Below are 57,671 nucleotides of genomic sequence, written 5' to 3'. Positions count from 1 at the left end.
CCGGCCAGGGGCAGGGCGTATTCGCACACCAGGTCATGTACATCCGGAGTCAGCTGGTCGCGGGAGTCGAGCAGAACCGCGTCGGCGACCACCGAGTCCTCCGTCTCGCCCAATTCTGCGAATGCCAGCAGCTCACCGAGAGGGGCACGGAGACGGTCGACGAGGGCACTCGGCGACGCCGGGCCGCGACAAGGCCCGTGCGCCTCCATGACGACACCGGTCATCATGGCGACCTCACGCAGGGCCGTGGGATACCGCCGCCGTACCGACCAGGCGTAGGCAGCCCGCAACGCCGCGGCGACCACACGACGCCATCGCTCGCCCGCGTCATCCCGCGGCTTCGTGATCCATTCGTTCACGCGGCGCTCCCCTGTGCCCGGTCCGGGCACCACCGGATGACGGGGCAGGTTCCACAGTGCTTGCCCGGGTTGGCCGGGTACTCCTCATCAACGTGCCACGGGCTGGCGTGGTCGGTAACGATCTGGCGTGCCTGCGCCAGCAGCTCATCGTCGTCGCTGTCAATACCGGTCAGCACTGGCCCACTGCCGGTCAAACGCTCCAATTCCACACGGCACCGGGAGCTCCCGTCCTCCGTCGTGCCAGGCACCGCGCCCGCATGGGCAAGCAACAGCGCGAGAGCGAGCTGAGGGTAGGTGACGAGCGGGTCGCTCTCGTCCAGGGAACGCGTGGTCTTGGTCTCCCGGAGGAACCATGTGTCCATCCGCCGATAGAGGAGATCGGTCTTGGCGACGACGACCACGTCGGCCTCCGGGTCATGGACGACGAGCGATCGTTCCGGGTACACCTGCGCGTCGTCGGGCAGCCCGTGCAGCGGACAGACGAGGGAGTGGTCGCCGATCATCTGTGTCCCGAGCCTCGCCTGGAAACCGCTCACTTCCCAGCCGCCGGCCCTCCAGCGCTCCGGTGTGGCCGGCGCGTCGCTCGCTGTGCAGCTTCGGACCGGTTCCCGGCTGTGCAGTTCCTCGATCGCCGTGTGTACTGCCTGACCTCGTACCGTCGCCGGTGTGTTCTCGGCCGCATCGGCTCTGGGCAGAAACAGATCCAGAAGGTACGCGCGCGCCGGGCAGGTCCGATAAACCCGCGCCGTTGTCATGGACCAGGAACGGCGCTGTTTGGGCGTGGAGTCGACGCCCAGGAAGCCGGGGCGGGACGGGACCGCAGGACAGACGTCGACGAGTTGACAGGTGCCGCACTCCGTTCCCGGGAGGTAACCACCGCCCGCCTTCACCGCCCGCACACGTTCGTCTGCTGTGTGGGCATAGTGCTGGTGCGCCTCCTCCGGGGTGCCTTCGAACAGGACGTTACGGGAGGCGTCGACACAGCCGATCTCAACGATCCGGACGTGGACCGCGGGGGTGAACCGCCCCAGCGTGAGCTGCTGCTGAGGTTTCCACGGAGAGCTGAGAACCGGTCTGGCGCCCGCCAGGACCGCAGCAGCGAGCGCGGTCTCCGCCCGTTCACCGTCCGTGGGGTCCCCTGTGCCCTTGTCGACGGACTTGAGCCGTGGAATGCGCAGTTCGCGTACTCCATCGCCCTCATAGCGCCGACCGCTCACTGTCTCTTCGTATACAACGGCGATGCCGTCCTCCACGTCGGTACGCTGCCTGGCCCACCGGCGCGATACCGGCGCCAGCGGCACGCACTCCGCCACGGCCGCCAGATAACCGCGCACGGCGTGCTCCGTCCACTGGACCAGGCCGGGGTGCGGCGGTCGGCGGTGGGGACCATGCAGCCACTTCGCCAGGGCCTCTTCCAGCGAGAGCTGATCGAACTCGATCAGGTCGAGAACCTTGTGCAAGGGGCCCAGGGCCGAGGTCTTGGCAGGGCGCCGGGATACCGGCCCATCGACCGTCCGGGAGACTCCTGGACGGACTTTCATCGCAAGACGCTGAGCGCACTTGCCGCTTTTTGCCCCGATATCAGACGGTCGAATCCGGACCAGATTCCCATCGCCCCTGACACCGCTCGGGATCCCCCAAACAGTCATTCCCTCGCCTTTCTCTGTACGCAGAACGACACCGAAGCGCCTCAATTCCCCCGGAGTGCGCAGTCAGATCGGCCGGCCGTGCCATACTCTTCTTCCCTCTACGACAGGACTTCTGGGGATCGGATGACATTCCGCGGCTTGTTCATTGGAGTAGACAACTACCAGAATCCCGGTTTCCGGGCACTGGGTTTTGCCAAACGGGACGCCATCGCACTGCACGCCCTGCTCTCGGACAACTACCCGGGGCCGACCAGCCTAGTTCTGGACAGCGACGCCACCAAGGACAGATTGCTGACAGAAATGCGACAACTCGGGCGCGACAGCGAACCGGACGACTTCGTCATGATCACTTTCTCCGGTCACGGCACGCGTACCGCCGAGCTGGCCACCCATGACGCTGACCCGGCAAGACTGGCTGACACGGCGGTGCGTCTTGATGAGTTCACGGAGCTGATCGACGCGATCCCGTCGAAGAGGCTACTGGTGGCACTGGACTGCTGCTTCTCAGGTTCGGCACTGGCCAAGGTGCTGCCGGAACCGCAGGGCGGCTGCATGAGCCGCTCTTCAGAGCCCTCACCCCAGGACGTCCTGAGCAGAATCACCGGAAGCGGCCGACTCATCTTCACTGCAACCGGAAAGGACCAAGAGGCACAGGAGAGCCGGACGTTGCGCCACGGCCTCCTGAGCTACTACCTCATTCGCGCTCTCCTGGGGGACAAAAACCTGCCCAGTGATGGGAAGATCCGCCTGGGCAAGCTGACCGATTACCTATTCACGAAAATCAGTTCCCATAGACTTGAGCTGAAGAATGAATTCCAAGAACCGCGCTTCGGCGGTTGGGCCGGAGACCTGAGCTTCCCTGTCCTTAGGGCGGGTCCGCGCTACCACGCAACCGGCGACTCATGGAAACCCCCACGCATCACTCACGCCTTTTCAAGTCTTGGCACATACGGAATCCACGAGGACATCATCGCCGCCTGGCGCCAGAAGTTCGGTAAGCTCAATGACTTGCAGGTCCGTGCCGTCAATGAGGCAGTTCTGCTGGACGGAAACAGCGCTCTGGTGAGTGCGCCCACGTCAGCGGGGAAGACGATGATCGGCGAGATTGCCTCCCTGCGTGCCGTTGCCCAAGGCAGGAAGGCCGTCTTTCTACTGCCCACCCGTGCCCTTGTCAACGACCAGTACGACCGGTTCGTCGACCTGTACAGCGCCGCGGGAGTCAGAACGATCCGCGTCACGGGCGAGTTGCGGGACGACATCTCCAGACTCTTCAAGGGCTCCTACGAGCTGGCGATCCTCACCTACGAGAAGTACATCGGCCTCCTCTCCGGACATCCCGAACTCCTGGACCATGTCGGGGTCCTGGTGGTGGATGAGATCCACGCGCTGGCGCTGCCTGAGCGCGGACCGCTATTGGAGATGCTGTTCACTTGGATCAAGATGCGCAAGCGCCGCGGGCATGCCCTCCAGATCGTCGGTCTGTCCGCCGTGCTCGACGATGCCGACGGACTCGCGGATTGGCTCGACGCCACGCCCGTCCGGCATGAGAAACGAGAGACGGTCCTCAGGGAAGGCGTCATCGGAATGGACGGACGACTCGTCTCCCGGGCGGGTCCCGGAGGCGACCGGCCAGAAGACGGGGAAGAACGGGTCGAACAGTTCCTGCCGCACGCTGTCTCCTCCTTCGACCAGTTGCCAGTAGAACTCACGGCGCGACTGGTCGAGGAGGGAGACCAGGTCATCGTCTTCCGGGCCACTCGGCACGACGTCCGGACCACCGCACGAAGCCTCGCCCGACGCCTTGGCCTCCCGTCGGCCAAAACCGTGATCAGCGAACTACCCCAGGGGGACGACGGTCAGGTCAATGACCTGTTGCGCGAATGCCTGGCCAGAGGCGTCGCCTTCCATGTGTCCGACCTCAGCGACGAGGAGCGACGCCTGCTGGAGCAGTCGTTCAAGCAGCCTGAAAGCGGGCTGCGGGTACTCGTCTCGACGACGACGCTCGCCCAGGGAGTTAACCTGCCGGCGGACTCCGTCGTGATCTGTGAACTTGAGCACCCTGGCACGGGCGAACGCAAATACTCTGTACCCGAGTACAAGAACATGGCGGGTCGCGCCGGCCGCAAGGGACTCACCGAGCGAGGTCGCTCCTTCGTCCTGGCCGAGAGCCCACTGGAGGTCCAGAGGATCCGACAGGAGTACGTTCTCGCCGCGCCCGGCCCCATCCGGTCCGCTCTGCGCCACACGGCGACGGATCTACGATCGTCTGTGCTGTCCGCCTTCACCGGACCTGTCGCGCACCTGGGACGGTTGACCGACGAAGGCATCGAGGAGTTCTTCACCTGGACCTTCGCGGCGTACCAGCATCGCTGTGCGCCCTCGACGGCGCCTTTTCCAGGCCCGAGCCTGAGCACTGCCGTAGCGCAGCTGATCGAGAGCGGATTCCTGGAGAAGTCGGACTCCGGGCTCGCCCTGACCCGGCTGGGAGAGATCAGCATCCGGAGCGGCCTGAGTGTCGACTCGATCGATGCCGTTGTCCAGGCATTGAAGGCAGTACCCGACAATGGGATCAATCGGATGACTCTCATCTGCGCTGCGCATCTCACCGCGGAACTGCATGACGTCCGCTTCGAACAGCGCAGCCCCAGGCCGGACGCCGAGCGCAAGTCCTTCGAATCCGAGCTCAAGCGGCAGGGCGTTCCTGAGGCGCTGGTCGCCCGAGTACTCGGCACCCGGCAGCGGAACGGCTCTGGGCACGGTTGCGCCCGCAGTGCCCTCGCCTGTCTGATGTGGACGCGAGGCATGGCTCTGTCGCAGATCGAGAGGGCGATCACTTTGATGCTGCCCCCCACTGCAAGGAGCACCGGCCCAGTCCGCCAGGCAGCCCGCCGGGCAGCGGACGTCATGGGAGCGGTCCTGGACATCGCGGCGCATGTTTGCCCGTCCGCAGATCTCGGTGACCTGCCGGATCTCCTGCCGGTCCAGCTCGAGCTGGGCATCCCCAAGGAGTTCGTGCCGCTCGCCCGGCACACGGAACGAAGGATCCCCCGCCCGGTGTATCTGAGCCTTCTCCGTGAAGGGTTCGAGACCATCGATGCGATCGTCGCCGGTCATCAGCCCCTGCTGCTGGACGTGGCCGGCGGCGACAACCTCTTGTTGCGTAACTTGCTGGACGCGGCCACCGCTGCCCGGGCTGAGGCCGACCGGCCTGATCTCAGTGACCTGCTTCCGCTGCCAGTGGACTGATCACTGAACGACTCGCTCCCGTCCTTCCAGGCACGAGGACCGGCTCAATTCAAAAAGGTGTCAACGTCCAGCCGAGCCCGTACGAGCGGTTCGGTTCCAGATCGGTAAATGCAGCACTGGCCTCTCCCGCCGCGTCGACTTCCACCCCACCACGGCAGAGCGAGGTATCTCCCGCCTCCAGCGGGAGTTCGTCGTCGAGACGCCATACCCGATGCGGCGGACATCCGCCGAACCGGACTGTGAGATCGAACCGCTCACACGGGAACCTGGGGGTGCACACGTAGTACGGTGCGAGTGCCTCCCCCTCAGGCACCAAAGTGCGGAACGTCAATACATGGCTGTGCCCTGCATTGAGTGGACGAGGGAGTTGCACCCGAAGTCCCAGCCTGGTGGCTGACAGCCACGCGGATCCGGACGACGTACCACCCTGGAGCAGAATGATGTCGAAGCCCCCGGAGTCGACCGCGTGCCTCTCCCCGCCCATTGTCGCAAAAGTGGATGAGTGGAAAATGTCCGTCAAGCCATCGCGATGACTCACGATGCGTCGTTCTTCGATGACCTCGGTCCCCTGGGAACCGAGAAGAACAAGTGTCTTCAAGCTTCTGAGATGCCACGGGGTGCCAGGATGTCGGAGTCGTGGAGGAACCACGGCGGCCAGCGCCTCCTCGGCGAGGCGCTTGAACGCCTCATCGACCCGTCGGCGCGCCGTGCGTGTGTCACGGTCAAGTTCCATCGCGATCCTGCGCAGCCTGTGCTCGAACCGCTCGGTGCATGAGCCATCGAGCGCGAGGGCGACCCTGCTGTAGGAGGACAGATCGAGGGGGAGGGCGCAGGTCCGCTCCAGCAGGCAGGATTTAATCCTCTCGCGTTGTCTGGCCGGATCGTCCTCCGCGGCCACGCCCGCGATGTATCGCAGTGCGCTACCGACTCGCGAAAGCGCCTGAGGGTCTTCCATGCCGAATCCCTTACGCAGGTTCTTAAGCTCTGAAAGAACCTCCGACGCACTGAATTCCATATTGATCCCTTGTCTCTTTTCCCCACCAGGTGCCTAGCCCTACGTGGAAGCGGTGGTCCACTCCAGACGTAGCCGCGCTTCCCCTACCATGACAGGTGACAGCGGGGAAAGGATTTTATCGGCACGCGCCCATTGCTCGGCGGCTTCGGAATGCCGACCCGATGCGGCATACACATTACCCAGACCGACCAGCGCCCGAGCCCTCTCATAACTGCTCCCGAACCGTTCGGCCTGGACGGCGCCCAAGTCGTAGTAGAAGGCAGCGGCCTCGTGGTTGCCGGCTCTGAAGTAAGCCCAGGCAATGCAATTGGTCGACATCACTACATCCAGGCAGAGATCCAGGGTACGAAACACTTCACGGGCCTGCTTCGCATGGTGGACCGCATCCACGTACAGATCGAGCTCTGACTCCGTCAGCGCGATACCACGGAGCGTGATGGCCACGTTTCTGGCGTTCCCCAGGCGTCGGTAGTGGCTCAGCGCCACATGTAAGCCGCGCAGCGCTTCCTCGGGACTTCCCCGGTAGAGTTCCACCCACGCAAGGTTGCACAGAGTATCGATGATGCCACGCTCATCGTTCAGTTCTCGGAAAATCTGCATCGCCTCTTGATACCGCTCGACGGCAGCAGTCAGATTCCCTCGGTCCACGTATCCGATGCCCAGGTTGTTTAGCGATATCGCCAACCCTTGCCGATGTTTCGAAACCCGGGCCGCGTCAACCGCGACCAGATGGGTCTCGATCCAGGGATCCCACAATTTGTTGAGAAAGAAGTACTCACGCAGTGCAAACGCCAACTGCCAACACCGACTGTGCAACCCGCGCACAGCCGCCAGATGGCACATCCTCACCAGTCCGGTCCACTCCACGGCGATCCAGTCGAGCGCGAACTGACGGCCAGCGAACTTCTGATGGGCCAGAGGTTCCGCCGCCGAGTGCGGCAGCCGGTAGCGCTGCGGGGTGAGAAGCGCGTTGCTTTCCCCGATCCACAGCAACGCGTGATCGAGCAGCCGTTGGACGGAGGCGTCCTGGGCGGGCTGCGACACCCCGGGAAGAACCCTGCTACGGGCGAACTCACGGACGAGATCATGGAGGCTGATCCGATCAGCCGTGACATACGTCACCAGATGAGCGTCACTCAAGCGGTCGATCAGACTCCGCGCCGACAGCGGATCGACACCCGCCAGAGCGGTTACACTGCCGACCGACATCTCCAGCCCTGGATACAGGGTCAACAGGGCGAAGAGACGCCGTTGCTCACCGGTAAGCGCACGGCAGGAAACCGTCAGGGCCGCCGCGACACTGCGCTCGCCGTCGTCGAGCACCCCGAGCCGGGTCCTCTCATCGGCGAGCAGGCCCTCAAGCTCCCTGGGCGTCCAGGCCAAGTTGCCCCGGAACCTGGCCGCCGCGATGCGGATCGCCAGCGGCAGCCCACCACAATGCGCCACGATACGGGTGGCTGTGTCACGGTCAGCACAGTCGGCACGGTGGCCGCCGACAGAACGGAAGAGCGTGATCGCCTCTTCCTCTGCAAGCACATCCATCGGCAGATGCATCGCGTCGTCGAGGGCATGAAGTCGATTTCGACTGGTGACAATCACCCTGCACTTCTGTTCCGCTGGAAGCAACGGAATTACCTGCGCAGCATTGTAAGCATTGTCGAGAAATATCATTATTTTCTTTCCCTGCACAACACTCCGATACAGGTTTGCCCGAGCGTCGAAACCTGGAGGAATGCACTCGCCCGCAACTCCGAGCAGCCGGAGCAGCGCATCGAGCGCTGCATGGGGTGTGACACCCCTGCCGTCACGGGCGTCCCCACCGAGGTTGAGAAACAGGCAGCCGTCGGGGAACGACTCCGCCGCGTTCCAGATTCCACGCAACGCCAGGGCAGTCTTACCGACTCCAGCCATACCGTTGATCAGGCAAACATTTCCGCCTACATACTCATTGACGAATGCAGCTATATAATTCAGCTCCTTCGACCGCCCGATGAAGTGGCCTGTCACCGGCGGCAGCCCATTGAGTGCATCAGGAGCCAGCAAGGCAGACGTCTCATCCTGCTCTCCAGGTACCAACTCGGCCAACTCTCCGTCAGCGCACAACTCCCTGTCACACGCTTGAGCAAGAGCAGGACTTCCAGATGCCTTGCCGGTCTCCACTCTGCTCAGGTACCCCTTGCTGTAGTGGACACGCCGAGCCATTTCAGAGATTGACATCTGAGCCTCTTTGCGCCTACGCCGGAGCTCACTGCCAAAATTTATCGGATCGTCCATCGCGAACAATTCAACCTTTCTCTTCAGATTGAAAGACATATGCATTTCTATTTCAAATTACGAAACGACTGCCGCGACGATGGGTGTGCATGGAACCCTCCCTTCACTCCCGCCAGATCGAACAGATATGCGAGTAAGTGCATCGCGCACTCGCCGGCACGGAAGTAGCATCCCCGCATTCGACCGCCGATGGAATGGGTTTCCTGTTTCCAGAGGCAAAAGGAAACAGCAGAAAATGCGCGAGTTGCACTTTTTATGTAAAAAGTGCAAAGTGCCCTAATTTGCATGTTGGTCGGGACGGCGCGACAGTCCCTCACCCGGACGCGAAGAAGTCGAGTTCGTGCCGCCAGTCGACACGGTCGGCACAGTCGAGGGCGGGCGGTGGCAGCGGACGAAGAGCTGTTCGCTGGGGCGGTGGTCGCTGCAGTCCAGCGACTGGTCGGGGGTGCTCGTGTAGGGGGCCAGGGCCTCGGGTCACCCTCCGGCACGTCGTGCCACCGCTGTAAAGGACGATGTGGTGTGGCCGATCGGCATACGCAGCAGTGTGTTTTTGTTTGCGCCCTGCTCGATGAAGGCAGTGCGGGTGCTGGCCCAGTGGGTCGCCAGGCGGCTGAACGTGGGCAGTACGTGAAGGGCGAACAGGGGCTCGCCGGGCTGGGTAACGACACGGAAGTCCAGTTTATGCACGGCGTATCCGGTGCACTTGGGCTTCAGGGTCGTCCTCTTCGTGAGGTCGTCCCAACTGATGAGACTGCCCTGGGTGTCCATGCGCCAACGGATTCGGCGTATCCGGGGGCCGTCGGGGACTGGCAGGAATCTGTGGGCCAGGCGCTGCGTGAAGTTCCAGGCCGCGATACGGTCGAACCAGCCCGGGGCGTGCGGGGTGCCGTCCTCGGCGCCGCGGATGTAAGAGGCTAGATTGGGGTGTTCGACTTCGGCGGCAGCCAGCAGGGAGCAAGCGTGTTGGTGCCCTCGCCCTTGCCACTCTCTGACCGCAGTGGACAAGACCCAGGGGTCGAAGGGCGGTGTCCCAGTCGACGTCGGAGATGTAGTTGTTCGCGGCGACGGTAGGGTACCGGTCGCGCTGCCCTCCACGTCAGCCCCGTACGCAACAACGCGAACTGCAGGAACCCATTCCAGGCCAGGAAATTGGGCCCCATCAGCGGGCGCTGCCGCGCCAGCAGGGTGGCTGCCCAGGGATGCCACAGCATCGCCTGGCGCCACGTGTTAGCCAGGGCCACGATGTCGTCCCGCGGGTTCTCGGCCCGCTGATCCGGCAGCGAGGTCTCGCGGAAGATCGCGTCAACCGCCAGATCGATGACGTCGGCCTTGGTCGCCATATGCCAGTACAGGGTAGTGGCATATGGCTGAAGCCGCTCGGCCAGGTGGCGCATCGTCCGGGCCCCATCCCCTGCTCGTCGAGCAGGGGATGGGGCCCGGACGATGCGCTCCCGCGTCAGTGGCGGCTCTTCCTTCCAAGAAGCACTGGTGGACCCTGCCGTCGTGAGCCTTGCCCAGTTACTGACCTTGTGGGCGTGGTGTCGTCTGGGTAGTCCGGTTCCGGTGAGGCATCCGTTGATGAGTTCGGGCCGGTACTGGATCTGGCGCAGTCCTCGCCGGAGGGTGCTCATCAGGTGGGCTGGGTCCGTGAAGGCGGTGCTGGCCTGGCAGCGTCTGCGGAGTACGGACCAGATGCCTTCGACCGGGTTGAGCTGGGGCGCGTACGGTGGCAGGTAGTGAGCTCTGAGCCATTTTTGGCTGTTGATGAACGCGTGCAGTCGGCGGTCGCGGTGGACGGTGAAGTCGATCCAGGGCGCGGTTCCGGTCTTGTCGACCGGTCCGTTTCCCCGGGCCGCTTCCCGCGCCCGGCGTGCCCGTTTCCGAGCACCGGGCGCTCCACAAGTCCTGTTCAGAACACGTGTGCTGTCCTCATTCCAGGCCGGGCCATGGAGTCGGGATGACTGTTCCCCGGTAGCGGTAACGCGTGGTGGTTACCTTCGCGGGGTTGAACAGTGGCCTTTCCTCTGAGGCCGGCCACCATCCGACGTCGCAGTAGCGGCGGCGGAGGTCCTTCCATGTGGACCGGCGGTGTTTGCGGCGCAACCAGCTCCCGACCTGATGCCACGTGTAGTAGCTCAGGTAGGAGAAGGTCGCGCTGGACACGCCGGGCCGGAAGTAGACGCACCAACCCTTGAGCGCCGGGTTGAGCTGACGCAACAGGGCATCGAGCGGCTGGCTCGTGTCCGTTGTCCGGCACATCGTCCTGACCTTGCCCGTCATGGCCTTGACAGCCTTGCCGGACGGATAGGTGTAGATGTAGTGCCGGGTGCTGCCTCGTTTTCGGTGGCGTTGGATGCGCCAGCCGAGAAAGTCGAGGCCCTTGTCGATGTGGGTGATCAGAGTCTTCTCCGGTGACAGGCGCAGCCCCATACCGGACAGGACTTCTGCGATCTCTTCCCGGAGGGCTTCGGCATCGTCGTTCGTGCCCGACACCATCAAGCACCAGTCGTCCGCGTAGCGGACGAGCCGGTAGTTGGGCAGGCGGTGACAACGGCGCTTGGCTCTCTCCGTCTGGCTTGAGGCGGGTCCGCCAGGGCCTTGGGCAATGTGCTCGTCCAGGACCGTCAGGGCCACGTTGCTCAGCAGCGGTGGAAGGATCGAACCCTGCGGGGTTCCGGCGCTGCTGTCTCGCAGCATGCGGTCCTCGCCGAGGATGCCTGCTTTGAGGAACGCCTTCACCAGTGCCAGGACGCGCTTGTCTCCGATTCGTTCCCGCATCCGGTCCATCAGGGTCGGATGGGAGATCTCGTCGAAGCATGCCGTGATGTCGCCCTCGACGACCCACTCGTAGGAGCGGGACGCGAAGTAGCGCACCTCAGCCACGGCGTCGTGAGCACGACGATTCGGGCGAAACCCGTAGGAGCACGGGTAGAAATCCGCTTCGAAGATCGGCTCCAGCACCAGCTTCAAGGAAGCCTGCACAACCCGGTCGGCAATGGTGGCGATCCCCAGGCGGCGCAATTTACCGCCCGACTTCGGGATCATCCGTTCCCGCACCGGCAGCGGGCAGAAACTGCGGTCCTTCACCTGCGATCGCAGCCCGTCGAGGAAGTCCACGACGCCCTGCCCGGCCTCGATGGAACGGGCCGTGCGCCCATCCACTCCGGCTGTGCGCGCTCCCTTGTTTGCCCGCACCCGGTCCCACGCGACCAGAAGGAACGCGGGATCGGCAACGAGGTTGAACAGATCATTGAACCTGCGATGAGGGTCATCACGGGCCCAACAGTGCAGCTTGGTCTGGATTTTCAGTACCCTGCGCTCCGCTCCGAACAGAACGGAGTCAAGTTCGTCGGTATTCACCGGCGACAGCCTCCTGACTTTCCAGTACGTCCACTGCTGACTTGCTGGTCTCCTTCGCCATGTACGCGCCTCTCGCGCGCTCGGACTACTACGAGACCTCCGCCCCGCCCAACGGCCCTCAGTTGGCAACGGACCTGCCCGCCTCCGAACTGGCTGTCCGGCGGGAAGGGCGACCGCAGGCGGTTCCCACGTTCACTACAGAATCGATCAAGGAGGGAGGTGCCCGCCTCTACCCCGACAGCCTCGCCATGCCTACGCCGCAGACTTTCGGCATGGCCTCCCCACCGGGCCTCAAAACCGGCTTCGGAGTTGAACTTCACCCAGAAGAATGACAGTTCACGCGCTGCAACCCGGCCCGTATCCGTCAGGTTTGAGCCGAGCGGGACACTTACGGGGCGTCAGACGGCGGTTCCTCTCGTACACCTTCTCCTCGCTGCTTGCCGGACCCGGACCGTCTGACAGTGCCGACCCGTCCCGTCGTTGTCGGGGCTGCTTCCCGCCGCCACCTGCGTTCCCACGTGGCGACTGCCCCCAGCTTCACCGAGCGGCTGCGACCGCCCGGCGGTGGAGTCCTTTCACCCCCACTCGATTCCGTAGCGCCTCGTGGCGCACTTGAGGTGGTCCCAGACGAGCACGATCGGGCCGCCGGGCTGTCGGTGTGCCGCGATGAGGAGGTCGCGGTAGCCGGTCCACGCGAAGCTGCGGCGTCCGGCGGCTTCATGGTTCGGGTGGAGCATGGGCCGGTAGATGAGCCGTGAACGCTCGCCGGCTTTGCAGCAGGCCAGGGCCGCGATCGAGATCCGGCGCCGGGAGCGGCCTCTCACGGTGATGACCGGGGTGGTCCCGCGGCGGGACCAGGTGCGTGTGGTGGGCGGCGTTATCGGGAACCCGGCTTCGTCCTCGAAGACGAGGCAGGCGTCGAGCGCCGCCGCGGTGGTTCCACTCGGGGCCACATGTCCTTCACCCAGCCGGCCACCGCCGCCTCGTTCCGCTCGACCGCACGGCGGGCGGGGACCTGGTGGCTCCAGCCGTGCCGCCGCAGCATCTGGGAGATACCCGACAGCGTCATGGTCTTGTGGAAGCGTCTGCCGATCAGTGTTCTGATCCGGGCCAGGGTCCAGGTCTGGTCCGGCCAGCCGTGCGCGGCCGGACCCCTGGCGAGCTCTTCCTCCAGGGCGGCAAGCAGGTGCTCGTCCAGCTTCGGCCGGGACACCGGCCCACGGGACCGCAGCCCGGTGTCTCCCCGCTCCGTCCATGACCGCCGCCAGCGCTGGACCGACCGGACACCGACCCGTAACTCACGGGCGACCGAGGCGTTGTCCCGCCCCGCCGCGAACATCCCGGCCGCCTCCAGCAGGATGTACTCACGAAACACCTGCCGCTCAGGCGACAGACCCCCACCCTGCGGACACCTCATACACCCGGCCCACCGCAACGATCACAACCTGTCACCCCCGAACGACACCACACCTACAAGGTCAGTAATGGTTGTGCTGGACGTGACCATCGTGAACATCGCCCTGCCCTCGGCCCAGGCCAGCCTGGGCATGACGGACACCGACCACCACTGGGTGATCACGGCCTACGCCCTCGCGTTCGGCGGCCTCCTGCTCGTGGGCAGGCGGATCCGCGGTCCGATCGGCCACCGAAGGTCCTTCGTCATCGGCCTCGTCGGCTTCGCGCTGGCCCCCGCGCCCGGCGGTGCGGCGGGCAGCACGGGCACGCTCTTCGCCGCACGTGCCGGACAGGGCGTCTTCGCCCCACTCCTGGCCCCGGCAGCCCTGTCCCTCCTGCTCCTGACTTTCACCGACGGGCGTGAGCGCGGGACAGTCTTCGGCGTCTTCGCCGGCGGCGGTGCGGGCGGAGCAGCACTCGGCGTCGTGGTGGGGGCTGCTCACCGAGTACGCCGACCGACGCTGGTGCCCCTACATCAGCATCCCCATGACCGTAATCACCCTGATCGGCGTCCCGCTCCTTCTGCGTGACCGCCCCAGCGGCGATCTGCGCGGCCTGGACCTTCCCGGTGCGCGGCTCAGTACAGCGCGCCTCGTCGCACTCGTCTACGGCTTCGTCCAAGCGGAACCGCACGGCTGGGGCGACCCGGTGGTGCTCGCCCTGCTGGTCGTCGGAGTGCTTCTGTTGGGTCTGTTCGTCCTGGTCGAGGCCGGATCACAGCGCCCTCTGCTGCCCTTGCGCATCCTGGTCCACCAGGCCCGCGGCACCACGTTCGTCTCCGTGTGGCCGATGTTCGGCTTCTACCTCTTCGTGAGTTACTGCGCGCAGATGGTCCTCGGCTACTCGTCAGCCAAGGCGGGAATGACGCTGCTGGTGAACGCCGTGAGCACCACTGTCGGCGCGGTGCTCATCGCCGGAAGACCACGCCGTCGGGTCGCCCCGAACGTCCTGATCACGGGGAGCCTGCTGTCGTCCGCCGTCGGCATGCTGATCCTCACACGGCTGGAAGTGGACAGCTCCCACATGTTCCCGCTGGCGACGGCGACGAACAGGGCGGCAGTCGAGCTCGACCCGGCCGATGCGGGTGGCGCGGCGGCGGCCTACACCACGGTCCAGCAGGTGGGTACCGTGTTCGGCACCGCGCTGCTCAACCCCATCGCCACCAGCGTCACCGTGTCGTATCTGAACGATCACGGAACCGCCCGGAAGCCGTCGACACCGCCACGGTCCACGGCTGCACCGTGGCGCTCCGGGCGGCCTTCGGCATCCTCGTGTGCGGCGCGCTGATCGTCGCCCTGCTGTCCCCGGGCACCCACCGGACCCACGTCTGGAAGGGGCAGTCGGAGCGTCCGGCTGAAACCGTGCGGCCACTGAAGGGGGAGGAAAGAGGTTAAGGGACCAGTCCTGCACGGGTGACCGGACGGCCTCCGCTGTCGCCGATGGTTCCGTGTCTGTCATCGACCTGCCGTCGAGGGGTACCGCGCAGAGTCGCGCGGAGGTCGCCCACAACATCGACCAGGCGTGCACAGGCTCCGGGTTCTTCGTCAAAGACTCGGCGACGAGTGGGCGACACGGACCCTGGCCAACATCTGGCCGGAGAACCATCCGGAGTCCAGGCGGGCCTGGCAGGAGTACGTGTCCGCCGTGGGAGGCCGCCGCCCGGCTCCCCATGGGGTTCGCTCACGCCGTGCCGCGCCCGCCTGGCTCCGGTTCCCCGCCCAGTGCCGGGTAGTCGGTATAGCCATCCGCTCCGCCGCCGTAGAACCCGGTCGGACGGGGTTCGTTGAGCGAGGCGCCGATCCGGCAGCGGTGGACGAGGTCGGGGTTGGCGAGGTAGTCGCGGCCGAAGGAGACCAGGTCGGCGCCGCGGGCGAGGGCTCCGGCGGCGGCGTCCTCCTTGCCCGTTCCGGCGGGCGGCGGTGTGACGACCAGGGCGGTCGGCCAGGACGCGCGTATCACCGCGTCGAGTTCGGTGCCGGTCTCGCTGTGGTGGAGGTAGGCGAGGCCGAGCGGGGCCAGGTCGCGGACGAGGGTGGTGTAGGTGGTGCAGGGGTCGGCTTCGGTCAGGTCTCCATAGGGGTTCGAGGGCGAGATGCGCAGGCCGGTGCGGTGGGGGCCGATGGTGGCGGCGACGGCGCGGGTGATCTCGGTGGTGAGGCGGATACGGCCGTGGGCGTCGCCGCCCCAGCGGTCGGTGCGGGTGTTGGCGTCGTCGGCGAGGAACTGGTGGAGGAGGTAGCCGTTGGCGGCGTGGATCTCCACGCCGTCGAGCCCGGCGGCGACGGCCCGGCAGGCGGCGTTCACGAAGTCGGCGACCAGACCGGTGATCTCCGCTTCGGCGAGGGCACGGGGGACCACCGCCGGGGCCCGGCCCGAGGGGGTGAAGATCTCGGTACGGGCCGCCACGGCGGAAGGGGCGACGGGCCGGGCGCCGTCGGGGAGGAAGTCCGGGTGGGCGAGGCGTCCGGCGTGCATGAGCTGGAGGAAGACACGTCCGCCCGCCGCGTGGACCGCGTCGGCGACCGCCGCCCAGCCGTCCTGGTGGGCGTCGGTGAACAGGCCCGGCGCATGGGGGCCGATCGCGCCGAGGGCGGCGGGGTGGGTTCCCTCGGCGACGATCAGACCGGCCGTGGCGCGCTGGCCGTAGTACTCGGCCATGAGCGCGCTCGGCGTGCCGTCCTCGTGGGCCCGGGCCCGGGTCATGGGGGCCATGACCATGCGGTTGGCGAGGGTGAGGGCGCCGAGGCGGACGGGCTGGAAGAGGGCGGCGGGGGCGGACATGGCGAAGTGCCTTTCTCGGTGGGGGCGGAGTGCCTTCTCGGCGGGGACGGTCAGAGGTTCCAGGTCCTGGCGAGGAGTTCGTAGGACCTCAGCCGGGTGGCGAAGTCCCACGCCTCAGAGACGATCATGAGTTCGTCGGCCCCGGTGCGCTCGGCGAGGTCTTCCAGCCCCGCGCGGACGGTGTCGGGGGTGCCGACGAAGGACTCGCGGAGCATGGCGTTCACCATCTGTGCCTCCTGCGGTGCCCAGACACGGTCGATGTCGTCGACCGGGGGCAGTATCCGCATCTCTCCCCGGAAGTGGGTGAGGAACTTCTGCCGCAGGGTGGAGAACGTACGGACGGCCTCCTTCTCGGTGTCGGCGACGACGGCGTTGGCCGCGACGATCGCGTACGGCTCCGGGTGCGCGGCCGAAGGCCGGTACTCGGCGCGGTACCGCTCCAGGGCCTCGTCGAGCCGGTCGGGCGAGAAGTGCGACGCGTGGACGAAGGGCAGGCCCTCGCGGGCGGCGAGTGCCGCGCCGAAGGTACTGGACCCGAGGATGTACACGGGGACGTCGGAGCCCTCGCCGGGGATGGCGCGGACCTTGCCCTTCCCGTCTCCGGGCGCGAGGTAGCCGCGGAGTTCGGCGACCTGCTCCGGGAAGTCGAGACCGCCCTTGTGGTCGCGGCGCAGGGCCCGGGTGGTCCAGGGGTCGGTGCCGGGGGCACGGCCGAGGCCGAGGTCGATCCGGCCGGGGTGGTAGGCCGCGAGGGTGCCGAACTGTTCGGCCACGACATACGGGGCGTGGTTGGGCAGCATGACGCCGCCCGCGCCGACCCGTATCCGCTCGGTGGCGGCGGCGACCCGGCCGATCATGATGGAGGTCGCGGAGCTGGCCATGGCGGTGGTGTTGTGGTGCTCGGAGATCCAGAAACGGTGGTAGCCGTACGCCTCAATGGCGCGGGCCAGTTCGACGGTGTTGGCGAGGGCTTCGGCCGGGCCGTGGCCGTGGCGGATCGGGGAGAGGTCGAGAACGGACAGCGGGATGTTCGTGGTGCGGGTGCGCATCGGGGATTCTTTCGGGAGCGGCGGGCCGGGCGGCCCGCCGGGGTCGGCTTCAGGAGAGGGTGAGGACGGCCTTGCCGGGGAGCCGGCTGCCGGCCACAGCGGCGATGGTGTCGACGGTGTCAGTGGCGGCCCAGTCGCCGCGCCGGGCGATGTGCGGGCGCAGCCGTCCGGCGGCGGTCTCGGCGGCGAGCCAGGTCAGGTCCTGGTCGATACCGCCCTCCGCCATCAGGAAGAAGGTGTGGACGGCGCGGTGGTGGCGGGCCGGGTCCGCGAGCAGCGTTCCCGGTCCGAAGACCGTGTCCTGGCCGGAGGCGGCTCCGGCCAGGACGAGCACTCCGCCCTCGCCGAGGGCCTGGTAGGCGGCGGGGAGGACGGACCCGCCGACGGTGTCGAGGACACCGTGCACGGGTGCGGTGACGGCGGCGGGGCCGGCGACGACCTCGTGCGCGCCGAGCGCGAGCAGTTCCTCCGTGCGGGAGGTGTCGCGGGAGACGGCCGTGACATGGGCCCCGGCGCGTACGGCGAGCTGGATCGCGAAGCGTCCCACCGCGCCCGTCGCGCCGGTGATCATCACCCGGCGGCCCAGGACCGGACCGAGGCGGCGCAGCCCGCGCAGCGCGGTTCCGGCGGCGACGGGCAGGGTGCTCATCACCGCCGGGTCGGCGCCGTCGGGGACGGTACCGATCAGCGCGGTGTCCACGGCCTGGAGCTCCGCCCACGCGCCGGAGAGGCCGAGGGTGATCACCGGGGTGCCCGCGGCCGGCCCGGAGCCGTCGGCCGCCGCGCGTTCCACGACCCCGGCGGCGTCCCAGCCGATCACCGCCCCGTCGGGCGCCTGCGGCAGGACATACCGGAACTCGGCCGGATTGAGCGAGACCGCCCGTACCCGCACCAGTGCCTGATGGGCGGCGGGTACCGGGTCGGTCGTCCCGGCGAGCCGGAGCCCGCCCGGGGCGGAACGGTCGACGATCAGGGCACGCACAGGGTTCTCCTCACGATCACGGTTCAATATGCCACTCAGTGGCACTTGCCTACAGATGCCAAACAGCAGAGGGAGGCTTCTGTATTCCGGGAGCGTTTTCCCTAGACTCGAAGACATGACCACGACAGCCGAGGACCGACGCACCGCCGGGGATTCCCGCACCGCCGAGGAGCACCGGCTCCGGGAGCTGCCGCTGCGGGAACGCAAGCGGCTCCGCACCCGCCGGGCGCTGATCGAGACCGCCCTCGCCCGTTACACCCGCGACGGCTTCGAGCACACCACCCTGGACGACCTCACCGACGCCGTGGAGGTCTCCAAGCGGACCTTCTTCCGCTACTTCTCCTCGAAGGAAGACGTCGCGCTCGCGCCGGAGAAGGAGTTCTGGGCCGCCTGCCTGGACGTCCTGGGCGACTGCGATCTGTCCGGGCCCGTCCTGGACGTCTTCCGCCGCGCGCTGATCACCACTCTGGAGCGGATGGACGAGACGTGGGAGCACCAGTTCGCGCGGAGTCGGCACCTCGTGGAGACCACCCCCGCGCTGACCGCCGCGAGCCTTCAGTACTGCGCCGAGACCTCCACCGCCATCCTCGGCCTCCTCGCCCGCAGGCTGCCCCCCGGCGACGCGGATGACGTACGGCTGCGCATCGCCCTGGAGATCACCGTCGCGGCCTGGCGGTGCGCGCTGCACGACTGGGCCGCCCCCGCCGCGACCGCCGACCGCGCGCACCTGATCGCGCTCACCGACCGGGCCTTCGCCGCCGTGCCCGAGGCCGTCGGCCACACCGCGGCGGGCCACGGCGCCTCCCCCGGCCCCCGCCACGCCTGACCGGATCTCCGGCGTACGGGTTCATCACCCCGGGGCGTGCACGTCGACTCCGGAATGCCACCGGACCTCAGCCGATGGCCGCCTGCGGGGCGCCGGCCGGGCGTGCCCCCGCGGGCTCCGGTTCCGCGCCCCCGGTCGGGGCGCCGGTGAACTGGGGCAGGGTCGGGGCGCCGACGGGCAGGGCGCGGGCGGCGGCGGGGCGGAGTCCGTCGAGGATCACGCCGAGGTAGCGGTCCCACAGCTCGGGCGAGCCGTCGGCGATGCTGAGGACGGCCTGGGAGGCGGCGGTCTGGAGCAGCACGATGTCGACGCCGGTGACGTCGTCGCGGACGGTGCCGGTGCGCTGGGCGCGGGTGACGAGGATGTCGGCGACCTCGGCGAGGCGTTCGCGGGAGGCGCGGACGCTGGCCTCGCTCGGTGAGAGCGCGGTGGCGGCCTGGCAGAACGAGCGGTCGCGGGCCTGGAGCTCCACCCCGGCGCGCATGAACGCGGCCAGCGCCGCCTCGGGGTCGGCGGAGAGGGAGAGTCGCAGGCCGGTCATCACCAGCTCCTCCAGCCGGTCACTGAAGATCTCGGCGAGGAGCTGTTCCTTGGTGTCGAAGTGGCGGAAGACCGTGCCCTTGCCGATCCCGGCGCGCTGGGCGATCCGGGTGATGGACACATCCATGCCGTGCTCGGCGAACTCGGCGGCGGCGGCGTCGATCAGCAGGCTCCTGTTGCGCACGGCGTCGGCTCTCTTCATGCCCTCATCATACCTAACCGGACCATGCGGTCACATTTCTTCCACGAAGCGGACCGTACGGTCACTTTCTCTGGTACGGTTCACAACGTGACCGGGTGGTCCGGTTACCGGAGTGGTGCTCCGCGCCCCTCCCACCCCCGTGCTGTACGCAGGAAAGGGACAACCGTCATGACCGACGTCCGCGGCTACGCGACCGGCCCGATCAAGGCCGAAGCCGCCTTCACCTCCGACTTCCCCCTGGACGACCGCTACTCCACCCAGGACATCGCCGACATGCTGGAGCGCGAGCGCCCCAACATGGACATCCGCCCCGGCATGCGCCACAAGTACACGCCGCTCCGCTTCGACCCGGCCACCGGCGTGAAGTACATCGGCGGGCGCTACCTCTTCGACACCTGGGAGAACGTCCTCGACTACAACCACTTCACCAACGAGGAGCTGTACCCCGAGCCGGGCGTCAAGTTCTGGTCCCGCTTCCCGGGCGTGGACAAGCACTACTGGCGGGTCACCGGCGCCCACGACTTCAAGCCGATGGCCACCGCCCACCACGTCAACCGCTTCGAGCGCTACTCCTACACCAACGAGAACGTGGCCGAACTGCTGGAGTCGGTGTGGGAGACCATGCGCGACGACGCCGAGGCCCGCGGCCTGTCCAGCATCTGGCTGATGTTCCAGCCGGAGGAGAAGCAGATCGGCATCCTGACCGTCGCCGAGAAGTCCGGCGACACCGACCCGGCGGTCGCCGTCTCCCAGGGCCTGGAGTACCTGGAGCGGCTCAACGCCTTCGGCCGCTTCCTCCCCAAGGAGCTGGACACCACCGCGCTGATGGACCGCACCAGCCTCATCATCTCCTCCTGGCTCCCCGAGTCCCGGGCCCTGGGCGGCGCCCACTCGTCCTTCGACGTCTCCCCGCCCCACCCGTCCCCGCAGATCTGACCCCGGCAACGGAACAGACGGCACAGACGGCACAACCGAACAGCGACACGGCCGGTACCCGGCCCGGAACCACCGTGTTCCGGGCCGGGTACCGGCCGTTCAGGGGAGCCGTGGCCGCGATGCAGGTCAGCCGAGGAAGCTCAGCCGTACCTGCCGCTCGGCATTGTCGACGTTGGTGTCCGCCAACCTCCGTTAAGGCAACCACAAGGGTAGCTGCCGCCCTTGACCTAACCTGTCACCCGAACCTGCGCCAGACCCCCGTCGGCCGCGAGCGTTCGCCCAAACATGTCACCTCCGCTGAGCAGGCGCCGCAGGATTGGGTACGCGCCGGTTAAAGACCCATACGCCCTGTGAGTGAGTCGCTCCCATGACCCTCCCCGCGCCCCGCAGCCACGGATTCGCCCGTTGGAACGGTGCGAAGTTGTCGTTGGAGACAATGAGCCCGCCGACCTCGTGAGCGATGCTGATCACCAGCGCGTCGCCGCGGCCCTCGGTTCCGGCCGGGGGCTGCACCACACTGCCGTCGGCGATGGCCGCCTCCACGAGAGGCCGTTCCTCGGTCGACACGTCGTGACGGAGGGTGGCGTCGACCACGACGTGGATGTCGCTGTCGGGGTGCTTGAAGCGCAGCGACCGCACGGCGGCTTGCAGTGCCGCGAAACTCGGCTTGCCGCCCATCGTGCGCGGAGGCCGCCCGTTCCACGCGAGGTTGGATCCGTCGATGACGAGCGGCGGCGCGACAGCCGGCGCTGCGGCCGTCGGGGCTGCGGAACGAGGCGGGGCGGGCTTGGCCACACCGTTGCTCCGGCCGTCGGCGCCCGCCCTCTGGGGGTGAGTCGGCGTGGTCACGGCTCGGGCGGCCGGGGCAAGGGCGAGCAACCGGTCGAGTTCCTTCCTCACCTCCGGCAGCACGTTCCCGTCCCCGAACACCTTCACCTCGCCGTCGAGGACCACCTCACCGGTCTTCTGCAGAGTCGCCCGGACCGTCAGCAGCCCTTCCTTGCTGTAGGCGTACTCCAAGTCGAAGACACCGTCCTCGGCTCTGCACTGCCGGGGATAGGTCAGGATCAGGTCGGTCAGTTTGACATTGTCCGGGTGGTCGACCTCGCGGTCCGGGTCTCCTTCCCACACCTCCACGGTCAACCTCTTGAGGTTGTCCTTCGTCGGCTCGTACGACTTCACACGCTGCTGCGGCAGGCGCTGGTTTCGGCCGATGAGTGCGCTGAACTTCCGTCTGCCCTCACGGTCCTTGGTGATGGTGCCCAGGGCATGTGTGTTCACCACACGGATGGTGCTCTTCAGCTCCTCGTCCATGGCTGCGGCGCAGATGGCCGCTCCCTCGGCCACCGCAGTCATCGGGTCGCACATGATTGTGTCCACGAGCTCGCAGTCGAGCGCCTCCGAGACTGCGGCGCGCACCGCCGGGATCTGGCTGCTGCCGCCGATCATCAGTACCGCGGTGAGGCCCCGCGGGTCGATCCGGGCCTGCTCCAGGCATTCCTCCACCGGGTCCAAGGCCCGGTCAATGAGGTCCTGGATCGCCTCGGAGAACTCGTCCTGCCCGATCTCGACGGTGATGTCGTCGGGCGTCAGGACGCGGACCGACTCCTGATGGGAGAGGAGGATCTTGGCCCGCTCGATCTCCAAGGCGAACATCCGATTCTGGGAATCGCTCCAACGCCCCCGCACCGGCGCCCGGTCCAGGACCATGCGGCGGAGCCGAGCGTCGATCTCCAGGCCGCCTAGGCGGTTGACTCCCCTGCTCGCCTTCTCGTCGAAGAACCCGTCGTCGTGCAGGAGGAGGGTGGAGTCCATCGTGCCGCCACCCCAGTCGAAGACCAGGAACTCGCCGTCGACCTCCATCTCGTGGGCATACGTGATCGCCGCCGCCGTCGGCTCGTTCAACAGCATGCGGACCGTGAGCCCCGCGGCACGCGCGGCTTCGCGGGTCCGGTAACGGGCCGCACCGGTCGCGTTGGCGGGCACGGTGATGACGGCGTCGTGGATCTCGGTGGCGGCCTCTTCCTGTGCCGCGCCCGCGATGGCGTGGAAGACGCCGGCCGCCGCAGTGGTCGCGGCGAACCGCTCACCGCCCAGCTGGACGAAGGGCTCCTCTCGCAGCATCCGCTTGCACGCCTCGACTGCCTGCTCGGAGCGGAGTTTCGCCTCCCAGCCGAACAGGGTGCCCGGCCGTAGGGAACTTGTACCGACGACCGACGGGTAGAGCAGCTCGAACCCCTCGCGCCTCCAGTTCGCGTCCAGACCCTGCCCGCCGATCTCCAGGATCTCGACGTACTCGCCGTTCCACTGAGCCACGACCGAGTTGGTGGTCCCGAAGTCGATTCCGGTGGCCGTCATGCTTCCTCCCCCGCCTTCGCGCCCGCAGGTCCGGTGATGCGCCGGAGCTGCCCCGCGAGAATGACCTTCCCCGTCAACTCGTCCACGTACGCAGGGCTCAGCAGCTCGAAGGCGTCCCCCTCTCCCTCGGTCACCACGAACCGGTCGCTCTCCTCCGGCTCCGTGACCCGCAGCAGTCGCAGTTCCCGCAGGTGAGCCGCCATCGCACCCCCGACGGTCTCGCGGCTGTCCCCGGCCCGGGACCAGAGCAGCGCGTCGATCTCGGCAAGCCGTCCGGCGAACTGAGCGCGTGTGCGGAACTCGTCCAGGACCGCCCGGCGCACCGCTGCGGTGAGCGCACCGGCCGGGGGTGTCCCCTCGGCTCCGGCAGCCTCCAGTGCCTCCGAAACGCAGGCCGCCACACCTTGGATGACTGTCATCGCGTCGATCGGAGCAGGATGCGGCGGAGCTTTGACGACACTGGTCTCGGCGGGCTCGGCCGGGGCGCCCATGTGCCGCTCCCGCCGACGCTTCAGACCTCCCGGCTTGTTCGGTGACGGCGAGACCCGTGCCCCGGGCTGCATCTGCCCGCACGCGGGGCACGAGCGGTGTGCCCGCTTTTTCTTGGGAGTCTTCTTCTTGGAAGGCATCAGGGCTGCTCTGCTTCGTTCGGCTCGGACGGTGGATCAGGGCGACTACGCCGAAGCGATCATCGTGGGGAGCTGTGGCGGTCGAGGCGCGGCGCGGTGGTCCGGAAGTCGTCGAGGAGCTCCACGGCTGCACGGGCGCGTATGGCCTCCAGCTCGCCGCCGCTCGTCAGTGCGGTCCGGCGCGGCAGGGCCTCCACGGGGGGCACCAGATGGTTCGGCACCTGAGAGGGCACGACGTACCGTGACCGGTCGAGCGGCAATTGGTAGAAGACGTCCCAGCCCACCTCGCCGCGCAGTGCGTCACGAATGCGTTCCTCGGCCATGTTCAGCTCCGACTGGGCCCTGGCGTCCCCCTCGCGCTCCCGGAAGATGTCCCGGCAGCGCTCCTCCCACCCTCCGGCCCCGTGATCCAAGCCGATGTCGAGGAAGGGATTACCGAACGGGCCACGGTCATTCCTCCTCGTCCCTCTCCAGGCACGAAGGAGCCGAAGGTTGCGTTCGGCGGCGGCCCCTCCCCGCGCGGCGGCTCTACTGGCGTACTCCTCGGCGGAATCGAGGAGCCTGTCCCGTTCCGTGCGCGACTCGAGCCGCTCGCTCTGTCTCGCGGCCACGTATGCCGCGAGGGCGTTGGCCTCCTCGGCCAGCTCCGCGGGAACCCTGCGGTTGCTCACGCTGTCCCTGGTGAGGGACCGGGCCTGCTGGGCCGCCGCCTCCAGGTCACCGGCCTTCACGAGGTCGTAGGCGCGGTTCAGTGCGACAAGGGCGTAGAACGGGCTCCGTCCGGCGTCGACAAGGCCCTGCGGGCGCCACAGAGCGGCCATCAGCAACCAGAGTCCCCTATCCTCGGTCATGCGCGGCGGCCACTGCCCCGACAGCGCACCCGACTTGAGGTCGCGAAGCTCGATCTGCTGCGGCCGCGGCAGTGCCGCGTCGAGCGCGTCCACGGCCGTCACGTCGCCGTCCATGACGACGTCGTACAGCAGGTCCCACACGTCGTCCGGCTCCTGTCGGGCGAGATCGTCGTCACCGAGGAAGGACTGCCGTCGCAGGTACGTCTGCCAGGCGAGGCATTCGGCCTGCTCACCGCTGACCGTCGAGGGGGCGAGACGGGCGCGCAGGTACAGGCCCTCCTGCTCATCCCGTCTGGTCCAGGGCGCGTCCTCAGGCATGAGGCCGCCGTGGTCGACCAGATCGTCGATGACGGACAGGGGCGCCCGTTCGAGGAGCTCGTCGAGGAACCGGTTCGGCACGGGTATCGCGCCGCGTGTGCAGGCGGTGGCGAAGAGGCTGAAGGCGGGTCCGCCCGAGAGCGCGTGGGACCGCTTGCCGACCAGTTCCAGGGCGGGCGCCGTTGAACACAGCACCCTGCACCGCTCCAGGCCCGATTCGTTGAGCCATCGCACACCACCGGCCCAGAGGCTCCGCAGATGACCGAGGACCGACTCCGGCGACAGGAGGCCCAACCCCATGCGCACGGCGGGCAGCAGGCTGTCGCGGTCCGGATCGCCGCCGATGGCCTGCGTGAGGATCGCCCGCTCAGCCTCGGGCAGGCCGGTGGCCGCCACTGCCTCCGTGAGCATGGCCAGGACGGCTTCGACCGCCTCGCCGTCCCCGACGCCGAGCCAACGCCACTTGCGCTGAACGAAGCTGCTCACGCTGGATGAGCCCTGGTTCTCCCTGCGTTCACGCGCACGTTTCAGGCGCTCTCGCTCAGCCGCTTTCGCCGCCTGCCGAGCGGCCACCGGGTCCGTCATCTCGTACACCCCGACAGGCTATCCGCACGATCTGACAATCCATACGGGCTCATGCGATTTGTGGCCATCGACGATGAGCGGCCTCAGCGGGCACGGCCCGCGCCTTGGCCCTTACGCAGAAACCCGAATAGGCTCCCGTAACTCCAACCGCCGTCCCCTCGTGTTCCGACGACCCACCAGCAGGTTCGGGTACGCGGCTCGATCGTCCAGTTGGCGCAGCCGGACTTCGCGACTGTGGTGCAGCCGACTCGGCTCACCCACCGAAGAAGCTCAACCGAACCTTGCGGTGGGATTTGCCCTTGCTGGTGTCCGCCAACTCCGTTAGGACGACTCCCAAAGCCACCTGGTGCCACGCTCCATGTGATGCGTCATAGAAACTGGGCCACGCAAAACAACAGTCGACATCACCACGGTCCAACACCGGCCTACGGCCCGTCAATCGTCTGGAGTGAAGGGTCAGCCGGAGGGGTGTCGCTGACGAGTCGTAGCAGTGAGATCTTCCAACAGCACATCGGCTACCAGCTCCTCGACCACGGCGATGTCGTGCCCCGCCATGGCTTCGGCCAACTCGGGATCCCACGGTGCTCCGGTGATGCGCCCAGGTCGAGGACCGTGCGCGTTGCGGACGATCGCGGATCGGTAGTCTGCCGCCGTCATGCGCCAGGGGTGCGCCCCTGCTTTCTCCATGACGTATGCGGCAATGCGGATGCCTTCGCCGTCGAAGTCACCGTGGTAACGGAGAGCAGCGCCTTGGTCCGCGAGTAGGCGCAGGAGCTGGATAGCTGCGCTGTTGGGCCAGCCGGACGTGCAGACAAGCGGTGGGCAGTTGGAGCCGAAGCGACGGAGGGCCAGAGCCAAGATGCTGGGGTTCTCCACTACGTGGACGACGAGTGAGGCAGGGGTGGCGGGCAGGGTGAGCTCGCCCGGGTTCCTGACGTGGGCGAGAGTCAGGCTGGCGGCCTGGCCGGCCTCGGTACACAGGCGGGCCACACGGGCGAGAAGGCCGTCGCCGACAGGGCGCAGTCCGCCGGCGATGACGGTGGCGGACAGCTCGTCGTCGGCGACACCGGCGCGGGACCACAGGGCGCGCCGTTCCGCCGCGGACTGCGGCGGTGCAATGTCGTACAGAGTCGCCAGGGCACGCAGGACGAGGGTGGAGACGGGTGTGCCGTCGTCGAGAGCGTGCGCGTGACCGTTCAGGACTCGGGCGGCGAAGACTGGTAGAGGTTCGGCCTGGCCGGGTAGCTCGGCGAGCACCTTGAGCGCGTCGATGAGCAGCGTACGGGTGCGCTCCGTCGAACCACCGACCAGTCCTGCGGCTCGACATGACGCAGCCCAGTCGGTGAGCACCGGCTGCGCCCGTACCGTGTCGTGACCAGCCAGCCAGGCCCACAGACCGGCGCGTTCGTCCTCCTGGCGACGGCGTTCACCGGCTCTGTCGCCGAGTGGGCCGATGAGTTCGGCGACGACTTCTCGTACGGTGCGGCCGGAGAGCTCGGTGACGGCCTCCTCCAGGCACGCCAGGGCAACGGAGGGCCGGGGGTCCGGCAGGCGGTCCAGGCCCAGGAGGTCTGCGAGGGCTTCGCGCTGGGTCTCGTCCAGAGGTCCGAGGCGTACGCGTGTGACGGGGCGGCCGGAGGAGAGACGGTCGTGGACCGTCTGCCAGACGGCAAGGAGTTCGGGGCGGCGAAGGGGCGCGTCGCCCAAGGCAAGATGCTCCCGAGAGGTCAGCCCGCCGGACACGGGGTGGTCTTGCAAGGTCATCCTTCCTCCATTCCCGTGCCGTTCCAGACGAAGCGCGCGCTGGTGACGGCGTCGTCTCCGTCGGTCAGGAGTTGGTGGACGGCGATGCCGGGCAGCTCCCTGTAGTTTCCCCACTCGTGGTCGGAGGTGATCATGAGGTCCAGGTCGAGTGCGGTGAGCAGCGCGAAGACCTGTCCGCGGTTGACGGTGTCGACGCCGACGAAGACCTCGTCGAGGAGGATCGGGCGGGGTGCCAGGGGCACGTCCTCGTAGTGGGCGGCCACGGCGGCGAACAGGGGCAGGTGCAGTGCGATGGCTTTCTCCCCGCCGGAGAGCGCGCCGTGCAGCCGCTTTGTCAGGGGCTGCCAGCCGCTCCCGTCGGCCCGGTCGAGGCGGACGGTGAAGGTGTGCCAGGCGGTGTAGTCGAGCACCTCGCCGAGGTGCTCCTCCCAGCTCGCGGCCGTGTCGCTGCCCTTGGTCTCCTCGATGCGGGCACGGAAGAAGGCGTGCAGGGCCTCCCGGTCGGACTCGGTGACCCGGCCTGGGTCCTTCAGGAGCAGTTGGCGGGCGGTGCGGGTGCTGTCGGGGAGGTCGGGGCGGACGTCCCAGACTAGCTGGACGGCAACGTTGGAGGCGGTACGGACCCGCTCCAGGTGCCCGTTCATGTGCGCGACGAGTTCGCCGGCCCGGCGGATGCGGGCGGCGAGGTGGCGGCGGATGTCACCGGTGAGGATCTGGTCGAAGAGGCGCCGTTCGGCGGTGCTGATGTCGTCGCCGCTGCGGTCGCGCTCCTGGGTAAGCACGGCGAGCAGACCGGTCGCCCCCACGCGGACGCCCTCCAGGGTGGCAGTGAAGAGCTGGATGTCGTCGTCGGGCTCCAGCTCCAGGTCGGCTCGGACGCCGAGGTGGCGGCGGGCCTCGTGGACGGCTTCGGAGAGGCGGGTGGCGGCGTCGCCGAGGTGGCGCGGGGCATGCGGGACCTGGGGCCACCGTGCCGCCATGGCGCGCGCCACCTCCAGAGTGGCCTTGGTACCGTCCCCGGCGTCGAGTTCGGGTACGACGCCCGCGTCCTCGGCCAGACCCACCAGGCACAGGTGCCGGAACCGCCGCGCCGCGCCGTCGCGGGCCTCGACTGCCTTCTCCTGCCGGTCGGCGTCCTGGCCACTGGTGGCCCTCAGCTCTCCGATGCGGCCTTCCAGGCCCAAGAGGAGCTCGGCTGCCTGGCGGGCTTCCTTGCCGCAGCGGACCCGTTCGGCACGGGTCTCCGCAACGCGCGCGACGATCTGCCGGTAGTCCGCGCCGACCGTCTCCTCCACCGCCTTCAGACGTGCCGTCATCCCAGCCGCCTTCGCTTCCGCAGCGGCCGCGTCGGCGGCCTGCTTCTCGGCGAGAAGGCGTGACCGGTCCGCCCGTGCGGCCGTCTCCTCAGCCCTTTCAGCGGCCGCGATCGCGTCGATACGGGCGTCCGTCCAGGTATCGGCGAGGTCGCGGAACCTCTCCATGTCGCGGCCGAGTTCGCGCAGCCGGTCGCGGTCCGTGGGCAGTCCGTTTTCGGCCGCCCTGCGGCTCAGTGTGCGCAGCGCGCCGGCCACGTCACCCTCGCGTGCGGCCAGATGCTCGGTCGCGTAGCGCACGGCGTCGTCCCGGGCGGCCACCTTCTCCTCTGCCTGGTCCCAGTCCCGTCGGCAGGCGTCGAGTTCGCGGTGGTCGGGCCGGGCGGACCGGTCGTCCGCCAGCCGGGCGGCGCGGGCGCCGAGTTCCCGCAGCCGGTCGGCGAGAGTGGCCAGGGAGGCGTCCTTCTCGGCGATCAGCTCAGCCAGTTCGGTGCTCTCACGCTGCTTGGCCCGCTGCCGGGCGAGGGCTCCGATATGGGCGGGCTCCGGCTTGCTCCAGGAACCCGTGGCCGGCGCGAGGCGCCAGGTGCCGTCGGAGGAGACTGCCACAGGGTGCCCGCCGGGCAGGGGGGTGCCATACGCGATACCGGCGAGGATGCGGGTCACCGTGCCGGCCAGTACGGGGATGTGCTCCTCGGGCCTCAGCACGTCCAGCAGGCTGGAGCCGGGGGCGGTCGTGGCGAGGCCGACCTCGACACGGGTGTCGTGCCCAGGAAGGGTGAACCCCTCGGATGCGCTCACCCATGCGTCCAGGAGGCCCGACGCCTCCAGTGCCGCTTCCACTCCGGCCTGTACGGGGAGCGGGACGTTCTCGTGGAAGGCGATCAGCCGCCACAGTGGCGCGCCCGCCGCAGCCGTGCGGACGGTGGTGCGGGTGGGTGGAGCGACGGGCTGGAGATCGGTCTCGCCACTGAGCTTGCTCCTCCGCGCATCGAGCAGGTCCCGTTCCTGCTCCAACCCCTGTTGCGCGGTGCGGAATGCGGCCCGTTCAGTGGTGATCTCCTCCTCCAGCGGTCGTGCGACCGTTTCGACCAGCTCACGCACGTCTGCCTCGACGGCCGCCCTGGCGGCCAGTTCATCGAGGTCGGCGATGCGCATCTCCGTCCAGTTCCGGGCCCAGGCAAGCAGCCGTTCCGCCTGGGCGGCAAGGGCGTTGTCTCCGGCGGTGGCGGCCGTGTCGCGGTGGGCGATCGCGTCCGCGAGCCGGGTGCGGGCCTCGTCCAGCAGGCCCTCGGCGGTTCCCCGGTCGCGTACCGCCCGGTCGTGGGCGTCGATCGCGTCGGTGATGTCGGCGACCTGCTCCCGTCGGGCGGTGACCGCGCCCCGGAGCAGCCGACGGGCGGCGGCGCCAGGAGCATCGGACCGCCTGCTCCCTGTCCTGACCGGGGTGCTCGCCGTCCCATTGCCGAGGGACTTCACCTCCCCTTCCGCGTCCAGAATCGTCTTCACCTCGTGGTGAATGGACTCCATGCCTGCGGCCCGGGCCGAGCGGTTGGTCTCGTCCGCTGTCGCGCGGGCGTGCTCGACGCACGAGCGGGCGTGTCCCGCGACGTCGTCGGCGTGCTTCCGGTCCTCCTCCGCGTCGGACTCGGCGGACCGGGCGGCGGTACGCAGCTCGGCGGCGGCGGCGACCTGTTCCTCGGTACCGCGGCGGAGCCGGTCGAGTTCTTCCCCCTTCTGGTAGGCGTCGCTCTCCCTAAGCCCCTCGATGATCTCGTCCAAGGCGTGCGCCCGTAGATCCAGCTCCTCTCGCAGGGCGAGGGTGGAGCCGCGCTCCTCGCACGCCTTCTCGTATTCCTGGGCGCTGACGCGGGCGTCCCGGGTGAGGTCGTCCATCTCGGTGGTCGCAGAGATCAGTGCTGCCGCACCGGCCCGCAGGACCCGGCGGGCGTAGGCGCGCTGGCGGGAGGCGACGTTCTCGGCGGCCGTCACCTCGGCGTCGAGCCGGTCGAGGTGGTCCCGCTGCCGGTCCAGGCGCTCGAAGCCCTCAGCGAGCTCGGTGATCTCTCCTTCGCCGAGCGGGGGCAGCGCCCGGGACAGCAGGGTGGACAGGAGGGAGGGGTCGAGCCGCTCGGACAGCTTGGGCTGGCGAAGCTGGAGCAAGGCGGAGAGCAGGGACTCGTACCGCTGCTCACCCATGCCCGCGAAAAGTTCGCGCCGCACGGTGGTGCGGTAGTCGGTGGCTGACGGATGCACCTCGCCGCGGTCGCGCAGGGCTTCGGTGAGGGCCGCCTTGGTCAGGGGCTGTCCGGTGTCGTTGACGAGGTGGACCCCGTCGGGGTGGGCGATCCGGGCGATGGTGGTGAAGTAGTCGGCGTGCGCCGTGGTGGTGTGCCCGCTCGCGTGCAAGCGGGCTCCGCAGCCGAACCAGTGCTCAGCGCCGTCGTCTCCGACGCGGCGGAACTCCATCCACACGTACCCCACACGGGTCTTGCCGGATGCTCCCTGGCCGAGCAGGTTCCAGTGCATCGTGCGCTCCGAACCGCCGAACGTGGAGAGACGGTTGGGGCGGAGGCTGGCGTCGAAGAGGAAGGGAAGCAGCAGTTCCAGGGCCTTGGACTTGCCGGTGCCGTTCTGACCGCGCAGCAGCAGGCGACCCTGGTGGAAGGTGAAGGTCTCGTCGTAGTAGCGCCAGACGTTGAGGATGCCCGCACGATGGGGCCGCCATCGTCCGCGACCGGTGTCCGCGTCATGAACGGGTGACGGATCGATGGTCTCTTCGGGCCGTCGCTGGAGGGGGAGTTCCGTCACGCTCACTGCTTGTCTCCTTCTCCGGCGCTGCCGGTGGCGGCCACGGCTGGCGGATCGTTCTTCGGAGCTGGGCCGGTGGTCTCCGTCAGGCGGTAGCGGTGCGCGGCCGGTCGCGCGATGACACGGTCTCGGGCCCTGCAGGCCAAGCCGACGTCGAGCAGGATCCGTACGGCGTCGTCGGCAAGGCGGGCCGGGCCTTCCTCCGACTGGTACGCCTTGGCCCAACCCGGAAAGCGGCGCAGCAACTCCGCTCCGGCCTCGGCCAGCTGCTCGGGCAACAGGCCCACGGGCGTGGCGCAGAGCGGTGAGAGAAGGAGTAGCGCGGCGACTCGGGCGGTGGAGGTGTCATCGGGAAAACGGACGTCGGTAGCGATAGCGTCCGGGTCGACGAGTAGAAAGCCCTCCGCCCGTTCCTCTAGGAGGAAACCGGCCTGTTCGACAGAGCGGCGCAGGATCTGGCGTCCGGTCAAAGAGGTGACGTAAGCGAGCTCGTCATTGGCGAGGTCGGCTCGGTAGAGCACGGGGTCGTCGAAGAGGCGGCGCAGCACCGAGTGCCGCAACTGCAGATTGCGCTGGGCATCCGTGGTCGCGGCGGTCTCGGCATGCGTGTCGTCGGCCGTCCCGTCGGCAGAAGCGCCTCCGTAGCGGCGCTCCGTTACCAGGCCGGCAAGGAGGTCCTCGAACCGCGCGGGCACCTCTTCCTGGGGCACGGCGAGCCGGGAGGCGCCGACCGGTGCGGCGGGCAGCCGCATGAGCAGTGTGTTGTCCACGCGATAGAGGACCTTCGCCTCCGCGGAGTCGACGTACGTCTCGGTCGTGCCATCCACCACACGCAGTACGTCGTACGACTCCAGCAGCTTCAGGACGTCGACGAACGCCATGCGCTCCGGCCGGCGGACCGGGTCGAACCCCGCCAGCGCGCGGTCGGCCGCCATGGCCTGGACGACACGGTCGGCGAGCATGCCGATGGTCGTCATCGGCATCGACAGCAGCTCCGCGGCGGTCACGCACAGCAGGACGTACCGTCGGCGGTCGAACGGGGCCCGGCCGGAACGCGCGCGGCGAGCGGGGCGGGAGCCGTCGGGGCTGACGCGGACCTTGGTGAGGCGGGCGTAGCCTCGGCGGGGTTCCACAACCAGACTCCAGCCGCAGGTGTAGTCGAACCAACGAGCCAGCGGGTCACGGCGGCGGCGCACCAAATCGAAACCGGTCGGGTCGGCTGCCTCGGTGAGCAGCGGGCGGGCCAGCAGGAGGCGGATGGCACGGGCGACCTCCTCCCGTTCGGCGGAGGCCAGTTGGTTGGCGAGGGTGCTCATCCTGCGGCTTCCTGTCCCGTGGCGGAGCGGACTGCCGGGAAGGAGATAGCCCCGCCCACGGCCGTGATGTGGATGACGTAGTCCGGTCCTGTCATCGTCCCCTGCGCGGTACGTAGTACTGCGGTGCGCCCGTCGGGGGGCGGCGACAGCACCACCTCCGCCCGGCCGTCCCCGGTCGTGGCCCGTCGTCGGCCGTCCGCGTCCCGTCGGGCGGCCAGCGCCCGCCCCAGCAGGTCGAGGAGACGGTCGAAGACCATGGGATCGAGGGCTCTGAAGGAGGAGAGCCGCACGGGGCCGTCCGTCTCCAGCGCCTGCCAGGCGCGTGCCAGCTCCGCCCGTTCAGCCCTGGCCCGCTCGGCGCGTTCCGCCCTGACCTCCGTGACGTCCCGCACCTTGGCCGTACGAGTGAAGCGTTCGGTCCGTCCGCTGGTCCTCAGCAGGGCCGACACCTTTACGGGCGGCGCGTCGGACCAGGAGTGGGACGAGGGGATCAGCTCCGGGTCCGGGTGGGCGAGGTGGGCATGGCGGGCCGGGCCGAGGCCGAAGGCGGCTGACCACAGCCGGTGCAGGTCCTCCTCGTCGGGAGCCGCAGCGAACCAGCGCGCGAGCTCCCGGAAGTCCTGTACGACGCTGGAGGGGCGGCGCCGGGACTCATTGATCCTCTCGAGCACCTGCAGGAGGGAGACGATGGCGCGCCGGGCGATGTCGTGCAGCTGCTCGATCCGGGGGCGCGCCCCGCCGTCCGGCAGGAACCAGGCCCTCAGCCCCGCCCAGCGCGCCCGTCGGCTCTCCAGCCAGCCGGCTGCCGGGTCCTCTCCCGGGGTCGGAGGCAGCTCGGCACCGCGCAAGGCCCGCTCACGCAGCACCGCGATGCCCCGCTCCTCCACGCGGGCCACAGCGGCGGCCACCGTCTCGCCGCGCCGGTCGAGATTGACCAGGAACTCCTGGATATACGCGACGGTGGCGGCCTTCACCTCACGGAACACGTCCAGATCCACTCCTTCGGCGCGAAGGAGCCTCTGCAACTGGCCGTTGAAGGCCTTGGTGTTCTCCACCAGGCTCTCCAGATGGCCCTCCAGCTCCCGCAGGGTGCTGAAGATCCGCCGGTCGGCCGCGGAATGTTCGCCGGACAGCACGGTCAGCTCGTCGAGCCGGTCGGCGATCGCCTCCAGCACCGCGGTCTGCAGCGCCCCTGTGGAAGCCAGCACCTCCAGGGCGTGTCGCACCCCGGCGAGCGCGGCCTCCCCCCGGCGGGTCAGCGAGTAGTGCAGGTTGCGCCGCTCGTACTCCTCAGCCGTGCGGTAGTTCTGGGCGTGGTTGTGAACCACGTCGAGGAGTTCCCACTTCACCAGCCGTTTCAGCGCCTCGTGCAGTTCCTCGTCTTGGAGGTCCGAGACCCAGCCCACCGCACGCAGCCGCTCCCGTACGCCGTCGAGCCCGAGCTCGGTCTCCAAATGCTCGCCGGCCACCCCGAAGGCCTCAAGCACGGCCCCGTTCAAGTCGGCCGTCTCCCCCGTAATGAACCGGAACATCTCCGGCGGAACCCTGCACATGCTGGTACGTCCCCTCCTCCGCCACCCCTGCGGTACTTCGCCACCCACGTTAAGGGGCGGTCCGAAATCACGTTCTCGCGTCGCTGCCATCATTCTCATGGCAGTGAGGGCCGAGGATTACTCCGTGCTCTCGAACGAGTAGACAAGGCTCTGCGCGCCCCGGATGCCGGAGGCGAGTACGTTGCTGCCCGGGCGGTAGGGCAGGCCCGCACCGCGACCGCACATCGGTGACGAAGCCGCAGGGAGCGTGAGTACCCGACGCGGCCACGCACCACGGCCCGGGCAGTTGGTGCGGCCGGACATGGCCCGTACAGTCAGGCGTCGCCGATGCCACCCAGGAACGACAACCTGACCTGACGGTTGGTATTGCTCCTGTTCGTGTCCGCCAACCTCCGTTAGGGCAACTGCCAGCCTATCCGGATGGCAACGCACGCCGACCAGCAGTGGCCGTCACCTCGCGGGGTGGCCAGCACGGCAAGCATCCGCTCGGCATGCAGTGGCTGGCCGTCCCCAGCCCATCACACCAGCGGCACGGCACGGCTTCTTGCCGACCCGGATCACAAGTCGTAGCGTTCGGTCACCACCATCGCCGTCCCTGAGAGTGCTGTTCCCGCGGGTGTCTCAGCCCACTCGGCGAGCAGCAGCGGGTTCTCGTCCGCGCACTTCAGCAAGTGGGCGATCTCCTCGGCGGTCGGCGGGACCGGAAGGGTGCAGCCGACCACGGTGTGGCCTGTCGCGCTGGTGTGGTTCCCGGGCTCCTCCTCGGGATCGTCCGGCGTCCAACGGCTGACCTCGATCTCCCACGAGGTCTCGTCGTCGTCTGGTTCTGGCGCTTCGATCGTCAGGTAGAAGCCGTCGGAGTCGTACGGCTCCGTGAAGAGGCGGCAGCTGGGGTCGTCGAGTGAAGCCCACTCGTCGCCGCCCTGGGAGTGGGCGGTGACCAGTACCCGGAGGGCGGCGACCGCCTTCTCCCGTTCCTCCGAGGTGAGTCCCGACTCACGTCGGTCGAGTTGTTCGCGCGTCTTGTCGCTTAGCGTGTCCAGCCCGTCGTCGTACTTCACGAAGGGGTGCCCGAACTCCCAGCAGCGCTCGGTCTCCGGATCACCCTCCGAGGAAGTTCCCGAGAATTCCGCGAGTCCTGCCTGCAACCCGTGCTTCTCTGACTCCAGTTCGGATCGGATCGCCCTGCTGACCGTGTCGGGGAGAACCGACACGGCACTTTCCAGGTCGACGAGCGCCTGGTGAAGCCGCAGGCAGACGTACTCGTACCACAGACTGTGGGCGCCGCCGAGAAGAGCTGCGCGGGCGGCGGGGTCGGTCAGCGCGGCGAGGTGTGTGCGTGGGTAGCGGCCCACACGCCGTTCCCGGCGGTCGTGGATGCTGACAGGGACGGTGGCGAAGGCGGAGATCCGGTTGAGGGCGTCGACGACCGGAACCGCGAGGCGAGGCTCCGCAAGACTCGTCACGGTCTTGGACACGACGCCGTCCGGACCTTGGTAGGTCGCCAGGATCTGCGTCTTCCCACGGGCGGCGTGCTGAGAGTAGATGGTCAAGGAAAAGCCTTTCGGCTGTTCGGCACACTACGGCCGGACAGAACAGGTGCACAGAAGCGGGAAAGAGGTGGTGGCGAGGGCGCGTTCCGACGCTCCGTACCTCAAGATGACCGGGGGTGGCCCAGGTACCGTCCCAGGCTCCATTCCTGCCCGCAGGCTAGACGGATGCCCTGCGCACCGCAAGCGGGTTGTCGCCCATGCGCGGCCAGGAAGGACGGCGACGCACTGGAAGTGAACCGCACTCCCAGAGGACGTCGGAGCCCCAGGTCTACCGAGCCGCGGCTCCGACGTCTTTCCGGTTCCCGGACAGCGCTGCGCAGCCGGCGACCCCGCGCTACGGTCTGCCTGAGATCATCATGGAAGCAGGGGGACATGGCCGGTAAGACGGACGAGGACGGCCCAAGCGGTACGTGGGCGCGCGAGCTCTGGGACTACGCGCAGACCGTGCTCAAGGAGTGGCAGTCCACGCAGGTATGGCAACCCGCCCAGCAGTTGCGCGCAGCATCGCACAGCAACGCGCGCGACTACGCCGGCCGCTTCCTCCTGGAGCTGCTCCAGAACGGCCACGATGCTCACCGCGGAGGCCGGAACGACGGAAGTGTGCACGTCCTGCTCGACGAGGACGAAGGGACGCACGGCACGCTCTATGTGGCCAACGGTGGCACGCCCTTCACCTGGGCCAGCATCCAGGCCGTCTGCAAGCTCGCCCGGAGCGAGAAGACCGTCGGCGAAGGCATCGGGAACAAGGGTGTCGGCTTCCGCAGCATCCTGGAAATCACGGATGCCCCGGAGGTCTACAGCGCCAGCACGGCCGGAGAGGGCCTGGCTGTGTTGGATGGGTACTGCTTCCGGTTCGCGGTACGGGACGACCTGCGCGTGCTGCTTGGTGACGAGGACCTCGTACATAAAGCGGAGGAGGAACTCCCGCCCTTCCAGGTCCCCTTCCCTCTCTCGGACGTACCCCCGACTTGCAAGAAGCTGGCCGCCGACGGTCATGTGACGGTCATCAGGATCCCACTGCGCAACGAGGCCTCCCGACGCGCGGCCGTTCGGCGCCTCGACGAGCTCGGTGCCGCGAAGGCCCCGGTAATGCTGTTCCTGGACCGGCTCAACCGACTGCTCATCGAACGGCGAGGTGGCAAAAGTCCCCAGCGTACGGAGCTCACCCGGCATGAAGTGCCCTTGGGGACCGCCGGTGTCCGGCCCCAGGCACACGTCGCACATGCCGGTGCCGCGCGGACCGTCCCGACCGTCTCCCTTGCCCGTGTCGAACTCGGCTCACTGGGCGCATACCTCGTGGCTAGAGGCCGCGTCCCCGTAGCACGGCTGCGCGGCACGATCGAGGCGGCCACCGAGCTCGGGCAGCTAGATGATTCGTGGGGTGACTGGAAGGAACCGGCTGTGGTAGAGGTGGCGTTGCCCCTCGACGGCACCGAGTCGCTGCGCGGTGGCCGGATCTACACCTTCCTCCCGCTGGGCGAGGACGCCGCCGCCCCCCTGCGCGGGCACCTCAACGCACCGTTCTTCACGAAGGTGGACCGTACGGCCCTCGACCGGGAGCACCCGCTAAACAGCATGCTGTTCGCGGCGGCCGCCGAGACCTCTCTGGCGGCAGCCGCCGCGCTGCGGGAGCGAGACCGGCCTTCAGACCGCAGGCTGGCGGTCGACCTTGTGACCTGGGAGCACGAGCCGCGCTCCCACAACCTGTTGCGCGAAGCGGCGCATCAGGTGCACGGGGCTGAGTTCGCGGACGTTTCCGTCGTACCACTCCTGAACCGGGACGCCCCACACGGTTCCTGGGGCACGCCCCGCGATTCCGTGCTCTGGCCTGACCTCGGGCTGTCGGTACTCACGGCCGAGGCGGCCGGGGCGGTCGGCATCGCCGTGGCGGATCCGGCCGTCGGGGCCAAGCTCCTGAAGCGTCTCGCGAGGTTGTGCGAGGCGCTCAAGTGCCCCTTGGAGCCCTCGGCACAGCAGCGGGCGGACCACGCCGAGCAGATCGTGGGGACCCTGCCGCTGCCCGCCCCCGATGCGCCCGTCGACAACTGGAACAGCGTTTACGCCGATCTCGCCCTGCTGTTCAAGGACGAGGGCGGAGTACTGCAGGGCAGGAAGCTGTTGCTGGCGGACGACGGGAAGCTCCGGCCCGCCAACGGCGGCTCTGCCACGGGCACAAAGGACGGGTCGCGGCGCAAGGCGGCCAGGCGGGAAGCCTTTTTCCAGCCGGCTCGCGGCGAGACAGCGGGCGACGAGGGCCTGGCCGTGCCCGACGCCTTGAAAAAGCGCATGTTCTATCTACACCCGGGGCTGAACTGGGTGGAGGAGGAAGGCCACGTACGGCGCCAGGAAGCCCGGTTGTTTCTGGAACGCTTCAGGCTCGTCCGGCGTTTCGACGCCGCCGGCCTGCTCGACCACGTCCGCCGCGCGCTCACCGAAAGCAACTCGACGCGGCTGCGCGAGCAGGCCCTCCGCTTCGTGTTCCGCCTCTACCGGTCGAGGCAATCCGCACAGTCTCTGCAACTGCGTCCGCTGGGGCTATACGTTCCCTCTGCCGAGGGCCCCACCATCAAGGCGGCCGGCGCCGCTTTCGGGGCCGGATGGACCGGGACCCACGGCGACGATCTCGCCTCCGTCGTGGCCGAGGGCCGGGAGTCCTCGGCCGGCCTCCGCTTCATGGCAGAGCGACTCGTGGCGCCACCCGAGGACTTCCTAAGGCGGGGCGAAACCCGGGAGGAGTGGCGGGAGTTCCTCAGCGATCTCGGCGTCACCGACGGACTGCTCCCCCTGGTGTCCTCCGGCGCGGAGACGCAGGCCGAGGGCGGCACACTCACCACGAGCAAACTGATCAGCATGGCGAAGGTGTCTGACGAGGTCGCCGATCAGTGGCGGCCGTTCATCGACCGCGCGAGGAGCCGTGTCGCACATCCGTACACCCCGTACGTCGGAACCCCCGCGTTCCGGCTACCGGGCCAGGACGTCGCCGGGCGGCTGAGCAAACCGGGCAGGATCGCCTATGCACGACTGGTCCTGCACGGCCTGGCCCGGTGGAACAACACTCACCTCACCAGCGTCTGGAACCGGGACCGGACGGGCAACAAGGATACGCAGTACGTCCCGACCCCTCTGTCCGCCTTCATCCGCGGCCAGCGCTGGCTCCCGGTGCGAGGCCGTGGCGGCACCATCCGCTTCGTCCGGCCGGACGAAGCGTGGCATGCCCCCTCGACCCTTGAGCAGGAGCCGGCCTTCGCCCCGACCGTCCTGCGGGAGCTCCGCTCCCTGCTGGAGGACGATCAGGTCCTGCGACGGCTGCGCGATGCCGGGTTGCCGACCTGGGGCGACCACAGGGACAGCGCCCGGCTCATCGCCACCCTGGGCGAGCTGGTGAAGTCGGATGCCGTGGACGACGGGGACCGGCCCGCCCTTCAGCGGGCTAACGAGCGCGCCTGGCAGAACCTGGCCGCGCAGACGGCCTCGATCGAGCCGCTCATCGGCTCGGCCCTGCTCGCAGAGCGGGGTAAGAAGCTCATCGCGGTCGACTTCGCTACGCTCCTCGACGGCTCAGTACGGCTGTACGTCACCGGGGATCGGAACCATCTGAAGGCACGCCTGGCCAGGGAGCTCAAGCTTCCGCTGCTCGTGGTTCCGGGGGCGGCGGCTGAAGTCGCCGGCATCCTCCGCCACCGCTGCCCGGACGCGATACGGCACGCCGACGACGCTGACCTGTCGGTCGAAATCGTCAGCACCTCCGGCACTACCGTCGTCGGAACCTCCGGCACTACCGAAGGGCTCGGAACACCGCTCGTCGACGAGCTACCCTGGCTTCCACTCGCGGTGGGCGTCCTGGCCGACCATCCGCCCCGTGGCAGCCGCCCGACCGACGCCGAGCTCACCGATTTCGTCGCCGCCGTCCGCCGAGTCCGTATCCACCGCTACGTCTCGCTGAAGATCACCCTCGACGGAGCCGCCGTGGAACTCCCGGAACGGCAGGACGGCATGCTCCCTCTACCCGACCCCGCCCACCCTCTGATCCTCACCCCGGACCTGCCCCTTTCCTGGGACTTCGTGGCCCGGATCGGCTACGCAGTCAGCCAGGTCCTGGACCGTCCGGAGTACACCGTCCCGCTCAAGCTCGCCGCCCGCGAGCTGGAGCGGGGGCACGCATCCCTCGAAGAGCCGACCGAGCGGCAGCTCGCGGCGGTGCTCGATCTCTCCGTCCACCAGGTCAGAGAGACCGCTCACCGCCTGGACGGGTCCCTCACGGGCGTACTGGAGCGCTGCCACCCCTTCCTCGTACACGCCCTCGGCGCCGACAAGGCGAGGGAGCTCACGGACCCGGCTCCGGCCGACGCCCGGGAGTTCCTGGCCCGCCTCACACCGTACGCGGACGCCCTTCCCCTGCCCGCCGCGCAGCTCATCGAGGCCGCGCGCAACGCGCGAGATATCGACGGCCTCCGGGCCCTGGCCAAAGTCGACTTCGCGGACCTGAACCGCACTCTGGCAGGGCTTGCGCCCCAGTACCGCCCGATCAGCCACGCGGAGGCCCACAACGAGGCCGTACGTCGGCACGTGGATTTCGGTCGCGGCGTCCTCATCGACCGGCTGCGCTGGGCCCGTCGGGAAGAGTTCGATGCCCGTAGACTCATCGCCGACTGGCCCGCTACCCGCTCCCTGAAATGGATCACGGCTCCGGAAGAATGGGCATTCACCGTCGACACCGCCGACGACGGCCTCCTGCGGGCCCTCGTCGAGCAGGCACTCACCGCCCGTCTAAGTGCGCGCGCCCCGACCAAGGGCGAACGGCTTGCCGCCATGGACAGGTTGCGCAGCCACAACCACGCGATCGTAGCCAAGACAACACCCGACCTGGTCGCCCTGGTCAAGGCCGCGAAAAGGCCGCTACCCGCAGCGCTGGCGAAGGCGGCCGCCGTAGAGGAGATCACCGCCCTGCTGGACGAGGCGGGCGCGCTCGACTTCCGCGAGCTCTCGGCCGACGATGTCGTCGGCTGGCTCGCGGCCCTGGGCCAGTGGCCGGCCGGCATGGCTGCCTCCTCAGAGCCCCAGGCGCACGGGCTCACTCCCGCCGAGCTGGACCGAGTACGGAACGCCACCGAGCAGGCCCGCGCCGAACGGGCCAAGCGCAAGCGGATCATCTCTATTGGTGAGCGGGACTTCGACATCGAGTCAGGCGACTTCACCGAGCTGGCGTCGGAGCTGCACCGCGCTCTGCAACCCGACCTGCCCCCCAGCGGCAGTGCCCGCAGGCGCTGGGCCGCGCTGAGGCCGATCCCGCCCCGGAGGGCGACCGGCTCCTCGGGTGGCCGGCCCGGCATGCGCGTCGACGGGGAACGCGGGCTGTCGTCGGCCCAGCGCTCGGCGATCGGATTCGTGGGCGAGTGGTACGCGTACCAATGGCTTCGCGAGCAGGACCGGGCGACCGACGAGACGAGTTGGGTCTCCGGCAACCGGGCCCACATCTTCCCCGGGCCCGCCGGAGACGACAGCCTCGGCTACGACTTCAAGGTCGGCTCCGGCAGGAGTCCGCGGTTGTACGAGGTCAAGGCCACCCAGGGGCCGGGCGGGCAGATCGAGCTCGGCGAAACCGAGGTACGGGCGGCGCAGAAGTACAGCGGCAGTGACCGCTGGCGGATCCTGGTAGTGACCTCGGTACTGAACGCGGAGCACCGGCAGGTGCGAATGCTGCCGAATCCGTTCAGCGAGCGCGGTCGGGGGCTCTACCGCGAGGAGGGTGGCGCGCTCCGCTTCGCCTACCGGCTGTGAGGTGCAACCGATCCATCCCCCACAGCCACTACACGCCTGGGCCCACCGCATCCCTGCGCCAGCCGACACCGCCCGGATCCGAAGCCGATGGCTCTCGACAACTGGTCGCGTGCATCCGTCTTCGCCTGACACACCCGGCCGTGGCGATGCCCTGGCCGAATATGGCCGGCAGAACGGCACCAGCCTTACGTGCGACATGCCGTACGGGTTGTCTCAGTTGCTACCCCTTGACTCCACGAGGCACACCGACTGCCACATCCCCAGCTCAAGACGCCCCCCGAGGACAGGAAGCGTGGCATGCGGCGGCACCAGGGCCGGGAGGACGTGGTCGCGGCCGTGGCCCGGGGTGCCGTGGCGGTGTTGCCAGCGGTCGTCGGCCGGGAGGAGGGTGTGGAGCGCGGTGAGGAGGTCGTGGTCGCTGCCGGCGCCGGTTTCGATCAGGGCGATGCCGGTGGTGGCGTGCGGGGTGAAGACGTTGAGGAGGCCGTCGCGGGCCTCGGCCGTGGAGCGGAGGAAGTCCTCGCAGGCGGCGGTGAGGTCGATGACCGTTTCCTCGGTGCCGGTGGTGAGGGTGAGCAGTCGGGTGGTGAAGGGTGCCATGCGGGCATCCTCCCCCGAGCGGGAGGCCGTGCGACACGGGCGCACGGCGGGCAGGAAGACCGGACGGACAGGACGGGCGGCGCGCATGGGGCAGGGTGGTCCGGGGGCGGCGGGCGCGGATGTCGTGGTGGTCGGTGGGGGTGTGGTCGGCGCGTCGGTCGCGTTCCATCTGGTCGAGGCCGGGGCGGGGGACGTTCTGGTGGTGGAGCGCGACGAGCCGGGCTCCGGGTCGTCGGGGAAACCGATCGGGGGCATCCGGGCACAGTTCTCGGACCCCCTGAACATCGCGCTGGGGCAGCGGAGTCTGGAGGCGTGGCGGGAGTTCGCCGCCCGGCCCGGGGCCGAGGTCGGGGTGGACAGCACCGGCTATCTCTTTCTGCTCGGCACCGAGGAGGAGGTGGAGCTGTGCGAGCGCGCGGTGGGTGTGCAGCGCGCGCTCGGGGTGGACAGCAGGATCGTGGGGCCGCGGGAGGCGCGGGAGCTGTGTCCCTATGCGGGGCCGGACGGCCTGCTGGCCGCCGCGTACTCCCCTGCGGACGGTCAGGCCCTGCCACCCGCGGCGGTCCGGGGCTATCTGGAGGCCGCGCGGCGGCTGGGCGCGCGGGTGTGGACCCGGTGCGCGGTGACCGGGATCGAGGTGGCGGACGGGGCCGTACGGGCGGTGCGCACGGAGCGCGGAGCGGTCCGCACGGGTGCGGTGGTCTGCGCCGCCGGGGCCTGGTCGGCGGCGGTCGGGGCGTTCGCGGGTGTGGAGCTGCCGGTGACCCCGTTGCGGCGGCAGATCGGTTTCACCGGGCCCCTCTCCCCCGCGCCGCCGAGAATCCCGTTCACCCTCGACCTCGGTTCGACGCTGTACTTCCACGGCGACGGGGCCAGGGGCCTCGCCCTCGGCTTCTCCGACCCCCGGCAGGAGGCGGGCTTCGGACGGGGGTTCAGCAGGGAGTGGCTGGAGCCGTTCCGGGCGGCGGCCCGGCGCAGGGCGCCCGCGCTGGCCGCGCTGGAGGTGCGCCACGGCTGGGCGGGGCTGTACGAGATGACCCCCGACCGCAATGCCCTGATCGGCCGCTCGCCGGAGGTCGACGGCTTCTGGTACGCCACGGGCTTCTCCGGGCACGGCTTCCTCCAGGCGCCCGCGGTCGGTGAGATCATGCGCGATCTGCTGCTGGGGCACCGGCCGTTCGTGGACGTCGGCCCGCTGTCGGCGGACCGGTTCCGGGCGGGCGGCGGCACCCCGCGTCCGGAGGCCCACATCATCTGAGACAGGAGTCATCATGAAGGCGACTTGGGAGCTGCGGGCGGCGTTCGCCCTCCGGCTCTCCGCGATGTACGGAGCCGAGGTCCCCGCGTACACCACCCTCGTGGAGGTGGCGCACGGGATCAACCGCGAGGTGGCCGCCCGGGACGGGCACAGCGGGCGGCTCGGCGGGATCGAACGGGTGACCGCGGAGCGGCACGGGGCCATCCGGGTGGGCACCCCGCACGAGCTGCGGCAGGCCGCGCAGATCTTCGCCGCGCTCGGGATGCGGCCGGTGGGCTTCTACGATCTGCGGGAGGCGGCGGCCAGTTCCGTACCGGTGGTGTCCACGGCCTTCCGCCCGCTGGACGCCGACGAGCTGGAGCGCAACCCGTTCCGGGTCTTCACCTCGATGCTGACGACGGCGGACCGCCGTTTCTTCGACGCGGACCTGGAACGGCGGCTCGGGACGTTCCTCGGGCGGCGTGAGCTGTTCCCGCCGGAGCTGCTGGAGCTGGCCGGGCGGGCGGAGCGGGACGGCGGGCTGGAGGACGGGCCCGCCGAACGGTTCCTCACGCTGGCGGTCGCGGCGTTCGAGCTGTCCCCGGAGCCGGTGGACCGGGCCTGGTACGGCGAGCTGGAGCGGGTCTCCTCCGTCGCCGCCGACATCGGCGGTGTCTCCCGTACCCATGTCAACCATCTGACCCCCCGGGTTCTGGACATCGACGAGCTGTACCGCCGGATGACCGAGCGGGGCGTCACCATGATCGACCGGATTCAGGGGCCGCCGCGGTGGGCGGGGCCCGATGTCCTGCTGCGGCAGACCTCGTTCCGCGCCCTGGCCGAACCCCGGCGGTTCCGGGAGGCCGACGGAAGCGTCCGCGCGGGCACCCTGCGGGTGCGGTTCGGCGAGGTGGAGGCCCGGGGCATCGCCCTGACCCGGGCGGGACGGGCGCGCTACGACGAGCTGATCGGCGAGCCCGCCACGGTGTGGGAGGGGCGTTTCCCCGCCACCGAGCGGGACCTCGCCCTGGAGGGGTTCGGCTTCTTCCGCTTCCAGGCCGCGGAGCCGCGCGTGGGCACAGGGCCGTGTGCGGACGGAGCCCCCCGCGATCTGCGCGGGCTGCTCGACAGCGGCCTGCTGACCACCCACCCCATCGTCTACGAGGACTTCCTGCCCCGTTCCGCCGCCGGGATCTTCCAGTCGAACCTCACCGACGAGGGCACCCGCGACACCTCCGCCGACGGCACCCCCCACGACCTCGACTGGCTCTCCGGCGTGCTGGAGCGCCCGGTGTACGACCCCTTCGCGCTGTACGAGGAGGAGCAGCGCCGTTCGCTGCGGGACGCCTGCGCGGCCATCGGACGACAGGATCTCGGACAGCAGGACCTCGTACGACAGGACCGGGAAGATCTCGACCCCTCCCCGAGTTAGTAGAAGCGTGAACGAATCTGGGGTGCGCGCGGTGGACGTGGTCGTCGTCGGGGCCGGGCAGGCGGGGCTGTCCGCCGCCTACCATCTGCGGCGGGCGGGCCTGGTCCCCGGCCATGACTTCGTCGTGCTCGACCACGCGCCCCGCGCCGGGGGCGCCTGGCAGTTCCGCTGGCCCTCGCTGACCTTCGGCCGGGTGCACGGGCTGTACACACTGCCCGGCATGGAGCTGACCGGCGCGGACGCCTCCCGGCCCGCGTCCGAGGTGATCGGGGAGTACTTCCGGGCGTACGAGGAACGCTTCGCCCTGCGCGTGCGCCGCCCGGTCGACGTGCGGTCGGTGCGATCCGCGCAGTCCGCGCGGTCCGTGCAGTCCGTGCGGCAGGACCGCCGGGACGGGAACGGGGACGGGGACGGGCGGCTGCTCGTCGCCACCTCCGACGGCGACTGGTCGGCCCGCGCCCTGATCAACGCCACCGGCACCTGGGACCGGCCCTTCTGGCCCCGCTACCCCGGGCAGGAGACCTTCCGCGGGCGGCAGCTCCACACCGCCGACTACCGGGGGCCCGAGGAGTTCGCCGGTCAGCGGGTGATCGTGGTGGGCGGCGGCGCCTCCGGGACCCAGCATCTGATGGAGATCGCGCCGCTGGCCGCCGGGACCACCTGGGTCACCCGCAGGCCCCCGGTCTTCGTCGAGGGCCCCTTCGACGAGGGCGCGGGGCGCGCGGCCGTGGCCCTGGTGGCGGAGCGGGTGCGGCAGGGGCTGCCGCCGCGCAGTGTGGTCTCGGTGACCGGCCTGCCGCTCAACGACGCCGTGCGGCAGGCGCGGGCCGACGGTGTCCTGGACCGGCTGCCGATGTTCGAACGGATCACCCCCACCGGCGCGGTGTGGGCCGACGGCCGGACGGTCGAGGCCGATGTGATCCTCTGGGCCACGGGCTTCCGGGCCGTGATCGACCATCTCGCACCGCTCGGGCTGCGGGAGCCCGGCGGCGGCATCCGGATGGAGGGCACGCGTGCGGCGCGCGACGAGCGGATACATCTCGTGGGGTACGGGCCCTCCGCCTCCACCGTCGGCGCCAACCGGGCCGGGCGCGCCGCCGTCCGGGAGATCCGGCGGCTGCTCGCCCGCGAGCCCTCGCCCCCGCCGGTGCCCGCACCCGCACCCGCACCCGTAAGGGTGTCCGTGTCCGACCCGGTCCCGGCGGTCTGATCCCTCACGGGAAAGCCCCGAAAGCGCCGGAAGCCCCGGAACCCCGGGAGGCCCAGAAACCCTGGAGGCCCGGGAGGCCCCGGCTCACACCGACCCCTGCGGCTCCTCCGCCCTCGCGTCCGCCCTGGTCAGCGCCGCGTACCGGCCGTCGAGCGCCAGCAGCTCGGCATGGGTGCCCCGTTCGGCCACCCGGCCCGCGTCCAGGACGACGATCTCGTCCGCGTCCCGGATCGTGGAGAGCCGATGGGCGATCGTGAGGGTGGTCCGGCCCGCCGACAGGGCGTCGATCGCCTCCTGGACGGCGTGCTCGGTACGGGTGTCCAGTGCGCTGGTCGCCTCGTCCAGGATGAGGACGGGCGGGTCACGCAGTATGGTCCGCGCCAGGGCGATGCGCTGTTTCTCGCCGCCGGAGAAGCGGTGGCCCCGCTCCCCCACCAGGGTGTCGTAGCCGTCCGGCAGCCCGGCGATGTGGTCGTGTATCTGGGCGGCGCGCGCCGCCGCCACGATCTCCTCGTCACTGGCGCCGGGGCGGGCGAAACGGAGGTTGTCGGCCACGGAGGCGTGGAAGAGACAGGTCTCCTGGGTGACCACGCCCACCGCGCCCGCGAGGGTGGCGAAGTCGAGGTCGCGCACGTCCACGCCGTCGAGTGCGACCCTGCCGCCCGTCACGTCGTACAGCCTCGGTACGAGATGGCCGAGGGTGGACTTGCCCGAGCCGGTCGCGCCGACGATCGCGAGGCTCGCGCCCGCCGGGACGGTGAGGTCGATGCCGTCGAGGGTGGGCCGGGGCTGCCCGGGGCCGTAGGCGAAGGAGACGTTCTCGAAGCGGACCTCGCCCCGTACCCGTTCCAGCGGCACCGGCACGGCGGGCTCGGTGATGTCCACGGGCAGGTCCAGATACTCGAAGATGCGGCGGAAGAGCGCCAGTGAGGTCTGGAGGTCCACGCCGGTGGACAGCAGACTCACGGTGGGCCGGAACAGACCCTGCTGAAGGGTGATGAAAGCCACCAGTGTGCCCAGGGACAGGGGCGCCCCTCCCTGGTGGAGGGCGAGACCCGCCGCCCAGTAGAGGAGCGCGGGCATCGCCGCCATCACGATCCCGATGACGGACATCCGCCAGCGGCCCGCCGTACCGGCGCGCACCTCCAGCTCCACCAGTCGTTCCGACTCCTCGGTGAACGAGCGGGTGAGCGCGTCCGTGCGGCCCATGGTGCGGCCGAGCAGGATGCCGCTCACGGACAGGGACTCGGTGACGGTGGCCGCCATCACGGCGAGCTGCCGCTGCCGCTGGGACGTGATCCTCTCGCGCTCGCGGCCCACCCGGCGGCTGATGGCGACGAACAGCGGCAGCAACAGCAGGGAGACGAGCGTCAGCCGCCAGTCCAGGGCGACCATGGCGACGACGGTGGCGATCACCGCCGTCAGATTGGCGACCAGGGAGGTCACCGTCGAGGTCACGGTCGACTGCATCCCGCCGATGTCGTGGGCGATCCGCGCCTGGACCTCGCCGGTGCGGGTCCTGGTGAAGAAGGCGAGCGACATGCGCTGGAGCCGGGCGTGGACCGCGGTCCGCAGATCGTGCATCACCCGCTGGCCGACGGTGGTGGAGATCAGGGTCTGGAGCACCCCGAGGACACCGGTGAGCACCGCGATGAGGATCATGCCGAGGGCGAGCAGCCCCAGCAGCCCGGTGCGGCCCTCGGGGATCGCGGTGTCCAGGATCTCCCGCAGCAGGAACGGGGAGGCGACCGAGACCAGCGCGGAGGCGACGACCAGCAGGGCGACGAGCGCGAGCCGGCCCCGGTAGGGGGTGAAGAGCCGCAGAATCCGCCCCAGCTCGACCGGGGGCTGGTCGGGGGAGGCGGGCGGTGGTGTCCAGGAGATCCGTTCGGGGCGCATGGGCTCCTTCGCTCGGTGTGGGGGGTCGGTCGGGCGCCGGGTGCCGGCGGTCCGCGAGGGCCGCGGCCGCCGGGCCGCGGTCCTCGCCCGGGGCACGGGCCGCCGGGTCCGTGCCGCTTCGAGCGTACGGGCACCCAGGGGCACGAGCGTACGAATATCGGATCAGGTACCGGGCACCGGGCTGCGCGGCCCCGCGCGCACCCCGTCCCCCTCCCCGGACCGTCCCCGTCCCCGACCCCTCCCCCGTTCCGCAAGAGCCCCTTAAGCCGCGCCCGCCAGGATCGTGCCGACGGCCCCCGGGTCCGGCGGCCCCCGGCCCGTACGGCGGCCCCGGACCGGGCGGCGGACCGGCGGGCCGGGCGGCTTCCGGAACGCGTCGGTGAAGCGAATGTCGGTGAACGGAGACACCATGGCCACGGTTGCGAGCACCACCGTGGGCGAGCGGACCGGTCCCCTGGACCGGTTGCGCGCCCTCCATCGCGAAGGACGCCTCGTCGCGGCCTACCCCGAGGTGCCCGGCCTGCTGGCCGAGCTGGCGGCGGCGGGCGACCCCGCCGGGCCGCCCGCGCCCGATCTGGTGCGGGCGGGTCAGCTGCTCGCCCGGCTCGACCCCGCCGCGGTGCGCGCGGCCCACCCCGCCGTCGACACGTTCGCCGCGGTGGTCACCGGCCACTCCACCCTGGGGGGCCTGACCGCCCCGCTGACGGCCGAACTCGCCCGCCACGGGATGCTGCTGAGGCTGCGTCCGGGCGACTTCGGCTCCTGGTTCCGCGACCTCCAGGACACCGGGAGCGAGCTGTACACGGCCCGCGCCGACGCGGTGCTCTGCGTCCTGGACGCGCAGATCGTCTTCGACGAGCTGCCGCACCCCTGGCTCGTGGAGGACCTGGAGCGGATCGCGGCGGCGAAGCTGGCCCTGATCGGCTCGCTCGCCGAGCGCTATGTCGCCCACGGCACGGGCACCCTGGTGCTCAACACCCTGCCGCTGCTGCGCGGCCACACCCGACGGCTGGTGGACGCCCGCTCCCGCGCCCGGCTCGGCGTGGTCTGGCGGGAGTTCAACGCCGGTCTGCTGCGGCTGTCCGCCGCCCACGACCGGGTCCATGTCGTCGACCTCGATCCGCTGGTGGCCTGTGGGCCCCCGGTGCAGGACCCCCGGCTCGCCGCCTACGCCAAGGTGCTCCTCGGCGACGAGCTGCTCGCGGGGTACGCCCGGGAGGTCGGGCACCTCGCCCGGGGGCTGCGCGGGCGCACCAGGAAGGTGCTGGTGGTCGACCTCGACAACACCCTGTGGGACGGCATCCTGGGCGACGACGGCCCGGAGGGCATCGCCGCGGCCACCACCTACCGCGGTGAGGCGTTCGGCCGTTTCCAGAAGGCGGTGGGCCAGATCGGCGCGCAGGGCGTCCTGCTCGCCGTGTGCAGCAAGAACGACCGCGAACCGGTGCTGGGGGTGTTGCGCGACCACCCCGACATGGTGCTGCGGGAGCAGGACTTCGTCCGGGTCAACGCCAACTGGGAGCCCAAGGACGGCAACCTCCTCGACATCGCCCGGCGGCTCAACCTCGGGGTGGACAGCCTGGTCTTCGCCGACGACTCGCCCTTCGAGTGCGGTCTGGTGGCGGGCAGTCTGCCGGGCGTGGCCGTGATCCGGCTGGACGAGGAGCCCGCGCTCCATGTCGAACGGCTGCTGGCCGACGGCTGGTTCGACGTGCCGGAGCTGACCGCGGAGGACCGGGCGCGCGCCGCGCAGTACCGTACGGACGCGGCCCGCCAGGATCTCCAGGAGAGCGCGGGCTCGATGGAGGAGTACCTCGCGGGCCTGGGGGTCGAGGTCTCGTTCTCGCCGGTGCGGGAGCACGAGATCGCCCGGGTCTCCCAGGTCACACTGCGCACCAATCAGTTCAACCTCACCACCGAGCGCTTGCAGCAGGCGGAGGTCCGGGCGCTGCTCGGCTCCCCGGACCACCGGGTCCTCGCGATCCGCTCCCGCGACAGGTTCGGTGACAACGGGCTGGTCGGGGCGGTGTTCGTCGACACGGCCCGGGAGGGCGGCGGCTGGCACATCGACAACATGCTGCTGAGCTGCCGGGTGTTCGCCCGGGGGATCGAGCAGTCCTGCCTGGCGGCGGTGGTCCGCGCGGCCAGGGACGCGGGCGCGGGCGCGGTGTACGCGCGCTACCGGCCCACGGCCAAGAACCACAAGGTGCGCGGGTTGTACCCGTCCGCGGGCTTCGCGGAGCTGGCCGAGGACGGGGCGGGCGCGGTCACCTTCCGCCACGACCTGGCCGATGAGACCCTGCCGGTGGTGCCGGGGCATGTCCGTCTGACGGCGGACCTCGCCGGGACCCTGTCCTGAGGAGCGGGCCCATGACCACGATTCCCGGCGCGGGGTTCGGGCCCCGCGCCGTCCGCCGGGCCGGACGGTTCCTGGTACGGGGTCTCGCCTCGCTGGCGGCGATGTTCGGCGTCCTCCCGGCGGAGCACTTCAGGGCGGCGGCCCGGGAGTGGTCGGGGCGCTCCACGCCGCCGGTGCGCCCGGCCCCGGACCCGGCTCCGGCCCCGCGTTCCGAGCCCTGGGCGGTGCCCCGGGGCGGTCCGTGGGACGACGACGGGGGCGGGCTGCTGTTCCCGTGGGGGCTGCCGCGCGTCGGCGGTGCCGTGCTCCCGCTGGACGAGCCTCCGCCCGCCCACCCGGAGCGGCTTGTTCCGCACCATCCGCCCGCGCCGGGGGAACGGGAGCTGTGGGCGCAGTTGGAGGACCCCTTCCCGCCGCCGCCCTGAGCCCCCCGCTCCCTTCTCCCGGGCCCTCGACTCCCTCGTCCTGAGCCCCCGCCCCTTCTCCTGGGCCTCCGTCCCCTCGTCCCGATCCCTCGATCCCCTTGTCCTGAGCCCCCGTCCCGAGCCCCCGCCTCTTTCTTCTGAGCCTCCGCCCCCTTGCTCTCCCCGAGCCCCCGTCCGTACGGCGGGCCGCAGATCCCCGCACAGCCCCGCCCGGCCCTGGCCGGAGCGGACGCGAGCCCTCTCCCCGGGGGCCGTACCGGCACGGTCCCCCCGGTACGGCCCCCTTCTCGCGCTTCCCCCCTCCGTGCTTCCTCTCCGTGCTTCCTCCCGGCGCCTCCCCTCGGCGCGTTCCCTCCCCGTCGGTGCCCCGTCCATGCCCCGTCCGTGCCCCGTCCGTGCGCTCGTGGTGCGCCGACGGCCTGTCAAGACCCCGCCGGGGACGGGCCGGACCCGGCTCGGGTCCAGCGCAAGACCGGCTTTAGAGCCGGAGCCGACCATCGGCACGAGTCGGCAGAACAGTCGGTCCAAAGAAATGCACATCGCTTCAAATAGGCGAGGGGATGACGGTGGCGGAATTCGGTTCATTCGCGGAGCTTGTGCTGACGCGGTCGGACGAACGGGGTGACGCGGACGCTTTTGTGTTCCTCGCGGAGGGCAGGGGCGGCACCCAGGCCGAGCACCTGCCCTATGCGGAGCTGGACCGTGCCGCCAAGGACCTGGCGTCCTGGCTCCAGGAACGGGGGCTTCAGGGACGTCAGGTGCTGCTGCTGTACCCCTCGGGCCTGGAGTTCATCAAGGCGTTCGTGGGCTGCCTGTACGCGGGCGCGGTCGCGGTGCCCGCGCCGCTCCCCAGCGAGCAGGGCCAGCACTTCCAGCGGGTGTCCGGAATCGTGCGGGACGCCCGGGTGGGCGCGGTGCTCACCCTCGGCGCCCATGTGCCCGACGTCGAGGCGTGGCTCGCGGCGGAGAACTTCTCCGACGTGGCCTGCCTGGCCACGGACCGGGGGCCGGTCGCCGACGCCGGGGCCTGGAGCGACCCCCGGCTCCGCCCGGACGACCTGGCCTTCCTCCAGTACACCTCGGGTTCGACCAACGCCCCCAAGGGGGTGATGGTCTCGCACGGCAATCTGCTCGCCAACGAGGCGGCGATCGCGCGGGCCACCGGCAACACCCCCGACACGGTCGTCGGCGGCTGGCTGCCCTTCTACCACGACATGGGACTCATCGGACATGTGCTCCAGCCGCTGTGGCTGGGGACCGTGAGCGTGCTGATGTCCCCGGTCTCGTTCCTGCGCAAACCGGCCCGCTGGCTCCAGATGGTGAGCGAGTACGGCGTGCACGGCAGCGGCGGTCCCAACTTCGCCTACGACCTCTGTGTCCGCAGGATCACCGACGCCCAGTTGGAGGGCGTGGACCTGTCCACCTGGCGGACGGCCTGCAACGGTGCCGAGCCGGTCAGGGCCGAGACCCTGAAGGCGTTCACCGAGCGCTTCGGGCCGTACGGCTTCCGGGCCGAGACCATGTTCCCCTGCTACGGCATGGCCGAGACCACCCTGCTGGTGACGGGCACCCCGCGGGGCCGGGGCGCGCTGGTGCGCGAGGTGGACGCGGCCGGTCTGGAGCGCGGCGCGGTGCAGGGCCCGTATCTGGGCGCGCCCCGGCGCTCCCTGGTCAGCAGCGGGGTGGCGGACGGCGAGGACTTCGAGGTGCGGGTGGTGGACCCGGACACCCGGGCGGAGCGGCCCGCCGGCCGGGTTGGGGAGATCTGGGTGCGCGGGGCCAGCGTGGCCTCGGGCTACTGGGAGCGACCCGAGGTGAACGCCGAGGTCTTCGGTGCGCGGATCAGCGGTCTGGAAGGGCTCGGCACCTGGCTGCGCACCGGTGACCTCGGGGTCCTGGACGGTGCCGAGCTGTTCGTCACGGGGCGGCTGAAGGAGATGGTCCTCATCAACGGCCGCAATGTGTATCCGTACGACGTCGAGAGCGCGGTGCGGACCCTCGACCCGGCGATCGGGACCGGGGCGGTCTTCGGGATCGACGCCGAAGGCCAGGAGCAGTTGGTGGTGATCCACGAGATCAAGGCCGCCGCCGCGCACACGGATCTCGCGGGGGTCGCGGCCGGAATCCAGCGGCTGATCGCCAAGGAGTTCGCCGTACCGGCCGGGAACGTCCTGCTGGTGCGGCCGGGCACGATCCGCCGGACGACGAGCGGCAAGATCCAGCGGACGCTGATGCGGCGCCTGTTCGCCTCGGGGGCGGTGGTCCCGCTGCACGCGGTGCTCGACCCGGCGGTGCGCGCGCTCGTCGCGGCGGCGGAGACAGCGGCCGGGGCAGCGGCCGGCGCAGGAACGGCGGGGGCGAAGAGCGACCCGACGGCGGCGCCCGCGGGCACCGCCCCGGCCCTCACCCCGGTGGGCTGACCCATGGACCACCGCCCCTACCGCGTCGCCCAGGAGCTGGAACTGCTGCTGGGTGACCCCGAGGACCCCGAGTCCGCCTTCCCGCACGCGCTCAGTCTGGAGCTGGACGAGCGGGAGGAGTTCCCCGCCCCGATCTGCCGGGCCCTGGAGAGCTGGGGGCTCCAGGAGTACTACATCCCGGCGGAGTACGGCGGCCGGCTCACCGACTACGAGACCGTGATGCAGGTGATGCGGGTCGTGGCCCGCCGCGATCTGACGGTCGCCATCGGGCACGGCAAGACCTATCTGGGCGGGGTGTGCGTCTGGGTCTCCGGCTCCGAGAGCCAGGCCCGGCGGCTCGCCGAGGACATCCGGTCCGGGGTGCCGGTCTCGCTCGCCCTCACCGAGCGCGCGCACGGCAGCGATCTGCTCGCCGGGGATGTGCTCGGTGAGCCGGACGGCAGCGGCGGCTGGCGGCTCACCGGTGAGAAGTGGCTGATCAACAATGCCACCCGGGGGAGTCTGCTCTCCGTGCTCACCCGTACCCACCCCGAGGGCGGGCCGCGCGGCTTCACCGTTCTCCTGGTGGACAAGCGGACCCTGACCCAGGGTGAGCACTACCGCTGTGTGCCGAAGATCCCGACCCATGGCATCCGGGGCGCCGACATCAGCGGGATCGCCTTCGACGGGGCCCCGGTCCCGGCGGGCGCCGCCGTCGGCGCGGAGGGCACCGGTCTGGAGACCGTGCTCAAGGCGCTCCAGCTCACCCGGACGATGTGTTCCTCGCTGTCGCTGGGCGCCGCGGACCACGCGCTGCGCATCGCCCTGGACTTCGCCGAGCGGCGCGAGCTGTACGGGCGGCGGCTGGTGGAGCTGCCGCAGGCCCGCCATGTGCTGGCGTCGGCGGCGGCGGACGTGCTGGCCGGGGAGGCGCTGGCGACGGTGGCGGCCCGGTCCGTGCACACGGCGACGGACGAGCTGAGCGTGGCCGCCGCCGTGACCAAGTACCTGCTGCCGACGGGCACCGAGGCCGTGATCGCGGAGCTGACCCGGCTGCTGGGCGCGCGGGCCTTCCTCAAGGGGGTGCACGCGCGGGGCATGTTCCAGAAGGTGGACCGGGACCACCGGATCGTCGGTCTCTTCGACGGCAACACCCTGGTCAATCTGAACGCGCTGGTGAACCAGTTCCGCACGCTGGCCAGGGGCTGGCAGCGGGGCACCGGCGACACGGCGGGCGCGGCCCGCGCCTTCGACCTCCGTACGGAGCTGGAGCCGCTGGAGCCGGAGCGCCTCAGCCTGGTCGCCCGGCGCGGCAGCGGCATCATGGCGACGCTGCCGGAGTCGGTGGCGGCGCTGCGGGAGGAGGCCGCGCGGCGGCCGGAGCTGAAGGGCGCGCTCGGCCCGGCCGAGCGGCTGCTGACGGCGGCCGGCCGGATTCACGAGGAGATGGACACCTACCGGTCGGTGGTCGGCGATGTGCCGCCGCAGGCGTTCGACGTCGCCCGCCGGTACAGCCTGGTGCTGGCCGGGGCCGCGGCGCTCGGGCTGTGGGCACACAACCACCGCACGGGCAGCGCGGGCCGTACGGCCGGGCTGTGGCAGGACGCGGTCTGGCTGTGGCCGGTCCTCGACCGGCTGCTGGTCCGGCTGGGCGAGCAGCACACGGGCGAGCCGGAGGCGTATCCGCGGCTGCTGGAGCATCTGCGGGCGGCCACGGCCGCCGGGGAGCTGTTCTCCCTGCTGCCGCTGCGGCTGCACAGCGCCCCGGCCGCCGGCACCGTACCGGCCGGGGCCCCCGCGCCCGCCCGGGGGAGCGCCGGACCGGCCACCGCGGGCACGCACAGCACACCCGTACACACCGACACCGGAACACCGCCCGACAGCGGGTCCGGACACCCGAGGGGACGCCATGCTGAGTGATCCCGCCGTCCCGGGGCTCCGCGACGAGGCCGCCCCGACCGGCATCGAGAACGGCACGGGGCACGGCCCCGGCACCGACAGCACCGACAGCACCGACAGCACCGACGGGGTGCTCGCCCACGAGGCCCAGGAGAGTGTGGTCCAGGCCCGGATCGCCGATCTGGAGAAACGGTTCGGGGACCTCGACGACGAGGGCAACCCGCTGTCCGCCGGGCATATCCTCGCCGCCGACGAGGCGGGTGAGCTGCCGCCCGCCGGGGAACGCCTCCTGGACGAGCTGGTCTTCAACGCCGAGTTCGTGCCCACGGCGCTGGGCGGGCGGCTGGACCGGCTGGACACCCTGGTCCGGGTGATGCGGCAGCTCTTCCGGCGCGATGTGGCGCTGGGCCTCGGCTACGGCATCACCTCGTTCATGGCGGCGGCCAATGTGTGGACGGCGGGCAGCCCCGAGCAGCGGCGCAGACTGGCCGGGCTGCTCCTGGACAACCAGAAGGTCTCCGTCGCCTACCACGAGCTGCCGCACGGGAACGACTTCGTCCGCAACGAGTTCCGGGCCGACCCGGTCCCCGGTGGCTACCGGCTGCACGGCCGCAAGGAGGTCATCAACAACGCCGACCGGGCCGCCGCCTTCTCCCTCTTCTCCCGGACGGACGGGACGCCGGGCAGCCGCAGCCACTCGGTGCTCTTCGTCGAACGGGACCGGCTCGACGCGGAGCGGTTCTCGGTGCTGCCCCGCTACGCCGCCGTCGGGGTCCGCGGCTGCCGGCTGTCCGGGCTGGAGTTCGACGGCTGCCCGGTGGACGACGGCACGCTCGTGGGCCGGGTGGGGCAGGGCGTCGAACTGGCGCTGCGGTCCTTCCAGATCACCCGCAGCGCGATCCCCGGCATGGCGATCGGGGCGCTGGACACCAGTCTGCGCACGGTGGTGCGGTTCGCCCTGGGGCGGCAGCTCTACCGGCGGACGGTGATGGAGATACCGCACGCCGCCGAGACCCTCACCGGCGCCTTTCTCGACCTGCTGATCTGCGACAGCATGGCGCTCGTCGGCACCCGGGCGGTGCATCTGCTGCCGGACGAGACCAGTGTGTACGCGGCGGCGGTGAAGTACCTGGTCCCGAAGATGCTCACCGACACCATGTACGACCTGTCGATCGTGCTCGGGGCGCGGTTCTACGTCCGCGAGGGCGCGTTCGGACTCTTCCAGAAACACGTCCGCGACCTGCCGGTGCTGAGCCTCGGCCACGCGGGCTCCGCCGCCTGCCAGGCGACGATCATTCCGCAGCTCTCCCGGCTCGCCCGGCGGGCTTGGTTCGCGGGGGACGAGGCACCGGAGGCGCTGTTCCGGCCCCGGGAGGGGCTGCCGGGGCTGCCGTTCGACCGGCTCGCGCTGGCCAGCGGGCGGGACAGTCTCAGCGCCTCCCTGGTCGCCGCCGTCGACGGACTGCCCAGCGGCTCCCCGGAGGAACTGGCCGTGCAGGCGCTGGTGATGCGGCTCCTCGACCAGTTGCGCCAGCTCCAGGAGGACAGCCTCAGCCTGACCCCGCAGGACCGGACCGCGCTCGCGTCGCCCGCCAGCTTCGCCCTCGCCGACCGCTACGCCGTCTTCCTGGCCGCCGCGTCCGTCCTGGGTGTCTGGCGGGCCGCCCGGGACGACGGCGACCCCTTCCTGGCCGACCCCGCCTGGGCCGCCGCCGCGCTGCACCGGCTGTGCCGGCGGCTGGGGCTGCGCCCCGCCGGGCTGCCGCCCTCGTGCGAGGGCCGGGTGCACGAGGAAGTGCTCCGCCGCTTCCACGAACGCCGCAGCTACGACCTCTACGACACCCCGCTGGCCGGTTGAGAGACCGGCGCGCCCGATCTAGGAGTACCCCATGTCTGTTCCCGCGTCCGTTCCCGCGTCCGTCCCGTCGGCCGGTCCCGCCGCCGCCCAGCACACCGAGCACAGTGTCGAGTCGCTGAGCGGCTGGCTCGCCGACCGGATCGCGCTGTACCTCAAGCGCTCGCCCGCCGAGATCGTCCCCTCGGTGCCGCTGGCCGAGTACGGGCTCGACTCGGTCGCCGCGCTCAGCCTGTGCGGAGACATCGAGGAGGACTTCGATCTCGTCCTGGAGCCCACCGTGGCCTGGGACTACCCCACCGTGGACGCCCTCGCCGGGCATCTGGTCGAGGAACTGCGGGCCCTCGCGCGTGATGCACGATGAGGCCGGTCGCCATCGTCGGACTGGACTGCCGTTTCCCGGGGGCGCCGGACGCCGGCGCCTACTGGGAGATGCTGATGCGCTCCGGTGAGGGGGTGGGCAAGGTCCCGGGACAGCGCTGGAGCGCCCGGGACTTCCACTCCGCCACCGGGGCGGAGGGCCACTCCAACACCACCGAGGGCGGGTTCATCTCCGACCCGGACGCCTTCGACAACGAGTTCTTCACGGTCTCGCCGCGCGAGGCGCAGGCGATGGACCCGCAGCAGCGGCTGCTGCTCCAGTGCGCCTGGCGGGCCGTGGAGGACTCCGGTATCGCCCCGGCGCGGCTGGCGGGCAGCTCCACTGGCGTCTTCGTCGGGATCATGGGCAACGAGTGGGCACAGCTCCATCTGACGGACTACGCACGGGTCACGGCCCAGGTGGGCTCCGGCAACGGCTACTGCATGACGGCCAACCGGATCTCTTACCACCTGGATCTGAAGGGGCCGAGTC

General features: G+C 69.9%; 39 protein-coding genes and 1 pseudogene (2 of these 40 running past the window's edge). 16 read left to right on the top strand and 24 right to left on the bottom strand.

Annotation, left to right across the window (positions count from 1 at the left end):
• Positions 1-359, bottom strand: partial view of a pPIWI_RE_Y domain-containing protein gene (locus CRV15_RS26130; RefSeq protein WP_003959498.1) — the start only. The gene continues 814 nt to the left of window position 1, outside the view; 359 of the gene's 1,173 nt are visible here — the first part of the coding sequence; its start codon is at positions 357-359; its stop codon lies off the left edge, out of view.
• Positions 356-1,819: a PD-(D/E)XK nuclease family protein gene (locus CRV15_RS26125; protein WP_009995318.1), complete on the bottom strand. Its 1,464-nt coding sequence runs from the start codon at positions 1,817-1,819 to the stop codon at positions 356-358. Before CRV15_RS26125 ends, CRV15_RS26130 begins: the two co-directional genes overlap by 4 nt.
• Positions 1,820-2,146: 327 nt before the next feature.
• Here CRV15_RS26125 and CRV15_RS26120 point away from each other — a divergent pair, with 327 nt between their 5' ends.
• The gene (locus CRV15_RS26120) at positions 2,147-5,254 is read left to right on the top strand and encodes a DEAD/DEAH box helicase (RefSeq protein WP_003955317.1); all 3,108 of its coding nucleotides are present in this window, start codon (positions 2,147-2,149) and stop codon (positions 5,252-5,254) included.
• Positions 5,255-5,303: 49 nt separating this feature from the next.
• Here the strand turns inward: CRV15_RS26120 and CRV15_RS26115 are convergent, their stop codons facing one another.
• From CRV15_RS26115 to CRV15_RS26075, 8 genes and pseudogenes are all read right to left on the bottom strand, one after another.
• Entirely contained in the window at positions 5,304-6,269 is a 966-nt protein-coding gene (locus CRV15_RS26115; RefSeq protein WP_003955319.1) for a hypothetical protein, read from the bottom strand.
• Positions 6,270-6,308: 39 nt separating this feature from the next.
• Positions 6,309-8,582 (bottom strand): helix-turn-helix domain-containing protein, encoded by a 2,274-nt coding sequence (locus tag CRV15_RS26110; protein WP_230864091.1) that lies wholly within the window; start codon positions 8,580-8,582, stop codon positions 6,309-6,311.
• A 435-nt stretch (positions 8,583-9,017) separates the two neighbouring features.
• Positions 9,018-9,548 carry a pPIWI_RE module domain-containing protein gene (locus CRV15_RS26105; RefSeq protein WP_003955321.1) on the bottom strand — a complete coding sequence of 177 codons (531 nt, stop codon included), beginning with the start codon at positions 9,546-9,548 and terminating at the stop codon, positions 9,018-9,020.
• The gene (locus CRV15_RS36875) at positions 9,458-9,883 is read right to left on the bottom strand and encodes a hypothetical protein (protein WP_162925172.1); all 426 of its coding nucleotides are present in this window, start codon (positions 9,881-9,883) and stop codon (positions 9,458-9,460) included. The genes CRV15_RS26105 and CRV15_RS36875 overlap by 91 nt, the downstream gene beginning before the upstream one ends.
• 210 nt (positions 9,884-10,093) lie before the next feature.
• A pseudogene (locus CRV15_RS36870) lies at positions 10,094-10,333 on the bottom strand (transposase); the annotation flags it as partial.
• Positions 10,334-10,472: 139 nt separating this feature from the next.
• Positions 10,473-11,903 (bottom strand): group II intron reverse transcriptase/maturase, encoded by a 1,431-nt coding sequence (gene ltrA / locus CRV15_RS26090; protein WP_009995324.1) that lies wholly within the window; start codon positions 11,901-11,903, stop codon positions 10,473-10,475.
• Between the two features lie 575 nt (positions 11,904-12,478).
• The gene (locus CRV15_RS26080; RefSeq protein ID WP_420903226.1) at positions 12,479-12,727 is read right to left on the bottom strand and encodes a transposase; all 249 of its coding nucleotides are present in this window, start codon (positions 12,725-12,727) and stop codon (positions 12,479-12,481) included.
• Positions 12,728-12,780: 53 nt separating this feature from the next.
• Positions 12,781-13,278, bottom strand: coding sequence for a winged helix-turn-helix domain-containing protein (locus CRV15_RS26075; RefSeq protein ID WP_009995325.1), 498 nt, complete (start codon positions 13,276-13,278; stop codon positions 12,781-12,783).
• 109 nt (positions 13,279-13,387) lie between these two features.
• On the opposite strand from CRV15_RS26075, the gene CRV15_RS26070 reads away from it, so the two are divergent.
• On the top strand, positions 13,388-13,888 hold the full coding sequence (locus CRV15_RS26070) for an MFS transporter (RefSeq protein ID WP_003959504.1): 501 nt from the start codon (positions 13,388-13,390) through the stop codon (positions 13,886-13,888).
• On the top strand, positions 13,845-14,645 hold the full coding sequence (locus CRV15_RS26065) for an MFS transporter (protein WP_009995326.1): 801 nt from the start codon (positions 13,845-13,847) through the stop codon (positions 14,643-14,645). Before CRV15_RS26070 ends, CRV15_RS26065 begins: the two co-directional genes overlap by 44 nt.
• Positions 14,646-15,038: 393 nt before the next feature.
• On the opposite strand, the gene CRV15_RS26060 is transcribed toward CRV15_RS26065, so the two are convergent.
• The 3 genes from CRV15_RS26060 to CRV15_RS26050 are packed head-to-tail and all read right to left on the bottom strand — an operon-like array spanning position 15,039 to position 18,170.
• Complete coding sequence (locus tag CRV15_RS26060) at positions 15,039-16,139, bottom strand: alkene reductase (RefSeq protein ID WP_003955329.1); 1,101 nt, start codon at positions 16,137-16,139, stop codon at positions 15,039-15,041.
• A gap of 50 nt (positions 16,140-16,189) precedes the next feature.
• Positions 16,190-17,188: an LLM class flavin-dependent oxidoreductase gene (locus tag CRV15_RS26055; protein ID WP_003955330.1), complete on the bottom strand. Its 999-nt coding sequence runs from the start codon at positions 17,186-17,188 to the stop codon at positions 16,190-16,192.
• A 49-nt stretch (positions 17,189-17,237) separates the two neighbouring features.
• A complete protein-coding gene (locus CRV15_RS26050; protein ID WP_003955331.1) occupies positions 17,238-18,170 on the bottom strand; it encodes a zinc-binding dehydrogenase in 933 nt (310 codons plus the stop codon).
• 115 nt (positions 18,171-18,285) lie between these two features.
• Here CRV15_RS26050 and CRV15_RS26045 point away from each other — a divergent pair, with 115 nt between their 5' ends.
• A complete protein-coding gene (locus CRV15_RS26045; RefSeq protein ID WP_009995331.1) occupies positions 18,286-18,996 on the top strand; it encodes a TetR family transcriptional regulator in 711 nt (236 codons plus the stop codon).
• A 67-nt stretch (positions 18,997-19,063) separates the two neighbouring features.
• On the opposite strand, the gene CRV15_RS26040 is transcribed toward CRV15_RS26045, so the two are convergent.
• Positions 19,064-19,738: a TetR/AcrR family transcriptional regulator gene (locus CRV15_RS26040; RefSeq protein WP_003959507.1), complete on the bottom strand. Its 675-nt coding sequence runs from the start codon at positions 19,736-19,738 to the stop codon at positions 19,064-19,066.
• 168 nt (positions 19,739-19,906) lie between these two features.
• Here CRV15_RS26040 and CRV15_RS26035 point away from each other — a divergent pair, with 168 nt between their 5' ends.
• The gene (locus CRV15_RS26035; RefSeq protein WP_003955334.1) at positions 19,907-20,674 is read left to right on the top strand and encodes a hypothetical protein; all 768 of its coding nucleotides are present in this window, start codon (positions 19,907-19,909) and stop codon (positions 20,672-20,674) included.
• 288 nt (positions 20,675-20,962) lie between these two features.
• Here the strand turns inward: CRV15_RS26035 and CRV15_RS26030 are convergent, their stop codons facing one another.
• The 8 genes from CRV15_RS26030 to CRV15_RS25990 all read right to left on the bottom strand — a co-directional run bounded on the left by CRV15_RS26030 (position 20,963) and on the right by CRV15_RS25990 (position 35,725).
• On the bottom strand, positions 20,963-23,032 hold the full coding sequence (locus CRV15_RS26030) for an Hsp70 family protein (protein WP_003959510.1): 2,070 nt from the start codon (positions 23,030-23,032) through the stop codon (positions 20,963-20,965).
• On the bottom strand, positions 23,029-23,451 hold the full coding sequence (locus CRV15_RS26025; protein ID WP_230864092.1) for a hypothetical protein: 423 nt from the start codon (positions 23,449-23,451) through the stop codon (positions 23,029-23,031). The genes CRV15_RS26030 and CRV15_RS26025 overlap by 4 nt, the downstream gene beginning before the upstream one ends.
• 269 nt (positions 23,452-23,720) lie before the next feature.
• On the bottom strand, positions 23,721-25,415 hold the full coding sequence (locus CRV15_RS26020) for a hypothetical protein (RefSeq protein ID WP_003959512.1): 1,695 nt from the start codon (positions 25,413-25,415) through the stop codon (positions 23,721-23,723).
• Positions 25,416-25,871: 456 nt separating this feature from the next.
• Complete coding sequence (locus CRV15_RS26015) at positions 25,872-27,179, bottom strand: TIGR02679 family protein (protein WP_003959513.1); 1,308 nt, start codon at positions 27,177-27,179, stop codon at positions 25,872-25,874.
• Positions 27,176-31,309, bottom strand: coding sequence for a TIGR02680 family protein (locus tag CRV15_RS26010; RefSeq protein WP_009995335.1), 4,134 nt, complete (start codon positions 31,307-31,309; stop codon positions 27,176-27,178). The genes CRV15_RS26015 and CRV15_RS26010 overlap by 4 nt, the downstream gene beginning before the upstream one ends.
• The gene (locus CRV15_RS26005) at positions 31,306-32,619 is read right to left on the bottom strand and encodes a TIGR02678 family protein (RefSeq protein ID WP_003959514.1); all 1,314 of its coding nucleotides are present in this window, start codon (positions 32,617-32,619) and stop codon (positions 31,306-31,308) included. Before CRV15_RS26005 ends, CRV15_RS26010 begins: the two co-directional genes overlap by 4 nt.
• Entirely contained in the window at positions 32,616-34,172 is a 1,557-nt protein-coding gene (locus CRV15_RS26000) for a TIGR02677 family protein (RefSeq protein WP_003959515.1), read from the bottom strand. Before CRV15_RS26000 ends, CRV15_RS26005 begins: the two co-directional genes overlap by 4 nt.
• 557 nt (positions 34,173-34,729) lie before the next feature.
• The gene (locus CRV15_RS25990) at positions 34,730-35,725 is read right to left on the bottom strand and encodes a hypothetical protein (RefSeq protein ID WP_003955342.1); all 996 of its coding nucleotides are present in this window, start codon (positions 35,723-35,725) and stop codon (positions 34,730-34,732) included.
• A gap of 372 nt (positions 35,726-36,097) precedes the next feature.
• On the opposite strand from CRV15_RS25990, the gene CRV15_RS25985 reads away from it, so the two are divergent.
• Positions 36,098-41,503: a sacsin N-terminal ATP-binding-like domain-containing protein gene (locus tag CRV15_RS25985; protein WP_003955343.1), complete on the top strand. Its 5,406-nt coding sequence runs from the start codon at positions 36,098-36,100 to the stop codon at positions 41,501-41,503.
• Between the two features lie 213 nt (positions 41,504-41,716).
• Here CRV15_RS25985 and CRV15_RS25980 read toward each other — a convergent pair whose 3' ends face one another.
• Positions 41,717-42,103 (bottom strand): YjbQ family protein, encoded by a 387-nt coding sequence (locus tag CRV15_RS25980; protein ID WP_003955344.1) that lies wholly within the window; start codon positions 42,101-42,103, stop codon positions 41,717-41,719.
• Between the two features lie 85 nt (positions 42,104-42,188).
• Here CRV15_RS25980 and CRV15_RS25975 point away from each other — a divergent pair, with 85 nt between their 5' ends.
• From CRV15_RS25975 to CRV15_RS25965, 3 genes are read left to right on the top strand one after another with little or no spacing between them, the layout of a single operon-like run.
• Positions 42,189-43,361, top strand: coding sequence for an NAD(P)/FAD-dependent oxidoreductase (locus tag CRV15_RS25975; protein ID WP_003959519.1), 1,173 nt, complete (start codon positions 42,189-42,191; stop codon positions 43,359-43,361).
• A gap of 13 nt (positions 43,362-43,374) precedes the next feature.
• The gene (gene hglS / locus CRV15_RS25970) at positions 43,375-44,772 is read left to right on the top strand and encodes a 2-oxoadipate dioxygenase/decarboxylase (RefSeq protein ID WP_003959520.1); all 1,398 of its coding nucleotides are present in this window, start codon (positions 43,375-43,377) and stop codon (positions 44,770-44,772) included.
• Positions 44,773-44,779: 7 nt separating this feature from the next.
• Complete coding sequence (locus tag CRV15_RS25965) at positions 44,780-45,982, top strand: NAD(P)-binding domain-containing protein (protein WP_003959521.1); 1,203 nt, start codon at positions 44,780-44,782, stop codon at positions 45,980-45,982.
• Positions 45,983-46,066: 84 nt separating this feature from the next.
• On the opposite strand, the gene CRV15_RS25960 is transcribed toward CRV15_RS25965, so the two are convergent.
• The gene (locus tag CRV15_RS25960; protein WP_003955348.1) at positions 46,067-47,881 is read right to left on the bottom strand and encodes an ABC transporter ATP-binding protein; all 1,815 of its coding nucleotides are present in this window, start codon (positions 47,879-47,881) and stop codon (positions 46,067-46,069) included.
• Positions 47,882-48,290: 409 nt separating this feature from the next.
• On the opposite strand from CRV15_RS25960, the gene CRV15_RS25955 reads away from it, so the two are divergent.
• From CRV15_RS25955 to CRV15_RS25925, 7 genes are all read left to right on the top strand, one after another.
• Positions 48,291-50,240: an HAD-IIIC family phosphatase gene (locus CRV15_RS25955; RefSeq protein ID WP_009995344.1), complete on the top strand. Its 1,950-nt coding sequence runs from the start codon at positions 48,291-48,293 to the stop codon at positions 50,238-50,240.
• An 11-nt stretch (positions 50,241-50,251) separates the two neighbouring features.
• Positions 50,252-50,665: a DUF6059 family protein gene (locus CRV15_RS25950; RefSeq protein WP_003955350.1), complete on the top strand. Its 414-nt coding sequence runs from the start codon at positions 50,252-50,254 to the stop codon at positions 50,663-50,665.
• 560 nt (positions 50,666-51,225) lie between these two features.
• Positions 51,226-53,085, top strand: coding sequence for a fatty acyl-AMP ligase (locus tag CRV15_RS25945; RefSeq protein WP_003959526.1), 1,860 nt, complete (start codon positions 51,226-51,228; stop codon positions 53,083-53,085).
• A gap of 3 nt (positions 53,086-53,088) precedes the next feature.
• Positions 53,089-54,984 (top strand): acyl-CoA dehydrogenase family protein, encoded by a 1,896-nt coding sequence (locus CRV15_RS25940; protein ID WP_003955353.1) that lies wholly within the window; start codon positions 53,089-53,091, stop codon positions 54,982-54,984.
• Complete coding sequence (locus CRV15_RS25935) at positions 54,974-56,821, top strand: acyl-CoA dehydrogenase family protein (protein ID WP_003959527.1); 1,848 nt, start codon at positions 54,974-54,976, stop codon at positions 56,819-56,821. The genes CRV15_RS25940 and CRV15_RS25935 overlap by 11 nt, the downstream gene beginning before the upstream one ends.
• Positions 56,822-56,852: 31 nt before the next feature.
• The gene (locus CRV15_RS25930) at positions 56,853-57,182 is read left to right on the top strand and encodes an acyl carrier protein (RefSeq protein WP_003955355.1); all 330 of its coding nucleotides are present in this window, start codon (positions 56,853-56,855) and stop codon (positions 57,180-57,182) included.
• Positions 57,179-57,671: the 5' end (the start) of a type I polyketide synthase gene (locus CRV15_RS25925; protein ID WP_003959528.1), read on the top strand. It continues 2,552 nt past the right edge of the window; 493 of the gene's 3,045 nt are visible here — the first part of the coding sequence; its start codon is at positions 57,179-57,181; its stop codon lies off the right edge, out of view. The genes CRV15_RS25930 and CRV15_RS25925 overlap by 4 nt, the downstream gene beginning before the upstream one ends.

This window comes from Streptomyces clavuligerus (assembly GCF_005519465.1).
GTDB classification, from domain to species: Bacteria; Actinomycetota; Actinomycetes; order Streptomycetales; family Streptomycetaceae; genus Streptomyces; species Streptomyces clavuligerus.
Note: the sequence above shows the minus strand (reverse complement) of the source record. Positions and strands in the feature narration are given on the sequence as shown.

Bases quoted from the DNA above. Each gene is read 5' to 3' on its own strand.
- CRV15_RS26115 (WP_003955319.1), bottom strand. From the start codon at position 6,269: ATGGAATTCAGTGCGTCGGAGGTTCTTTCAGAGCTTAAGAACCTGCGT.
- CRV15_RS26110 (WP_230864091.1), bottom strand. From the start codon at position 8,582: ATGTCTTTCAATCTGAAGAGAAAGGTTGAATTGTTCGCGATGGACGAT.
- CRV15_RS36875 (WP_162925172.1), bottom strand. From the start codon at position 9,883: ATGGCGACCAAGGCCGACGTCATCGATCTGGCGGTTGACGCGATCTTC.
- CRV15_RS26070 (WP_003959504.1), top strand. From the start codon at position 13,388: ATGGTTGTGCTGGACGTGACCATCGTGAACATCGCCCTGCCCTCGGCC.
- CRV15_RS26065 (WP_009995326.1), top strand. From the start codon at position 13,845: ATGACCGTAATCACCCTGATCGGCGTCCCGCTCCTTCTGCGTGACCGC.
- CRV15_RS26060 (WP_003955329.1), bottom strand. From the start codon at position 16,139: ATGTCCGCCCCCGCCGCCCTCTTCCAGCCCGTCCGCCTCGGCGCCCTC.
- CRV15_RS26055 (WP_003955330.1), bottom strand. From the start codon at position 17,188: ATGCGCACCCGCACCACGAACATCCCGCTGTCCGTTCTCGACCTCTCC.
- CRV15_RS26045 (WP_009995331.1), top strand. From the start codon at position 18,286: ATGACCACGACAGCCGAGGACCGACGCACCGCCGGGGATTCCCGCACC.
- CRV15_RS26040 (WP_003959507.1), bottom strand. From the start codon at position 19,738: ATGAAGAGAGCCGACGCCGTGCGCAACAGGAGCCTGCTGATCGACGCC.
- CRV15_RS26035 (WP_003955334.1), top strand. From the start codon at position 19,907: ATGACCGACGTCCGCGGCTACGCGACCGGCCCGATCAAGGCCGAAGCC.
- CRV15_RS26030 (WP_003959510.1), bottom strand. From the start codon at position 23,032: ATGACGGCCACCGGAATCGACTTCGGGACCACCAACTCGGTCGTGGCT.
- CRV15_RS26025 (WP_230864092.1), bottom strand. From the start codon at position 23,451: ATGACAGTCATCCAAGGTGTGGCGGCCTGCGTTTCGGAGGCACTGGAG.
- CRV15_RS26020 (WP_003959512.1), bottom strand. From the start codon at position 25,415: ATGACGGACCCGGTGGCCGCTCGGCAGGCGGCGAAAGCGGCTGAGCGA.
- CRV15_RS26015 (WP_003959513.1), bottom strand. From the start codon at position 27,179: ATGACCTTGCAAGACCACCCCGTGTCCGGCGGGCTGACCTCTCGGGAG.
- CRV15_RS26005 (WP_003959514.1), bottom strand. From the start codon at position 32,619: ATGAGCACCCTCGCCAACCAACTGGCCTCCGCCGAACGGGAGGAGGTC.
- CRV15_RS26000 (WP_003959515.1), bottom strand. From the start codon at position 34,172: ATGTGCAGGGTTCCGCCGGAGATGTTCCGGTTCATTACGGGGGAGACG.
- CRV15_RS25985 (WP_003955343.1), top strand. From the start codon at position 36,098: ATGGCCGGTAAGACGGACGAGGACGGCCCAAGCGGTACGTGGGCGCGC.
- CRV15_RS25980 (WP_003955344.1), bottom strand. From the start codon at position 42,103: ATGGCACCCTTCACCACCCGACTGCTCACCCTCACCACCGGCACCGAG.
- CRV15_RS25975 (WP_003959519.1), top strand. From the start codon at position 42,189: ATGGGGCAGGGTGGTCCGGGGGCGGCGGGCGCGGATGTCGTGGTGGTC.
- hglS (WP_003959520.1), top strand. From the start codon at position 43,375: ATGAAGGCGACTTGGGAGCTGCGGGCGGCGTTCGCCCTCCGGCTCTCC.
- CRV15_RS25960 (WP_003955348.1), bottom strand. From the start codon at position 47,881: ATGCGCCCCGAACGGATCTCCTGGACACCACCGCCCGCCTCCCCCGAC.
- CRV15_RS25955 (WP_009995344.1), top strand. From the start codon at position 48,291: ATGGCCACGGTTGCGAGCACCACCGTGGGCGAGCGGACCGGTCCCCTG.
- CRV15_RS25950 (WP_003955350.1), top strand. From the start codon at position 50,252: ATGACCACGATTCCCGGCGCGGGGTTCGGGCCCCGCGCCGTCCGCCGG.
- CRV15_RS25945 (WP_003959526.1), top strand. From the start codon at position 51,226: ATGACGGTGGCGGAATTCGGTTCATTCGCGGAGCTTGTGCTGACGCGG.
- CRV15_RS25940 (WP_003955353.1), top strand. From the start codon at position 53,089: ATGGACCACCGCCCCTACCGCGTCGCCCAGGAGCTGGAACTGCTGCTG.
- CRV15_RS25935 (WP_003959527.1), top strand. From the start codon at position 54,974: ATGCTGAGTGATCCCGCCGTCCCGGGGCTCCGCGACGAGGCCGCCCCG.
- CRV15_RS25930 (WP_003955355.1), top strand. From the start codon at position 56,853: ATGTCTGTTCCCGCGTCCGTTCCCGCGTCCGTCCCGTCGGCCGGTCCC.